The 55695-nt window shown below is 62.2% G+C and carries 51 protein-coding genes and 4 tRNA genes; 38 read left to right on the top strand and 17 right to left on the bottom strand.

The annotated features are described in order from the left end of the window. The 16 genes from Q0799_RS02350 to Q0799_RS02425 form a co-directional block, all read left to right on the top strand. On the top strand, positions 1–409 hold a 409-nt coding region (locus Q0799_RS02350), incomplete at its 5' end, for a GDP-mannose 4,6-dehydratase (RefSeq protein WP_298393774.1). Further along, the gene (rfbA, locus tag Q0799_RS02355) at positions 406–1302 is read left to right on the top strand and encodes a glucose-1-phosphate thymidylyltransferase RfbA (protein WP_298393776.1); all 897 of its coding nucleotides are present in this window, start codon (positions 406–408) and stop codon (positions 1300–1302) included. The genes Q0799_RS02350 and rfbA, both read left to right, overlap by 4 nt. Next, positions 1302–1850 (top strand): dTDP-4-dehydrorhamnose 3,5-epimerase, encoded by a 549-nt coding sequence (gene rfbC / locus Q0799_RS02360; RefSeq protein ID WP_298393778.1) that lies wholly within the window; start codon positions 1302–1304, stop codon positions 1848–1850. Before rfbA ends, rfbC begins: the two co-directional genes overlap by 1 nt. Positions 1851–1917: 67 nt before the next feature. Continuing rightward, positions 1918–3852, top strand: coding sequence for a bifunctional 3-phosphoshikimate 1-carboxyvinyltransferase/cytidylate kinase (locus tag Q0799_RS02365; RefSeq protein ID WP_298393780.1), 1935 nt, complete (start codon positions 1918–1920; stop codon positions 3850–3852). A gap of 51 nt (positions 3853–3903) precedes the next feature. Beyond that, positions 3904–5580, top strand: a complete 1677-nt coding sequence (gene rpsA / locus Q0799_RS02370) for a 30S ribosomal protein S1 (protein ID WP_298393782.1) — start codon at positions 3904–3906, stop codon at positions 5578–5580. A gap of 12 nt (positions 5581–5592) precedes the next feature. Then, positions 5593–5877, top strand: coding sequence for an integration host factor subunit beta (locus Q0799_RS02375; protein ID WP_028995306.1), 285 nt, complete (start codon positions 5593–5595; stop codon positions 5875–5877). Positions 5878–5944: 67 nt separating this feature from the next. After that, positions 5945–6232, top strand: coding sequence for a lipopolysaccharide assembly LapA domain-containing protein (locus Q0799_RS02380; protein ID WP_298393786.1), 288 nt, complete (start codon positions 5945–5947; stop codon positions 6230–6232). Continuing rightward, positions 6229–7401 carry a lipopolysaccharide assembly protein LapB gene (lapB, locus tag Q0799_RS02385; RefSeq protein ID WP_298393787.1) on the top strand — a complete coding sequence of 391 codons (1173 nt, stop codon included), beginning with the start codon at positions 6229–6231 and terminating at the stop codon, positions 7399–7401. Before Q0799_RS02380 ends, lapB begins: the two co-directional genes overlap by 4 nt. Before the next feature lie 7 nt (positions 7402–7408). Continuing rightward, a complete protein-coding gene (gene rfaE1, locus Q0799_RS02390; RefSeq protein WP_298393789.1) occupies positions 7409–8335 on the top strand; it encodes a D-glycero-beta-D-manno-heptose-7-phosphate kinase in 927 nt (308 codons plus the stop codon). Positions 8336–8344: 9 nt separating this feature from the next. Then, positions 8345–9343 carry an ADP-glyceromanno-heptose 6-epimerase gene (gene rfaD / locus Q0799_RS02395; protein WP_298393791.1) on the top strand — a complete coding sequence of 333 codons (999 nt, stop codon included), beginning with the start codon at positions 8345–8347 and terminating at the stop codon, positions 9341–9343. Continuing rightward, positions 9336–10235: a cysteine synthase CysM gene (gene cysM / locus Q0799_RS02400; protein ID WP_298393793.1), complete on the top strand. Its 900-nt coding sequence runs from the start codon at positions 9336–9338 to the stop codon at positions 10233–10235. Before rfaD ends, cysM begins: the two co-directional genes overlap by 8 nt. Continuing rightward, entirely contained in the window at positions 10232–11017 is a 786-nt protein-coding gene (locus tag Q0799_RS02405) for a 3'-5' exonuclease (RefSeq protein WP_028995301.1), read from the top strand. Before cysM ends, Q0799_RS02405 begins: the two co-directional genes overlap by 4 nt. Positions 11018–11082: 65 nt before the next feature. Next, entirely contained in the window at positions 11083–11631 is a 549-nt protein-coding gene (gene ppa / locus Q0799_RS02410; RefSeq protein ID WP_028995300.1) for an inorganic diphosphatase, read from the top strand. Position 11632: 1 nt separating this feature from the next. Beyond that, the gene (locus Q0799_RS02415) at positions 11633–13249 is read left to right on the top strand and encodes an NAD+ synthase (RefSeq protein ID WP_298393797.1); all 1617 of its coding nucleotides are present in this window, start codon (positions 11633–11635) and stop codon (positions 13247–13249) included. A gap of 28 nt (positions 13250–13277) precedes the next feature. Next, the gene (locus tag Q0799_RS02420; protein WP_028995298.1) at positions 13278–13616 is read left to right on the top strand and encodes a P-II family nitrogen regulator; all 339 of its coding nucleotides are present in this window, start codon (positions 13278–13280) and stop codon (positions 13614–13616) included. A gap of 516 nt (positions 13617–14132) precedes the next feature. Beyond that, on the top strand, positions 14133–16175 hold the full coding sequence (locus tag Q0799_RS02425; protein ID WP_298393871.1) for a sodium-translocating pyrophosphatase: 2043 nt from the start codon (positions 14133–14135) through the stop codon (positions 16173–16175). A gap of 45 nt (positions 16176–16220) precedes the next feature. Here Q0799_RS02425 and Q0799_RS02430 read toward each other — a convergent pair whose 3' ends face one another. Together Q0799_RS02430 and trxB are read right to left on the bottom strand one after the other, a co-directional pair. Further along, positions 16221–17090 (bottom strand): Smr/MutS family protein, encoded by an 870-nt coding sequence (locus Q0799_RS02430; RefSeq protein WP_298393800.1) that lies wholly within the window; start codon positions 17088–17090, stop codon positions 16221–16223. Next, positions 17074–18033, bottom strand: a complete 960-nt coding sequence (trxB, locus tag Q0799_RS02435) for a thioredoxin-disulfide reductase (RefSeq protein WP_298393802.1) — start codon at positions 18031–18033, stop codon at positions 17074–17076. The genes Q0799_RS02430 and trxB overlap by 17 nt, the downstream gene beginning before the upstream one ends. Positions 18034–18208: 175 nt before the next feature. On the opposite strand from trxB, the gene Q0799_RS02440 reads away from it, so the two are divergent. Then, positions 18209–20506 (top strand): DNA translocase FtsK, encoded by a 2298-nt coding sequence (locus Q0799_RS02440; RefSeq protein WP_298393804.1) that lies wholly within the window; start codon positions 18209–18211, stop codon positions 20504–20506. Positions 20507–20578: 72 nt separating this feature from the next. Further along, complete coding sequence (gene lolA / locus Q0799_RS02445) at positions 20579–21199, top strand: outer membrane lipoprotein chaperone LolA (RefSeq protein ID WP_298393806.1); 621 nt, start codon at positions 20579–20581, stop codon at positions 21197–21199. Between the two features lie 15 nt (positions 21200–21214). On the opposite strand, the gene Q0799_RS02450 is transcribed toward lolA, so the two are convergent. Continuing rightward, positions 21215–21856 carry a hypothetical protein gene (locus Q0799_RS02450; protein ID WP_298393808.1) on the bottom strand — a complete coding sequence of 214 codons (642 nt, stop codon included), beginning with the start codon at positions 21854–21856 and terminating at the stop codon, positions 21215–21217. A 181-nt stretch (positions 21857–22037) separates the two neighbouring features. After that, positions 22038–22652, bottom strand: coding sequence for a cold shock and DUF1294 domain-containing protein (locus tag Q0799_RS02455; protein ID WP_298393810.1), 615 nt, complete (start codon positions 22650–22652; stop codon positions 22038–22040). Positions 22653–22848: 196 nt separating this feature from the next. On the opposite strand from Q0799_RS02455, the gene Q0799_RS02460 reads away from it, so the two are divergent. The 3 genes from Q0799_RS02460 to Q0799_RS02470 are packed head-to-tail and all read left to right on the top strand — an operon-like array spanning position 22849 to position 24744. Then, the gene (locus tag Q0799_RS02460) at positions 22849–23100 is read left to right on the top strand and encodes a type II toxin-antitoxin system CcdA family antitoxin (RefSeq protein ID WP_234086328.1); all 252 of its coding nucleotides are present in this window, start codon (positions 22849–22851) and stop codon (positions 23098–23100) included. Beyond that, positions 23097–23426: a CcdB family protein gene (locus Q0799_RS02465; protein ID WP_298393814.1), complete on the top strand. Its 330-nt coding sequence runs from the start codon at positions 23097–23099 to the stop codon at positions 23424–23426. The genes Q0799_RS02460 and Q0799_RS02465 overlap by 4 nt, the downstream gene beginning before the upstream one ends. Before the next feature lie 4 nt (positions 23427–23430). Then, entirely contained in the window at positions 23431–24744 is a 1314-nt protein-coding gene (locus Q0799_RS02470; protein WP_298393816.1) for a replication-associated recombination protein A, read from the top strand. Between the two features lie 3 nt (positions 24745–24747). Here Q0799_RS02470 and Q0799_RS02475 read toward each other — a convergent pair whose 3' ends face one another. Continuing rightward, positions 24748–25689, bottom strand: a complete 942-nt coding sequence (locus Q0799_RS02475; protein WP_298393818.1) for a M14 family zinc carboxypeptidase — start codon at positions 25687–25689, stop codon at positions 24748–24750. A gap of 124 nt (positions 25690–25813) precedes the next feature. Here Q0799_RS02475 and serS point away from each other — a divergent pair, with 124 nt between their 5' ends. After that, entirely contained in the window at positions 25814–27094 is a 1281-nt protein-coding gene (serS, locus tag Q0799_RS02480; RefSeq protein WP_298393820.1) for a serine--tRNA ligase, read from the top strand. Here serS and mltF read toward each other — a convergent pair. Next, positions 27061–28398: a membrane-bound lytic murein transglycosylase MltF gene (gene mltF, locus Q0799_RS02485; protein WP_298393822.1), complete on the bottom strand. Its 1338-nt coding sequence runs from the start codon at positions 28396–28398 to the stop codon at positions 27061–27063. The genes serS and mltF overlap by 34 nt on opposite strands. Positions 28399–28467: 69 nt before the next feature. On the opposite strand from mltF, the gene Q0799_RS02490 reads away from it, so the two are divergent. The 5 genes from Q0799_RS02490 to Q0799_RS02510 all read left to right on the top strand — a co-directional run bounded on the left by Q0799_RS02490 (position 28468) and on the right by Q0799_RS02510 (position 33934). After that, a tRNA-Ser gene (locus tag Q0799_RS02490) sits at positions 28468–28555 on the top strand. Positions 28556–28692: 137 nt separating this feature from the next. After that, entirely contained in the window at positions 28693–29577 is an 885-nt protein-coding gene (locus Q0799_RS02495) for a bile acid:sodium symporter family protein (protein ID WP_298393824.1), read from the top strand. Between the two features lie 39 nt (positions 29578–29616). Continuing rightward, positions 29617–30594: an ABC transporter permease gene (locus tag Q0799_RS02500; protein ID WP_298393827.1), complete on the top strand. Its 978-nt coding sequence runs from the start codon at positions 29617–29619 to the stop codon at positions 30592–30594. Further along, positions 30591–31967: an ABC transporter permease gene (locus Q0799_RS02505; RefSeq protein WP_298393829.1), complete on the top strand. Its 1377-nt coding sequence runs from the start codon at positions 30591–30593 to the stop codon at positions 31965–31967. The genes Q0799_RS02500 and Q0799_RS02505 overlap by 4 nt, the downstream gene beginning before the upstream one ends. Continuing rightward, entirely contained in the window at positions 31967–33934 is a 1968-nt protein-coding gene (locus Q0799_RS02510; RefSeq protein WP_298393831.1) for an ABC transporter ATP-binding protein, read from the top strand. Before Q0799_RS02505 ends, Q0799_RS02510 begins: the two co-directional genes overlap by 1 nt. A gap of 10 nt (positions 33935–33944) precedes the next feature. On the opposite strand, the gene Q0799_RS02515 is transcribed toward Q0799_RS02510, so the two are convergent. Together Q0799_RS02515 and Q0799_RS02520 are read right to left on the bottom strand one after the other, a co-directional pair. Further along, the gene (locus Q0799_RS02515; protein ID WP_298393833.1) at positions 33945–35318 is read right to left on the bottom strand and encodes a transglycosylase SLT domain-containing protein; all 1374 of its coding nucleotides are present in this window, start codon (positions 35316–35318) and stop codon (positions 33945–33947) included. Positions 35319–35424: 106 nt separating this feature from the next. Beyond that, entirely contained in the window at positions 35425–36258 is an 834-nt protein-coding gene (locus Q0799_RS02520; RefSeq protein ID WP_298393836.1) for a mechanosensitive ion channel family protein, read from the bottom strand. A gap of 146 nt (positions 36259–36404) precedes the next feature. Between Q0799_RS02520 and Q0799_RS02525 the strand changes: the two genes are divergently transcribed. From Q0799_RS02525 to Q0799_RS02535, 3 genes are all read left to right on the top strand, one after another. Then, a complete protein-coding gene (locus Q0799_RS02525) occupies positions 36405–37028 on the top strand; it encodes a CBS domain-containing protein (RefSeq protein ID WP_028995272.1) in 624 nt (207 codons plus the stop codon). 173 nt (positions 37029–37201) lie between these two features. Then, positions 37202–39280: a PAS domain S-box protein gene (locus tag Q0799_RS02530; RefSeq protein WP_298393839.1), complete on the top strand. Its 2079-nt coding sequence runs from the start codon at positions 37202–37204 to the stop codon at positions 39278–39280. A gap of 130 nt (positions 39281–39410) precedes the next feature. Beyond that, the gene (locus Q0799_RS02535; protein ID WP_298393841.1) at positions 39411–39929 is read left to right on the top strand and encodes an Hsp20/alpha crystallin family protein; all 519 of its coding nucleotides are present in this window, start codon (positions 39411–39413) and stop codon (positions 39927–39929) included. Positions 39930–39961: 32 nt separating this feature from the next. Here the strand turns inward: Q0799_RS02535 and Q0799_RS02540 are convergent, their stop codons facing one another. From Q0799_RS02540 to Q0799_RS02555, 4 genes are all read right to left on the bottom strand, one after another. Then, positions 39962–41320, bottom strand: a complete 1359-nt coding sequence (locus Q0799_RS02540) for a sigma-54 dependent transcriptional regulator (protein ID WP_298393843.1) — start codon at positions 41318–41320, stop codon at positions 39962–39964. Next, positions 41317–42618, bottom strand: coding sequence for a diguanylate cyclase (locus tag Q0799_RS02545; RefSeq protein WP_298393845.1), 1302 nt, complete (start codon positions 42616–42618; stop codon positions 41317–41319). The genes Q0799_RS02540 and Q0799_RS02545 overlap by 4 nt, the downstream gene beginning before the upstream one ends. Positions 42619–42787: 169 nt before the next feature. Beyond that, positions 42788–43432, bottom strand: a complete 645-nt coding sequence (locus Q0799_RS02550) for a response regulator transcription factor (protein WP_298393847.1) — start codon at positions 43430–43432, stop codon at positions 42788–42790. After that, entirely contained in the window at positions 43429–44163 is a 735-nt protein-coding gene (locus tag Q0799_RS02555; RefSeq protein ID WP_298393849.1) for a histidine kinase, read from the bottom strand. Before Q0799_RS02555 ends, Q0799_RS02550 begins: the two co-directional genes overlap by 4 nt. A gap of 700 nt (positions 44164–44863) precedes the next feature. On the opposite strand from Q0799_RS02555, the gene Q0799_RS02560 reads away from it, so the two are divergent. The 7 genes from Q0799_RS02560 to Q0799_RS02590 all read left to right on the top strand — a co-directional run bounded on the left by Q0799_RS02560 (position 44864) and on the right by Q0799_RS02590 (position 52976). Continuing rightward, a complete protein-coding gene (locus tag Q0799_RS02560; protein ID WP_298393851.1) occupies positions 44864–45340 on the top strand; it encodes a hypothetical protein in 477 nt (158 codons plus the stop codon). Further along, positions 45337–45954 (top strand): hypothetical protein, encoded by a 618-nt coding sequence (locus tag Q0799_RS02565; RefSeq protein WP_298393853.1) that lies wholly within the window; start codon positions 45337–45339, stop codon positions 45952–45954. The genes Q0799_RS02560 and Q0799_RS02565 overlap by 4 nt, the downstream gene beginning before the upstream one ends. A 40-nt stretch (positions 45955–45994) precedes the next feature. After that, a complete protein-coding gene (locus Q0799_RS02570) occupies positions 45995–47185 on the top strand; it encodes a hypothetical protein (RefSeq protein WP_298393854.1) in 1191 nt (396 codons plus the stop codon). Between the two features lie 66 nt (positions 47186–47251). After that, positions 47252–47947, top strand: coding sequence for a C39 family peptidase (locus tag Q0799_RS02575; RefSeq protein WP_298393856.1), 696 nt, complete (start codon positions 47252–47254; stop codon positions 47945–47947). Between the two features lie 42 nt (positions 47948–47989). Continuing rightward, positions 47990–48766: a hypothetical protein gene (locus Q0799_RS02580; RefSeq protein ID WP_298393858.1), complete on the top strand. Its 777-nt coding sequence runs from the start codon at positions 47990–47992 to the stop codon at positions 48764–48766. A 160-nt stretch (positions 48767–48926) separates the two neighbouring features. Then, positions 48927–50234 carry a hypothetical protein gene (locus tag Q0799_RS02585; RefSeq protein ID WP_298393860.1) on the top strand — a complete coding sequence of 436 codons (1308 nt, stop codon included), beginning with the start codon at positions 48927–48929 and terminating at the stop codon, positions 50232–50234. A gap of 69 nt (positions 50235–50303) precedes the next feature. Beyond that, positions 50304–52976: a cation-transporting P-type ATPase gene (locus tag Q0799_RS02590; protein ID WP_298393862.1), complete on the top strand. Its 2673-nt coding sequence runs from the start codon at positions 50304–50306 to the stop codon at positions 52974–52976. A gap of 11 nt (positions 52977–52987) precedes the next feature. On the opposite strand, the gene Q0799_RS02595 is transcribed toward Q0799_RS02590, so the two are convergent. Together Q0799_RS02595 and Q0799_RS02600 are read right to left on the bottom strand one after the other, a co-directional pair. Beyond that, the gene (locus Q0799_RS02595; RefSeq protein ID WP_298393865.1) at positions 52988–53299 is read right to left on the bottom strand and encodes a hypothetical protein; all 312 of its coding nucleotides are present in this window, start codon (positions 53297–53299) and stop codon (positions 52988–52990) included. Positions 53300–53421: 122 nt separating this feature from the next. Then, entirely contained in the window at positions 53422–54198 is a 777-nt protein-coding gene (locus Q0799_RS02600; RefSeq protein ID WP_281983549.1) for a ferredoxin--NADP reductase, read from the bottom strand. Between the two features lie 95 nt (positions 54199–54293). On the opposite strand from Q0799_RS02600, the gene Q0799_RS02605 reads away from it, so the two are divergent. Further along, positions 54294–55217: a LysR substrate-binding domain-containing protein gene (locus Q0799_RS02605; RefSeq protein WP_298393869.1), complete on the top strand. Its 924-nt coding sequence runs from the start codon at positions 54294–54296 to the stop codon at positions 55215–55217. Positions 55218–55296: 79 nt separating this feature from the next. Here the strand turns inward: Q0799_RS02605 and Q0799_RS02610 are convergent. From Q0799_RS02610 to Q0799_RS02620, 3 genes are all read right to left on the bottom strand, one after another. Beyond that, positions 55297–55373: transfer RNA gene (locus tag Q0799_RS02610), tRNA-Asp, on the bottom strand. A gap of 11 nt (positions 55374–55384) precedes the next feature. Further along, a tRNA-Glu gene (locus Q0799_RS02615) sits at positions 55385–55460 on the bottom strand. Between the two features lie 31 nt (positions 55461–55491). After that, positions 55492–55567, bottom strand: a tRNA-Ala gene (locus Q0799_RS02620). Between the last annotated feature and the right edge of the window lie 128 nt (positions 55568–55695).

Here is a 55695-nt window from a genome sequence, read left to right on the forward strand (position 1 = left end):
GCAGATCCGCGACTGGTTGTACGTCAAGGATCACTGCAGCGCCATCCGCCGCGTCCTCGAAGCCGGCCGGCTGGGCGAGGTGTACAACGTCGGCGGCTGGAACGAGAAGGCCAATCTCGACGTGGTGCACACGCTGTGCGCGATCCTCGACGAATTGAGTCCGCGTGCCGACGGCAAGTCGTACCGGGAACAGATCACCTTCGTGACCGACCGCCCGGGCCACGATCGCCGCTACGCCATCGATGCGACGAAGCTGGAGCGCGAACTCGGCTGGAAACCGGCCGAAACCTTCGAGACCGGCATCCGCAAGACGGTCCGCTGGTATCTGGACAATCAGGATTGGGTGAAAAACGTCACCAGCGGCGCTTATCGCGACTGGCTGGGCAAACAATATGGAGAGAGCGCATGAATCTTGGGAAAAACGAGCGCAAGGGCATCATTCTCGCCGGCGGTTCCGGTACCCGCCTGTATCCGGTCACGCTGGCCGTTTCCAAGCAATTGCTGCCGATCCACGACAAACCGATGATTTATTACCCGCTGAGCACGCTGATGCTGGCGGGTATCCGTGACATCCTGATCATCTCGACGCCGCAGGACACGCCGCGCTTCCAGCAACTGCTCGGCGACGGCAGCCAGTGGGGCCTGAACCTGCAATACGCTGTGCAGCCGAGCCCGGACGGCCTCGCGCAGGCCTTCATCATCGGCCGCGAATTCGTCGGCAACGGTGACTCGGCACTGGTGCTCGGTGACAACATCTTCTACGGTCACGAATTCGCCAACGACCTGGCGGCTGCGGGTGCGCAGGCCGACGGTGCGACCGTGTTCGCCTACCATGTCCATGACCCCGAGCGTTACGGTGTCGTCGAATTCGATGGCAAGGGGCGTGCGGTGAGCCTGGAAGAAAAGCCGAAACAACCCAAGTCGAATTACGCGGTGACCGGTCTCTACTTCTACGACAACCAGGTGCTCGACATGGCCCGCGACCTCAAACCGTCGCCGCGCGGGGAACTTGAAATCACCGACATCAACCGCCTTTATCTTGAACGCGATCAGCTCAACGTCCAGGTCATGGGGCGCGGGCACGCGTGGCTCGATACCGGCACCCACGAAAGCCTGCTCGACGCCAGCCAGTTCATCGCCACGATCGAGAAGCGCCAGGGGCTGAAGGTGGCCTGTCCGGAAGAGATCACCTACCGCAAGGGCTGGGTCGATGCTGCGCAGCTGGAAAGGCTGGCGCAGCCGATGCTGAAGAACCCCTACGGTCAGTATCTGGCCGGGTTGCTCAAGGAACGGGTGTTCTGATGAAGGTCACACCGACAAAACTGGCCGGCGTGCTGATCATCGAGCCACGGGTTTTCGGGGACGAACGTGGATTTTTCTTCGAAAGCTTCAATCAGCGGGACTTCGACGAAGCAGTCGGCGAGCATGTCGAGTTTGTCCAGGATAATCACTCCAAAAGCAGTCGCGGTGTGCTGCGCGGCTTGCATTACCAGCTGCCGTCGCAAGCCCAGGGCAAGCTGGTGCGCGTTGTTCAGGGCGAGGTTTTTGACGTGGCGCTCGATCTACGCGCGGCGTCGCCAACCTTCGGCCAGCATGTCGGCTACTGTCTTTCGGCCGAAAACAAGCGCCAACTGTGGATCCCGCCGGGGTTCGCCCACGGTTTCGTGACCCTTAGCGAAACCGCCGAGTTCCTCTACAAGACCACCGGCTACTATGCACCGGCATGTGAGCGCTGCATTCGCTGGGACGATCCCGCCCTGTCCATCGACTGGGGCTTTGCCGGGACGCCGCTGCTGTCTGCCAAGGATGCGGTGGCACCGAGCTTTGCCGAGGCCGAGAAGGGTTTCTGATCTCTTGTGCTTCGGACTTTCGCGGTCCACGGGTAAACTGGCGGGCTTTCCACTCAGTCCCGCCGCCATGGAATTCCTCGATCTCCCCCAGTTGTTGTCCGCCACCGGTACCGTTCGTCTGCCCGGTTCGAAGAGCATTTCCAACCGCGTCCTGCTGCTCGCTGCGCTGGCCGAGGGGGAGACCGAGGTGCGCGACCTGCTCGCGTCGGACGATACCGAGCGCATGCTCGAGGCGCTGCAGGCGCTGGGCGTCGGCGTCACCCACCTGGGGGGCGAGCACTGGACGATCGCCGGTTGCGGCGGTCGCTTCCCGGTCAAGGCAGCAGAATTGTTCCTCGGCAACGCCGGCACCGCCTTCCGGCCGCTGACGGCGGCGCTGGCGCTGGCTGGCGGCGATTACGTGCTGAAGGGCGTCGCCCGCATGCACGAACGGCCGATTGGCGACCTGGTCGATGGTTTGCGCCAGCTCGGCGCCGATGTCACTTACCTCGGCAACGACGGTTACCCGCCGCTGCAGCTCAAGCCGGCGACCATCCGGCCCGGCGGCGTGGTCAAGGTGCGCGGCGATGTCTCCAGCCAGTTCCTGACCGGCCTGCTGATGGCCTTGCCGCTGACCGGCGAAACGGTGGCCGTCGAAGTGGTCGGCGAGCTGATTTCCAAGCCCTACATCGAGATCACGCTGGCGACCATGGCCCGCTTCGGGGTTGTCGTCGAGCGCGACGGCTGGCAGCGCTTCACGGTCAGGGCCGGTAGCCGCTACCAGTCGCCGGGCACGGTGTATGTCGAAGGCGATGCCTCGTCGGCGTCCTACTTCCTGGCGCTCGGGGCCATTGGAGGCGGACCGGTGCGCGTCGAAGGCGTCGGCGCCGATTCGATCCAGGGCGACGTGAAATTCGCCGAGGCGCTGGCGCAGATGGGCGCCATCATCGAAACCGGGCCGAACTGGATGGCAGCGCGTGCGCCAGAGGGCGGTCTGGTTGCCGTCGACCTCGACTGCAACCACATTCCCGACGCGGCGATGACGCTGGCCACCGCGGCGCTGTTCGCCAAGGGCACGACGACGCTGCGCAACATCGCCAGCTGGCGGGTCAAGGAAACCGACCGCATCGCCGCGATGGCGACCGAACTGCGTAAGCTCGGCGCCCAAGTCGAGGAGGGCGCCGATTACATCCGCGTCACCCCGGCGCCGCTGAAGCCGGCGGCCATCGATACCTATGACGATCACCGCATGGCCATGTGCTTCTCGCTGGCGGCGTTTGCGACGCCGCTGCGGATCAACGATCCGAAGTGCGTCGGCAAGACCTTCCCCGATTACTTCGAGCGCTTTGCCGAAGTCACCCGGGCGGCGCCGGTGATTGCCATCGACGGTCCGTCGGCTTCCGGCAAGGGGACGGTGGCGGCGCGCGTGGCGGCGGCACTCGGTTTTGCCTATCTCGATTCCGGCGCACTCTATCGCCTGACTGCGCTGGCCGCACAGCGGGCCGGTGTGGCCTGGGGCGATGAGGCCGGCGTTGCCGCCATTGCCGCCGGTCTCGACGTGGTGTTTACCGGTGAGGATATTCGCCTGGCCGGCGTTCTGGTTGGCGATGCCATCCGCACCGAAGAGATTTCGGCGGGTGCCTCGAAAGTCGCGGCGCTGCCGGCCGTACGCGAGGCGCTGCTGTTCCGCCAGCGCGCCTTCAACACGGCACCCGGCCTGGTCGGCGACGGTCGCGACATGGGCTCGGTGGTCTTCCCGCGCGCACCGCTCAAGGTCTTCCTGACAGCGACGGCCGAGGCGCGTGCCGAGCGTCGCTATAAGCAGTTGATCGAAAAAGGTTTCTCTGCTAATCTCCCGGACCTTCTGTCAGACCTGCAGCAACGTGATGCGCGCGATTCGCAACGCAGCGTGGCGCCGCTCAGGCAGGAGGCCGATGCCCGGCTGCTGGACACCACCCATCTCACCATCGAACAGGCGGTGAAGCAGGTGCTGGACTGGTTTGCCGAAGCGTCGTTTCATTAACCTTCAACCCGTCGCGGGTCGTCTGATTCGTGGCAAGGAACTCACTCCGTAATGGAATCTTTTGCTCAACTTTTTGAAGAATCCCTGGCTCGCCAGGAAATGCGTCAAGGCGAAGTCATCACTGCAGAAGTGGTGCTCATCGACCACAATTTCGTCGTGGTCAATGCCGGCCTGAAATCCGAATCCTACGTTCCCGTAGAAGAATTCCTGAACGACCAGGGTGAAGTTGAAGTCGCTGTCGGCGATTTCGTCCAGGTCGCCATCGAAATGCTGGAAGACGGCTATGGTTCGACCCGTCTGTCCCGCGATCGCGCCAAGCGCATCGCCTCCTGGAACTTCCTCGAGCAAGCCCTCAACGACGGAGCCCTGGTTTCCGGCACCATCACCGGCAAGGTCAAGGGTGGTCTCACCGTCATGTCCAACGGCGTCCGTGCCTTCCTTCCGGGCTCGCTGGTCGACATGCGTCCGGTCAAGGACACCACGCCGTACGAAGGCAAGACCATGGAGTTCAAGGTCATCAAGCTTGACCGCAAGCGTAACAACGTCGTCCTGTCCCGTCGTGCCGTCCTCGAAGCGACCGCCGACAAGGATCGCGAAAAGCTGATGGAAAACCTCAAGGAAGGTGCCACCGTCAAGGGTATCGTCAAGAACATCACCGATTACGGCGCATTCGTCGACCTGGGCGGCATCGATGGTCTGCTGCACATCACCGACCTGGCCTGGCGCCGTGTCCGTCACCCGAGCGAAGTGCTCAACGTCGGTGACGAAGTGACCGCCAAGATCCTCAAGTTCGACGCCGAGAAGAACCGCGTCTCGCTGGGCATGAAGCAGCTGGGCGACGATCCGTGGGTCGGTATTGCTCGCCGTTACCCGGCCGGCACCCGCCTGTTCGGCAAGGTCACCAACCTGACCGATTACGGCGGCTTCGTCGAAATCGAACAGGGCATCGAAGGCCTGGTGCACGTCTCCGAAATGGACTGGACCAACAAGAACGTCCACCCGTCCAAGGTTGTTTCGCTCGGCGACGAAGTCGAAGTCATGATCCTGGAAATCGACGAAGAGCGTCGCCGTATCTCGCTGGGCATGAAGCAGTGCCAGGCGAATCCGTGGGACGAGTTCGCGATGAACCACAAGAAGGGCGACAAGGTGAAGGGCGCGATCAAGTCGATCACCGACTTCGGTATCTTCATCGGCCTGCCTGGTGGCATCGACGGTCTGGTTCACCTGTCCGACCTGTCCTGGTCCGCGACCGGCGAAGAAGCCATCCGCAACTTCAAGAAGGGTGACGAAGTTGAAGCCGTGGTTCTCGGCATCGACGTCGAGAAGGAGCGTATCTCCCTGGGCATCAAGCAGCTCGACGGAGACCCGTACGCCAACTTCATCGCTACCCACGAGAAGAACAGCATCGTTCGCGGCACCGTCAAGTCGGTCGACGCACGTGGTGCCGTGGTCACGCTGGACGGCGAGAACGAAGCCTACCTGCGCGCCTCCGAGTTCTCCCGCGAGCGTACCGAAGACCTGTCCCAGCACCTGAAGGTGGGCGACGAGATCGAAGCCATGATCATCAACGTGGATCGCAAGACCCGTGGCATCAATCTGTCCATCAAGGCCAAGGATCAAGCCGAGCAGCACGAAGCCATGCAGAAGTTCTCTGCCGACACTTCCGCTGCCACCGGTACGACCAACCTGGGTGCCCTGCTCAAGGCCAAGCTGAACCAGCAAGGCTGATAGGCAGGCGACATGACCAAATCCGAGCTCATCGCCCGGCTGGCGGAACGCTTTCCGCAGTTGGTGGCGAAAGATGCCGATTTCGCAGTCAAGATGATTCTCGATGCGATGTCCGAAGCGCTGGTGCGCGGGGACCGCATCGAGATCCGCGGATTCGGCAGCTTCGCGCTCAACTATCGGCCACCGCGCGTTGGACGTAACCCGAAGTCCGGGGAAAAAGTCAGCGTGCCGGCAAAGTGGGTTCCCCACTTCAAGGCCGGCAAGGAATTGCGCGAGCGGGTCGATCAGTCGATCTAAAGCCGGGCTTGGCCCAATGTGGTAGATTCGGGGCAGTGAATTTCACTGCCCCTTTTTATTGAATGTCATGACAGCGCTTACCTGGTTCCTGCGTTTCATCATCTTCGCCTTTCTGGTCGTCTTTGCCGTCCAGAATACGGCACCGGTCACCCTGAACCTGGTGCTCGACTATCAGTGGCAGACGCCGCTGGTCATCCTGCTGCTGGTCTTTTTTGCCGGCGGCGCCATTCTTGGCGTGCTGTCGCTGGTCGGCGTGGTTTTCCGCCAGCGTCGCGAACTTTCCCGACTCCGGCGCGCCGCAGGCAAGGCCGAGCCAGCCGCACCCGTTCTGCCCGACGTGCCTCCCCCGCAATGAACGATATCTTCGAATACTGGCAACTCCTGCTGGTCCCGGTGTTTTTCGCCGTCGGCTGGATGGCCGCGCGCATCGACATGCGCCAGGTGGTGCACGAATCGCGTGCCCTGCCACGCTCCTATTTCAAGGGCCTGAATTTCCTGCTCAATGAGCAGCCGGACAAGGCCATCGACTCCTTCCTCGAAGTCGCCAAGGTCGATTCGCAGACCGTCGAGCTGCACTTCGCGCTCGGCAACCTGTTCCGCCGTCGCGGCGAGACCGAGCGGGCCATCCGCATGCACCAGAACCTGCTGGGGCTGCCGGATATCGAGGAAAAGCACCGGCTGCAAGCCATGGTCGAACTCGGCCAGGACTTCCTCAAGGCCGGCCTGCTCGACCGGGCCGAGGAAATTTTCAACAAACTGGTCGGCACGGCGCGCGATGCCGACGCCAAGCGCTCGCTGCTGGAAATCTACCAGGTCGGTAAAGAATGGCAGAAAGCCATCGATATCGCCCGCGAACTGCCCGATCTGGCTTCGCACAAGGAAATCGCCGAGTACTATTGCGAACTCGCCGCCGGCGAAATCATGCGCTCGCGCAGCGATTCGGCGCGCAGCTACCTGGAAGTGGCGATGCAGGAGAACCGCAAGTGCGTTCGCGCCAGCATGCTGCTCGGCGACCTGCTTGCTCAGGAAGGCCGGACCGAAGAGGCGATTGCCGTCTGGCAGGGCATCGAACAGCAGGATCCCGCTTACTTGTCGCTGGTCGCCCAGCGCCTGCTCGACGCCTACCTGAAGCTGTCGCGCCGCGACGAAGGCATCGCGCTGCTCAGCGGTTATCTCGAACACTATCCCTCGCTCGATCTGCTCGACGTGGTCTATCAACTGGTGCTCGAAGGTCAGGGCAACGAAGCGGCCTACCGGCTGGTGCGGGCCGAGTTGCAGCGCAATCCAACCCTGCTCGGCCTGGAGAAGCTGATGAGCGCCCGCCTGCCGCTGGCTTCGCCGGAGGTGCGCGGCGATGTCGAACTGGCCAAGACCATCGTCCAGGGCTATACCCGCCGCCTGTCGCGCTATCGGTGCAATAATTGCGGCTTCAAGGCGCGCCAGTTCTACTGGCGCTGCCCGGCCTGCGGCGGCTGGGAAACCAATCCGCCGCGTCGCGGCGAAGAATTCGATCAATCCCTGTAGGACTTCGATGCTGGAAAAACTCACGCAGGTCCGCCTGCTCGTCGTCGGCGACGTGATGCTGGACCGCTACTGGTTCGGCGACGTCAGCCGGATTTCGCCGGAAGCGCCGGTGCCGGTGGTCAAGGTCGAGCGCATGGAAGAGCGCCTCGGCGGTGCTGCCAACGTTGCCCGCAATGCCGCTTCGCTCGGTGCCAGGACGACCCTGCTGTCGGTCGTCGGCGACGACGATGCCGGCCGCGCCCTCAAGCGCCTGCTGGCCGAAGGAGAGATTGCCTCCGACCTGCAGATCGACCGCGACATCGACACCACGGTCAAGCTGCGCGTCATCGGTCGCCAGCAGCAATTGCTGCGCATCGATTTCGAGACCACGCCGTCGCATGAAATCCTGCAGGCCAAGCTCGCCGAATTCGAGCGCCGCCTGGCCGATTGCGACATCGTCATCCTGTCCGACTACGGCAAGGGTGGCCTGACCCACATCGCCGAGATGATCCGTCTCGCCCGTGCCGCCGCCAAACCCGTACTGGTCGATCCCAAGGGCGACGAGTGGGGCAAATACGCCGGGGCAACCGTGATCACCCCGAACCGATCCGAACTGCGCGACGTCGTTGGTCGCTGGTCGTCGGACGCCGAACTGTTCGCCAAGGCGGAAAAGCTGCGTGGCGAACTCGGTCTCGAAGCCCTCCTGGTCACCCGTAGCGAGGAAGGCATGACGCTCTTCGCCGACGGCCAGACCTTCCACCAGGCCGCGCAGGCCCGCGAAGTCTTCGACGTTTCCGGTGCCGGCGATACCGTCATCGCCACCTTGGCCGTGATGCTCGCCGCCGGCGCCGACTGGGCCGAGGCCATCCGGATCGCCAACATCGCCGCCGGCATTGTCGTCGGCAAACTGGGTACCGCCGTCGTCACCCGCGACGAAATCGCGGGCGCCCTGTAAGGAGAAGGCATGAAAACCATCGTCACCGGCGCCGCCGGATTTATCGGTTCCAACATCGTCAAGGCGCTCAACGAGCGCGGCGTGACCAAGATCATCGCCGTCGACAACCTGAGCAAGGCCGAGAAGTTCAAGAACCTGATCGATTGCGACATTGTCGATTACATCGACAAGCAGGACTTCATCGAGCGCATCCAGGCCGGTCATTTCGACGGCGATGTCGAAGCCATCTTCCACGAGGGTGCCTGCTCCGACACCATGGAAACCGACGGCCGCTACATGATGGAGAACAATTTCCGTTACTCCAGCATCCTGCTCGACTGGTGCCTCGATCAGGACGTGCAGTTCCTCTATGCCTCGTCGGCGGCGACCTATGGCGCCTCCAGCGTTTTCCGCGAGGAGCGCGAGTTCGAGGGGCCGCTCAATGTTTACGGCTACTCCAAGTTCCTGTTCGACCAGATCGTCCGCAAGCGCCTGGCCAAGGAGCCGTCGTCGCAGATCGTCGGCTTCCGCTACTTCAATGTCTATGGTCCGCGCGAGAACCACAAGGGACGCATGGCCTCGGTGGCCTTCCACAACTTCAACCAGTTCCGCGCCGACGGCAAGGTCAAGCTGTTCGAGGGCTCGCACGGTTACGAGAACGGCGGTCAGATGCGCGACTTCGTCTTCGTCGGCGATGTGGCCAAGGTCAATCTGTTCTTCCTCGACCATCCGGAAAAGTCCGGCATCTTCAACCTCGGCTCGGGGCGTGCGCAAAGCTTCAACGACGTCGCCGTGGCCGCGGTCAACGGCTGCCGCAAGGCCAAGGGCGAAGCGCCGCTCGGTCTGGCGGAACTCCGGGCACAGGGTTTGCTCGAATACATCGCCTTCCCCGAAGCCTTGAAGGGCAAGTACCAGGCGTTCACGCAGGCGGATCTGACCAAGCTGCGCGACGCCGGCTACGACGCGCCGATGGCGACGGTCGAGGAGGGCGTTTCCCAATATATCGACTGGTTGCAAGCCCATGTATAAAACCCTGCAGGATTTTGTCGGAAACACGCCGCTGGTTCGCCTGCAGCGCATTCCCGGCGCTGACAACGAACGCCGCGGCAACGTCATCCTGGCCAAGCTCGAAGGCAACAACCCGGCCGGTTCGGTCAAGGATCGGCCGGCGCTGTCGATGATCCAGCGCGCCGAGGCGCGCGGCGATATCAAGCCGGGCGACACGCTGATCGAGGCGACTTCCGGCAACACCGGCATCGCGCTGGCCATGGCGGCGGCGATCAAGGGCTACAAGATGATCCTGGTGATGCCCGAGAACCAGAGCATCGAGCGTCGCCAGAGCATGCGCGCCTACGGCGCCGAACTGGTACTGACGCCCAAGGACGGCGGTATGGAACTGTGCCGCGACGTCGCCGAACGCATGCGCGACGAAGGCAAGGGCATCATCCTCGACCAGTTCGCCAACCCGGACAACCCGGTCGCCCACTACGAAGGCACCGGTCCGGAAATCTGGCGCGACACCAACGGCCGCATCACCCATTTCGTTTCCAGCATGGGCACCACCGGCACCATCATGGGCACCAGTCGCTACCTCAAGGAAATGAACCCGGCGATCACCATCGTCGGTTGCCAGCCGGAAGACGGCAGCCAGATTCCCGGCATCCGCAAATGGCCGGAAGCCTACCTGCCGAAGATCTACGCGCCGACCAATGTCGACCGCATCGAATACGTCAGCCAGGCCGACGCCGAGGCGATGACCCGGCGGCTCGCCGTCGAGGAAGGCATCTTCGCCGGCATCTCGTCCGGCGGCGCACTCGCCGTGGCGCTGCGTCTGGCCCAGACCCTGGAAAACGCGACCATCGTTTCCATCGTCTGCGACCGCGGCGACCGTTACCTGTCGACCGGCGTCTTCCCTGCATGAAGCCGGTTCTCGTCTTCGATATCGAGACCATTCCCGATGTGCCGGGGCTGCGCCGGATCAACGATCTGCCGGCCGAACTGTCCGACGCCGAAGTCGCCGAACTCGCTTTCCAGCAGCGCCGGGCGAAGAGCGGCAACGACTTCCTGCCGCTGCACCTGCAGCGCATCGTCGCCATCTCCTGCGTACTGCGCACGCTTGAAGGCTTCAAGGTGTGGTCGCTGGCCGAACCGGACCTCGACGAAGGCGCGATCATCCAGCGTTTCTTCGACGGCATCGAGAAATTCACGCCGCAGATCATTTCCTGGAACGGCAGTGGCTTCGATCTGCCGGTCCTGCATTACCGCGGTATGCTCCACGGCGTTTCGGCGCCGCGCTACTGGGACATGGGTGACGGCGATTACGCCGATTCGCGCGACTTCAAGTGGAACAACTACATCAGCCGCTACCACACCCGTCACCTCGACCTGATGGATCTGCTGGCCCTGTACAACGGCCGTGCCAACGCGCCGCTCGACGATCTGGCCAAATTGTTCGGTTTTCCCGGCAAGCTCGGCATGGACGGCAGCAAGGTCTGGGAAGCCTGGCAGGCCGGACAGGCGGCCGATATCCGCGATTACTGCGAGACCGACGTGGTCAATACCTACCTGGTCTACAACCGTTTCCGGCGCATGCGCGGCGAACTGACCGCCGACGAGGAACTTGCCGAACAGGCCTTCATCAAGGCCCAGCTGGCGAAAATCGATGCTCAGCACTGGCGCGAGTTTCTTGCCGCCTGGCAATGATCCCGCGGTCGAGCAAGCTATAATTCCGAGGCTTTTTTTTCAAACTCAATCGCAGAGAGATAATAATGGCGCTTAACGACGTTCCCTCCGGCAAGTCCCTCCCCGACGACTTCAACGTGATCATCGAGATCACGGCGCATTCCGACCCGGTCAAGTACGAAGTCGACAAGGACAGCGGTGCCATCTTCGTCGACCGTTTCATGTCGACGGCGATGCACTACCCGTGCAACTACGGCTACATCCCGCACACCATCGCCGGCGACGGCGATCCGGTCGACGTGCTGGTGATCAGCCCCTTCCCGCTGCCGCCGGGCGTCGTCGTCCGCTGCCGTCCGCTGGGTCAGCTGTCGATGACCGACGAAGGTGGCGAGGATGCCAAGCTGCTGGCCGTGCCGGTGTCCAAGCTGACCCCGCTGTACAACGACGTCAAGACCTACGAAGACACGCCGGAACTGCTGCGCAAGCAGATTTCGCACTTCTTCGAGCACTACAAGGATCTGGAACCCGGCAAGTGGGTCAAGGTCAACGGCTGGCAGGGTATCGACGCCGCCCGTGAAGAAATCACCTCCGGCATCAAGCGTTACAACGACGCGAAAGACAAGCCGAACTACTAAGATGCTGCGTGTCGCCGTTGCCCAGTTCAATGCCGTTGTCGGTGACCTGACCGGCAACGTCGACCGTATCGTCGCCTGTGCTGCCGCGGCCAAGGCCCGCGGCGCGCAGGTTCTGCTGACGCCGGAACTGGCGCTCAGCGGCTATCCGCCGGAAGACCTGTTGCTGCGCCCGGATTTCTACCGGGCCTGCCAGCGGGCGCTTGACGATCTGGCCGCCCGTGTCGACGGGATTGCTCTGGTGGTCGGCCATCCGGAAGAATTCAACGGCGTCTGCCACAACGCCGCCTCGGTCATCGAAAATGGCCGGAAAACCGCGGTCTACCGCAAGATTCGCCTGCCCAACTACGACGTCTTCGACGAGAAGCGCTATTTCGAGCCGGGCCGCGAAGCCTGTGTCGTCACGCTCGGCGGCGTCAACGTCGGCATCAACATCTGCGCCGACATCTGGGAAGAGGGCGCCTATGAACTGGCCTGCGCCGCCGGCGCCGAACTGGTGCTGGTGCTCAACGCCTCGCCCTGTCATCTCGAAAAACACCACGAGCGCGCCCGCGTGCTCGGCGAGCGGGTCGAAGCCACCGGCGTGCCAGCCATCTATTGCAACCTGGTCGGCGGCCAGGACGAACTGGTCTTCGACGGCGCCTCCTTCGCCATCGACGAGCGCGAGCAGATCTGCATGCGCCTGCCGCAGTTCGAGGAAGCGCTCGGCATCGTCGATTTCGATCGCGGCCGGCTGCAGTCCGACGAACATGCCGAGCCGCTCTCGCTCGAGGCCGAAGCCTATGCCGCGCTGGTCCTCGGCGTGCGCGACTACATCGGCAAGACCGGCTTCAAGGGCGCGATCATCGGCCTCTCCGGCGGCATCGACTCGGCGCTGACGCTGTGCGTCGCCGTCGATGCGCTCGGCGCTGACAAGGTGCACGCGGTGATGATGCCGTCGCCCTATACCGCGCAGATGAGTCTCGACGACTCGCGCGAGATGATCCGCCAGCTCGGTTGCTCGTATGACGAAATCGCCATCGCCCCGGCCATGGCGACTTATGAAGCCATGCTGGCGCCGCTGTTCGCCGGCCTGCCCAGCGACACCACCGAAGAGAACATCCAGGCGCGGATTCGCGGCAACATCCTGATGGCGCTCTCGAACAAGACCGGCAAGCTGGTCCTGACCACCGGCAACAAGTCCGAGATGGCGGTTGGCTACTGCACGCTGTACGGCGACATGGCCGGCGGCTTCGCGGTGATCAAGGACGTCTACAAGACCCTGGTCTATCGCCTGTCGCGCTACCGCAACACGCTGTGTGCAGGCGAGCCGGTGATCCCCGAGAACATCATCGTCCGTCCGCCGTCGGCCGAGCTGAAGCCGGACCAGAAGGACCAGGATTCGCTGCCCGAATACGAGGTGCTCGACGCCATCGTCCGCGCCTACATGGAAGAAGACCGCAGCCCGCGCGAGATCATCGCCGCCGGCCTGCCCGAAGCCGATGTCCGCCGCGTCGTCCGCCTGCTGCGCATCGCCGAGTACAAGCGCCGCCAGGCGCCGGTCGGCATCCGCATCACGCCGCGCGGTTTCGGCAAGGACTGGCGTTATCCGATCACCAATCGCTACGCCGACGAATATTGAGATTACACAGAGAGAAGGGGTATTCAACATGAAAAAAATCGAAGCCATCATCAAGCCGTTCAAGCTCGACGAAGTCCGTGAAGCCCTGTCCGAGGTCGGCATCACCGGCTTGACCGTGACCGAGGTCAAGGGTTTTGGCCGCCAGAAGGGTCATACCGAGTTGTATCGCGGCGCCGAGTATGTCGTCGATTTCCTGCCCAAGATCAAGATCGAAATCGTTGTTGCCACCGAACAGGTCGATCCGGCCATCGATGCCATCGTCAAGGCGGCGCGCACCGGCAAGATCGGTGACGGCAAGATCTTTGTCACCTCGGTCGAGCAGGTGGTCCGCATCCGTACCGGCGAAACCAACGAAGCCGCCATCTGACATTGTTCTTTTTTCCCGCTTGCGGCTTATTTACATCAAGCCTGAGCAAACCGTTTGACCGAGTCCGGAAAAGGGGGTAATTTTCCCCACCAGAGGGGCATGCCCCCTCGTCCGTCAGTCAGGTTTCTCCAACGATTCAGTGGCAAGCGGGATTTCATGAGCATCATTCAGGCAGAGAGAAGATGTGGCGGCATGTGCCGTCACGCATCCCCAGTCTTCCCCACACACCCCAGGGTGTGTGACGATGGCAGGATCGGCGTGTCCGATCGTGTCACGTCCCTGAACTAAGGGTCAGCGCATGACGACGCGGCCGGCCTTCCTCGCAGAAACAGGAAGTGCTGCCGCGATCAAGGCAGTTTCCAGGGCAAGACCCCTGTCGGCACAGACCGACCACCCCCCGTTTTCCTTCACTTCCGCAAACGACGCGATTTGCCTCGCGTCGTTTCTTGCTGTCCGGAAGGTTTTTCGGAGAAATAGCCTGTTCACTTGTTTGTCCGTTCAGAGAGAGGGGAAATGATGTCTTCTGCATTGTGGTTGGCGTTGTTATGTGCTTCATTGGCGGTCGTCTACGGCTGGTTGTCCAGTCGTTCCATTCTTGCATTGCCGGCGGGGAACGCGCGCATGCAGGAAATCGCCAAGGCGATCCAGGAAGGGGCTGCGGCCTACCTGAATCGTCAGTACAAGACCATTGCGATGGTCGGCGTGGTGATGGCGGTGCTGATCGCCATCTTCCTGGGCATGGCGACGGCCGTTGGCTTCGTCATCGGTGCGGTGCTGTCCGGTGCTGCCGGCTTCATCGGCATGAACGTTTCCGTGCGGGCCAATGTGCGTACTGCCGAGGCAGCTCGCGGGGGCATTGCGCCGGCACTGGACGTGGCCTTCAAGGGCGGGGCGATCACCGGCATGCTGGTGGTCGGTCTGGGCCTGCTCGGCGTTGCCGGCTATTACGGCGGTCTGCTGGCCTTCGGGCTGAACCAGGACACGGCGCTGCACGCGCTGATCGGCCTGGCTTTCGGCTCCTCGCTGATTTCCATCTTTGCCCGCCTCGGGGGCGGCATCTTCACCAAGGGCGCTGATGTCGGCGCCGACCTGGTCGGCAAGGTCGAGGCCGGCATTCCCGAGGACGATCCGCGCAACCCGGCGGTGATCGCCGACAATGTCGGCGACAACGTTGGCGACTGCGCCGGCATGGCTGCCGACCTGTTCGAGACCTACGTGGTGACCGTGGTCGCCACCATGGTGCTCGGCGCACTCACGCTCAAGGCCTTCCCCGGACTGGGCGACGCGCTGATCCTCTATCCGTTGGCGCTGGGTGCCGTCTCCATCATCGCCTCCATCGTCGGCTGCTACTTCGTCAAGACTTCCGACGGCGGCAAGATCATGGGCGCCCTGTACAAGGGGCTGATCGTGGCCGGTGTGCTGGCGCTGGCCTTCTACTACCCGGTGACCTCGTGGCTGATTGGCGCCGGCGACCCGGCAGCGGGCATCACCACCGGCACCATGTTCACCTGTGCCATCATCGGCCTGGTGCTGACGGCGGCGATGGTGTGGATCACCGAGTACTACACCGGCACCGAGTACGGTCCGGTCAAGCACGTGGCCTCGGCCTGTCAGACCGGGCATGCGACCAACATCATCGCCGGGATCGGCATTTCGATGAAGGCTACGGCGCTGCCGGTGCTTTCCGTGTGCGCCTCGATCTGGGCGGCGTATTCGGTCGGTGGCTTGTACGGCCTGGCGATTGCTGCCACCTCGATGCTGTCGATGGCCGGTATCGTTGTCGCCCTCGACGCCTACGGTCCGATCACCGACAACGCCGGCGGCATTGCCGAAATGGCCGAACTGCCGCCGGAAGTGCGCGCGGTGACCGATCCGCTCGACGCCGTCGGCAACACCACCAAGGCGGTGACCAAGGGCTACGCCATCGGCTCGGCTGGTCTGGCCGCGCTGGTGCTGTTCGCCGACTACACCCACGGCCTTGAAGCGGCCGGACTGACCGGCATCACCTTCGATTTGTCCAACCACATGGTGATCATCGGCCTCTTCATCGGCGGTCTGATTCCCTACCTGTTCGGTGCCATGGCCATGGAAGCGGTCGGCCGTTCGGCCGGTGCCGTGGTCGTCGAAGTCCGGCGCCAGTTCAAGGAAATCCCGGGGATCATGGAAGGCACGGCCAAGCCGGATTACTCACGAGCCGTCGACATGCTGACCGTCGCCGCGATCAAGGAAATGATGATTCCGTCGATCCTGCCGGTCGCCGTGCCGATTGTCGTCGGCCTGCTGCTCGGCCCGCAGGCGCTGGGCGGCCTGCTCGTCGGTACCATTGTGACCGGCCTGTTCGTGGCGATTTCGATGACCACCGGCGGCGGTGCCTGGGACAACGCCAAGAAGTACATCGAGGATGGTCATTACGGCGGCAAGGGCTCGGACGCCCACAAGGCTGCGGTTACCGGCGACACCGTCGGCGATCCCTACAAGGATACGGCCGGCCCCGCGGTCAATCCGCTGATCAAGATCATCAACCTGGTGGCGCTGCTGATCGTGCCCTTGATCGTCTGAGGCCAACCCGGGAGCACCGAATGCGCCCTGCGGGGCGCATTTTTTTCATCCCCTGGGCGCGCGCAGCAGGACCAGCAGGGCGCCTTCGCCGCCGTCCTGGGGTTTGGTCTGACAGTAGGCGAGCACCTCGTTGCGCTGGGCCAGCCAGCCGCGTACCAGCTGGCGCAGGATCGACAGCTTGTGCGGCGAGCCGTGGCCCTTGCCATGCACGATGCGCACGCAGCGCTTGCCCTGGTGCAGGCAGGTATGCAGGAAGCCGGCAACCAGGTGGCGGGCCTGTTCGCGGTTCAGCCCGTGCAGGTCGACTTCGTCCTGAATCACCCAGCGGCCCCGGCGCAGGTCGCGCAGGATGGTCTGCGCCAGCCCGTCGCGCAGGTAGGCCGGCTCGTCGCCGCCTTCGAGCCGATCCTGGAGTGCGATCGGAGCGTGCAGGCTTTCGCGCAGCACGGCCTGGCGGTCGGCCAGCGATTGCTGGGGAGCCGGCTTTGGCGTCGGCTTGTTCAACTCGGCCAGATTCTTGTCGGGCAAGGGCGCGACGCCGCTCATCGCCAGCATGAAGGCGGCCTGCTCGGGGTCGTCGGGTAGGCGGCGCGGGCGGGTATCGTCCTGCCAGCCGGCGGGCAGGGTATCGTCGCCGGCGATGCGGCGCCTTGGCTGATTGTCGTCGGCCAAGGAGCGGGCGGCAACGATGCGTCGTGACGGCGGTTTGGCCAGGGTCACGCGATTGGCGTCGGGCAGCACTTGGGTGCCGGCTACGGCCTGGCGGAACAAGGCCTGTTCGTCTGCCTCGTTGCCGGAACTGGCCGGCGGTTTGGCCGGTTTGGCCGGCGGCGCAGCGACCGGAGCCGCCGCGCGTTGTCGCCAGACGGCCCGCAGGCCGTCCTTCAGCGAGCCTGGGTCAGGCTTGGTGGCCAAGGTTGTCGAGGTAGCGCTCGGCGTCGAGTGCGGCCATGCAACCGCTGGCGGCCGAGGTGCAGGCCTGCTTGTAGATCTGGTCCTGGACGTCGCCGGCCGCGAACACGCCCGGGATGCTGGTCTGCGTGGCGTTGCCGGTGCGGCCGGCCTGGGTGACGATGTAGCCGTGATCCATCTCAAGCTGGCCGGCGAAGATGTCGGTGTTCGGCTTGTGGCCGATGGCGATGAACACGCCATGCACGTCGACCTGCTTCACTTCGCCGGTCTGCACATGCTTGACGGCCAGGCCGGTGACGCCGGAATCGTCGCCGAGCACTTCGTCGAGCGTGCTGTTCCACAGGATCGTGACCTTGCCTTCCTTCTCCTTCTGGAACAGCTTGTCCTGCATGATCTTCTCGGCCTTGAACTTGTCGCGGCGGTGGATCAGCGTGACATGGCTGGCGATGTTGGCCAGGTAGAGCGCTTCCTCGACCGCCGTGTTGCCGCCGCCGACGACGGCGACCGGCTTGTTGCGGTAGAAGAAACCGTCGCAGGTGGCGCAGGCGGACACGCCTTTGCCCTGGAAGGCCTGTTCGGACGGCAGGCCGAGGTACATGGCGGAAGCGCCGGTGGCGATGATCAGCGCGTCGCAGGTGTAGGTGCCGGCGTCGCCGATCAGCGTGAACGGCTTTTCAGTCAGTTTCGTCGTGTGGATGTGGTCGAAGATGATTTCGGTGTCGAAGCGGGTGGCGTGCTTCTCGAAGCGCTGCATCAGTTCAGGACCCTGGACGCCGTCGGCGTCGGCCGGCCAGTTATCGACTTCGGTGGTGGTCATCAGCTGCCCGCCCTGGGCCATGCCGGTGATCAGCACCGGCTTCAGGTTGGCGCGGGCGGCGTAAACGGCGGCGGTGTAGCCGGCCGGGCCGGAACCGAGAATGATCAGCGGGGTGTGACGTGTGCTCATGTCTTTTTTCTGCCTGAGGATAGGATCGGCGAAAATTATAGCCGGCTAATGGAGGATCGTTTTGTCGAGCTTCGTAACCGATCTATCAAAGCAGTTTATAATTCCATGCTAACTGTATGACGCAAAATGATTTAGCCCGTTTTCGACTAAGCCGGAAGCGGTAGAGGAAAAGCCGATGGCCAAGAGAAACGACCCCAGTCCGATGCCCGACAAGATCGGTAGCCTGCTGCAGGAATCCCGCTGGCTCGGTGTTGGCGCGCTGGCGGTATTCCTGGTGATGGCCCTGTGGGGCTTCCAGCGCAGCGATCCGGGCTGGTCGCACGCGGTCGGCGCGGCCGGCCTGCAGAACCCGGCCGGCCGCGCCGGGGCCTGGGTGGCCGACCTGATGCTTTACGTTTTCGGCCTGTCCGCCTGGTGGTGGGTGGTGCTGCTCGGCATGACCGTGTGGTGGGGCTTCCGCCGCCTGCACGGCCATCCCGAGAAACTGCCGCCGTCGCCCTACCTGGCGATTCCCGGTTTCCTGGCCTTGCTGCTCGCCAGCACCGCGCTCGAAGCGCTGCGTTTCCATACCCTGCAGGCCCAACTGCCGCTGGCTCCCGGCGGCATGGTCGGCCTCGAGCTCAGCCGCTGGCTGGCCGACACACTCGGTTTCACCGGCGCCACGCTGTTCCTGCTGGCTGTCATGGCCGCCGCCTGGAGCGCCTTTGCCGGCATGTCCTGGCTGTGGGCCTTCGAAAAACTCGGTCTGATCCTCGAAGCGCTGGTCCTCTTCGTCTACGGCCGCATCGACGCCTGGCGCGACCGCAAGATCGGGCGCGAAGTCGCGCAGCAGCGCGAAGTCGTCGTTCAGGAAGAGAAGCTGCGCGTCGAACTGCATGAGCCGATCTTCATCGAGCCGCCGGCCCCGGTCGAAGTGCCGGTCTCGAAGAAGGCCGAGAAGCGCGTCGAGCGCGAGAAGCAGGCGTTGCTCTTCCCCGAGGCGATCATCGGCGGCACCCTGCCGCCGCTGCACCTGCTCGACCCGGCGCCGCCGCCGACCGAGACGGTCAGCCCGGAAACGCTGGAATACACGTCGCGCCTGATCGAACGCAAACTCGCCGACTTCGGCGTTCAGGTCAAGGTGCTGGCGGCGATGCCCGGCCCGGTCATCACCCGCTACGAAATCGAACCGGCGGTCGGCGTCAAGGGCGCCCAGATCGTCAACCTGGCGCGCGACCTGGCGCGGGCGCTGGCCATGGTCTCGATCCGCGTCGTCGAAACCGTGCCCGGCAAGTCGTGCATGGCGCTCGAACTGCCGAACCCGAAGCGGCAGACGGTGAAGCTCTCAGAGATCATTTCCAGCAAGCCGTACAACGACATGAGCAGCCCGCTGACCGTCTGCCTGGGCAAGGACATCGGTGGCCTGCCGGTGGTCGCCGACCTGGCCAAGACGCCGCACCTGCTGGTCGCCGGCACCACCGGTTCGGGCAAGTCGGTCGGCGTCAATGCGATGATCCTGTCGATGCTCTACAAGTCCGAGCCGGAAAACGTCCGCCTGATCATGGTCGACCCCAAGATGCTCGAACTCTCCATCTACGAGGGTATCCCGCACCTGCTGGCGCCGGTCGTCACCGACATGAAGCAGGCGGCCAACGCGCTGCACTGGTGCGTCACCGAGATGGAAAAGCGCTACAAGCTGATGTCGGCGATGGGCGTGCGCAACATCGCCGGCCTCAACACCAAGATCAAGGACGCCGAGAAGCGCGGCGAGCACATTCCCAATCCGCTGTCGCTGACGCCGGAAGCCCCGGAGCCGCTCAAGCACATGCCGTACATCGTCGTCATCATCGACGAACTGGCCGACCTGATGATGGTCGTCGGCAAGAAGGTCGAGGAACAGATCGCCCGCCTGGCGCAGAAGGCCCGCGCCGCCGGCATCCACCTGGTGCTGGCGACGCAGCGCCCGTCGGTCGACGTGATCACCGGCCTGATCAAGGCCAACATCCCGACCCGGCTGTCCTTCCAGGTCTCCAGCAAGATCGACTCGCGCACCATCCTCGACCAGATGGGCGCCGAGGCATTGCTCGGCCAGGGCGACATGCTCTATCTCGCGCCCGGCACCGGCTACCCGACCCGCGTTCACGGCGCTTTCGTTTCCGACGACGAAGTGCATCGCGTCGTCGAGCACCTCAAGACCACCGGCGCCCCGGAATACGTCGAGGACATCCTCAACGGTGCTGCCGGCGATGACGAAGGCGGCGGTGAAGCGGGCGAGGGCGGGGCTGGCGACGCCGAGAGCGATCCGCTTTACGACCAGGCCGTGGACATCGTGCTCAAGAATCAGCGCGCCTCGATCTCGCTCGTCCAGCGTCACCTGCGCATCGGCTACAACCGCTCGGCCCGCCTCATCGAAGCCATGGAGAACGCCGGTTTGGTGTCGGCCATGGACGGTCGCGGCGGTCGCGAAGTGCTGATGAAGAAGCCGGCCGAATGATTTCCCGGCGGCCAATACAAAAACTTACACACTGACACAGCGCCGGCCATCGTGCCGGCGTAAGCTGCGCCCATGAAACTCGTCCGCCAACTCATCGCCACCGCCGCCTTCGCCGCGCTGCCCATCCTCGCCCACGCCGGTGCCATCGACCAACTGCGCGCTTTCCTCAACGACACGCGCAGCTACAAGGCCGATTTCGAGCAGGCGGTGATCGCCCGCAACGGCCGCAAGCCGCAGGAGTCGTCGGGGACGCTGGCCATCCAGCGACCGGGCAAGCTGCGCTGGGAAATCCTCAAGCCCTATCCGCAACTCGTCGTCGGCGACGGCCAGAAAATCTGGATTCACGATCCCGAACTGCAACAGGTGACGGTCCGTCAGGCCGGCCAGGCCATCGGCGGCTCGCCGGCCGCGCTGCTCGCCGGCAGCAACGAACTGGAAAAGAATTTCACGCTCAGGGAAGCCGGCGACGCCGACGGCCTGGCCTGGGTCGAGGCCATCCCGAAATCCGCCGACAGCGGCTTCGAGAAGGTGCGCATCGGCATGGCCGGGCGCGACATGAAGGCGATGGAACTGCACGATAACTTCGGCCAGACCACGCACATCCGCCTGCTGCGCGGCGAACGCAACCCGGCGCTGGCAGCCGGGCTGTTCCGCTTCACGCCGCCGCCGGGCAGCGACGTGATCGGCGAATAGCAGCGCGTTTCAGGATTATTGGCAGGACAACAGCAGGGAGCTGATTACCTGGTCGACTTCTGATCTACTCTGATCGTCGAAGTAGGTTTGAATGAAAGATAAAGCGTGCTGGTTTTTGATGCAGGCATAATATTTCTGATAAATATCTGCACCATTAACGCTTATGCGGGCGTCGAAATATCCGAGCGGCGCGTTGCTGATAGTTTCCGTATGGCAGTCATCGTCAACTTCCATTTCGATTGCTGCGTTTTTCAGCAAGGAACGTGCGTGGAATAGATAGTCGCAGCCGGTTTTTATACCCGGCATGACTTCGATATTCTCGGCAACGGCTATTACGCTTGGATTGAATTTAACCGGTGTGCCAGGTTCATGTTTGAAAAAAGCGAATATTGGCACGGTCGTTTTGATCGACTCTGCCAGAATGGCTTTCATGTTCTTGTCTTCGCCCGCCACCACGCGGGCCCCTTGCGAACTCTGTTTTATTGTTTGCTCCGGGTCCTGGGCGAACCAGCCTTCTGGCTTGTCGACCTGGATGTCAAAGTAGGCATTGGTGTATCTCTTGCCATCCGTGGATTTAGTGATTACGGAAGTGACTGGTTCTTTATCCGAGCACGCGAATAGGGACAGTGCCAGAACAGATAGAAAAATATATTTCATTTCAACACTCAATATTGGTCGTCAAGCTTGCCTGTATCTATAATCGCCGCGCCTGTTCGTTCACTTAACCGCTCTCCCCAAGGCATGGTAGATCGTCGAAAATGACGATATCGTGCCGTGAGTCATATGGAATATCAAGCGCTTCGTTGCCGCTACGGTTTGTTTGAAGCGAGGCTGGTCCTTACAGGGCACCGACCAAAGCGTTGAGAGTTTTAGCGCCTGAGGGCGATAAAAACCAGCCGAGTGCTCCGCAATTGAGCACTACGGTGATCCAAAACGTGGCTTGAAACGACGCTTTGGCTGATTTGTGCCGAAGTAATCGCTGCGCGGCCAGGGCGCCGGGCCAGCCACCGAAAAGAGCGAATAAATGCAATGTGCTTTCTTGGGTTCGCCATCGATTCCGTAGGGCTGCGGATTTATCGAATGCGTAGGCGAAGAAGGCAATGATGCTGGCGACAGCGTATAGCGCGAGGACCGTACCTGGGAGTCGGCCAGCCGCGACAGCACCAACGAGAAAGACCAAGAAACAAGCTGCGAATAGCGGGGGAAGATTGCTGCGCCCCTGAGCTTTAGGCGGTGTCGGCCGTTCGCCAACGAATGCAACAGTCTTCGCTTGCGAGCGCCCCTTTCCATCGACCGTGAGTTCGTAGGTGACGAGTACGTTTGCTTCCGGTCGCCGCTGCCGGCTGGAAAACGAGTTGATGTGCACAAAGACCTGCTCGCCACCGCTGTTGGGCGTGATGAATCCAAAGCCTTTGTCATTTTTCCATGTGGTAATTCGACCTTGATAGCGCATGTTGATCTGATGAGAGTACTAACCTTGTAGTGAAAGGGCGTTGCGCGGGGTGTTGTCGAGCAGTGCCCAGCGGAGGCCCTAGGCTACACGCATGTGCTCAACCGGGGCGGGCGGGGTGTGGTGTCGCCGCTGGATGCGGTGCGCTGAGTGGATTTATTTTTTTGCTGCGCATACCATGCGCAGAGGAGATTGCCTGATGAAATCGCTGCCCCAAACCTCGCCGGCCAAGCGCCCGGTCAATTTGTTGCTCAATGAGGGCAACGTCGAGCGGGCGCGGCAGTACACCGCCAATCTGTCGGCCACGGTCGATGCTTTGCTGGCCGAGTTCGTCGAGCGCGAGCGCCTGCGCCGCGACGAGCAGCGCCAGCACTATGCGGCGGTGGCCGAGGCGTGGAACCGCCTGGAGGCGCTGAACGGTTCGTTTGCCGACGAGCATTCGACGCTATGAGCCAGTTCGACGTGCATCGCAACGCCGGGCGGCATGCGGCGCTGATTCCCTTTGTCGTAGTTGTGCAGTCGGCGGTCTTCGATGAGCGTCGACGCCGGGTCGTGGTACCGCTGGTGGCCAGCGATGTGGCGCAGCAGCAAGTGAGTTTGCCGGCGTCGCGGGTGACGCCGGAGTTTTTCGTCGAGGGGCGCAAGGTGATCCTGAATCCGCTGGAAATCGTTTCCGTGCCGCTCGATGCGCTGGGGCCATGCGTCGCTTCGCTGGCTGCCGAAGGCGAGGTCATCGTCGCCGCGCTGGATGAAGTGTTTTCGCGTGCTTGGGGCTGAGGTTATGAGCGATTTGTTTTCCACCAACGAAGTCGACCGTTCCGCGCCATTGGCCGAACAGCTACGCCCGCAGACGCCGGATGAAGTGATCGGCCAGCAGCATCTGCTCGGGCCGGGCAAGCCGCTGCGTCTGGCGTTTGCGTCCGGGCAGCCGCATTCGATGATCCTGTGGGGGCCGCCGGGTGTGGGCAAAACCACGCTGGCGCGGATGATGGCGACGCAGTTCCAGTGCGAGTTCATTGCCCTGTCGGCGGTGTTCTCCGGGATCAAGGAAGTGCGCGAGGCGGTGGCGCAGGCCGAGTTGTGGAAGGCGCAGGGCAAGCGGACCATCCTCTTCGTCGATGAAATTCACCGTTTCAACAAGTCGCAGCAGGACGGCTTTCTGCCTTTTGTCGAAAGCGGGCTGTTCACCTTCATCGGTGCGACGACTGAAAACCCCTCGTTCGAGGTCAATTCGGCGCTGTTGTCGCGGGCTTCGGTCTATGTGCTGAAGTCGCTCGACGAGGCCGAGATGGGGCAATTGTTCGACCGTGCCCAGGCGCGGGCGCTGGCCGATCTGGCGTTTGACGAGGAAGCAAAGACGCGCCTGATCGGGCTGGCCGACGGCGACGCGCGGCGCCTGCTCAACCTGCTCGAACAGGTGCGCACGGCGGCGCGGGCGGCGGGTGTTTCGGCGGTCGACGGCGCCTTCATCGAAGCCACCATGGCGCAGAACCTGCGCCGTTTCGACAAGGGCGGCGACGCCTTCTACGACCAGATTTCGGCGCTGCACAAGTCGGTGCGTGGTTCCAGCCCGGACGGTGCGCTGTACTGGTTCTGCCGCATGCTCGACGGCGGTGCCGACCCGCGTTATCTGGCGCGGCGGATCATCCGCATGGCCTGGGAAGACATCGGTCTGGCCGATCCGCGTGCCATGCAGATTGCCAACGACGCGGCCGAAACCTACGAGCGTCTGGGTTCGCCGGAAGGCGAGCTGGCGCTGGCGCAGGCGGTGACTTACCTGGCGGTGGCGGCCAAGTCGAACGCCGGCTACAACGCCTACAACGCGGCGCGCGCCTTCGTCGCCAAGGATGGTTCACGGCCGGTGCCGGTGCATCTGCGCAATGCGCCGACCAAGCTGATGAAGGAACTCGGCTACGGCAAGGCTTACCGCTACGCGCACGACGAGCCGGAGGCCTACGCCGCCGGTGAGAGCTACCTGCCGGACGGCATGCCGGAGCCCGGCTGGTACGCGCCGACGCCGCGCGGGCTGGAGGGCAAGATCGGCGAGAAGCTCGCCCACCTGCGCGATCTGGATCGCAAGGCGGGCAAGAAGTAGGGCTCAGTCGATCTTACGGTGATCGACGGCGCCCGGGCCGCGATGCGGTCCGTACTGTTCCGGGCGCCCGCCGGGCTGACCGAAGGCCGCTTGGCCGTTGCCGGCCTTGATGTTGCGGTCCATCCAGCCGAGCATGTCGTCCCACATCGTGCGCTGGTCGCGTAGCGGCGGCATCGTCGTGGCGTGCGGCAGTTCGATGGTGACCACCGGCACGCTCTTGTAATGGCCGCCGTAGTTGCCCAGCGAGCCGGGGTAGACGCCCAGCCGGTTGAGCGCCAGCCGGCCGAAGCGCAGCGGCTGCGGTGCCGGGCCGTCGTAGTCGAGCAGGTTGTAAGGAGCGTGCACGCTGATGATGACGTCCGGCTTGAACGCCTCGATCTGCTGCTCCAGCCAGCGTGTCTCGATTTCCGAGCCGGCGGCATCGCCGGGGTAGCGGCGCGGGTCGCGCCGGGTGCGCTCGATCCAGTACTTGTGCGCATCCTGTTCCCAGTCCGGGGTCGGGAAGTTGCGGTTGAGGTCGACGCCGCGGCCGTTGGCGCGGGTCGACGGCCGGTTGTGCAGGCCGTCCGGGTTCGATGCCGGAATCACGCGCCAGACGTACTTTCCTGCCTTGGGCTCGCGTATCCATTCCAGCCAGCGGAAGACGATCGAGACCGACGTCAGCTCGTCACCATGGATGCCGCCGATGATCAGCACGCGCGGCGGATTGACGGTCTTGCGGGCAGCGGGGATGTCGCGCAGGACGAGCGCCCGGCCGCCGCTGGTGCGCTCGCTGACGGCGACGAAATCCTGGCTGCGGCAGTTTTCTGCAGAGACGCTGCGCAGCCGTCGGCCGAGGTCGTCGCACCAGGCATTGGTGACGCTGCGGTCGGCAGCGTGGGCGGGGAGGGCGAGCAGCAGGGCGGCGAGCAGGCCGGTCGTGGCGCGGGGCAGCAGCGAAAACATGGGCGAAATGGCGTGAGGGCAGGGCAAAAACCGAATGATAACCGCTGAGCTGTCCGGTTCCGGCGTTTCCGGCCTCGCGTATAATTCGCCGCTTCAAGAATGCCGCTGTTTTCCGGGAACCACCATGCTCGACATCCAACAACTCCGCTCCAACCTCGATGCCGTCGCCGAAGGCCTTGCCAAGCGTGGCAAGCCGATCGACTTCTCCGCCTTCTCGGCGCTCGAAGCCGAGCGCAAGACGCTGCAGACCCGTACCCAGGACCTGCAGGCGCAGCGCAACAGCCTGTCCAAGCAGATCGGCATGTTGAAGGGGCAGGGCAAGGATGCGTCCGAGGTCATGGCCCAGGTCGGCGCGCTGGGCGACGAGCTGAAGGCTTCCGAAGCGCGGCTGACCGAACTGCTCGGCGAGTTCAACGCCATCCTCGCGGCGCTGCCGAACATTCCCGACGCGTCGGTGCCGGTCGGTGCCGACGAAACCGCCAACGTCGAGATCAAGCGCTGGGGCACGCCGCGCGTTTTCGATTTCCCGGTCAAGGATCACACCGATGTCGGCGAAGCCATCGGCCAGCTCGATTTCGCCACCGCCGCCAAGATTTCCGGCGCCCGCTTCTCGCTGTTGAAGGGCGGCCTGGCCCGCCTGCACCGCGCGCTCGCCCAGTTCATGCTCGACACGCATACCGCCGAGCACGGCTACACCGAGCTCTACGCGCCGTATCTGGTCAATGCCGCCAGCCTGTACGGCACCGGCCAGCTGCCCAAGTTCGAGGAAGACCTGTTCAAGGTCCTGCGCGGCGACCAGGATCCGCTCTACCTGATTCCGACCGCCGAAGTGCCGGTGACCAACATCGTCCGCGACGAAATCCTGGCGGCCGAAGCGCTGCCGCTGAAGTTCGTCTGCCACACGCCGTGTTTCCGTTCGGAAGCCGGTTCGGGCGGTCGCGACGTGCGCGGCATGATCCGTCAGCACCAGTTCGACAAGGTCGAGTTGGTGCAGATCGTCCATCCGGACATGTCGGCAGCGGCGCATGAGGAACTGACCCGTCACGCCGAAGTCATCCTGGAAAAGCTGGAACTGCCGTACCGCCGCATGGTGCTGTGTTCTGGCGACATGGGCTTCTCCGCCGCCAAGACCTACGACCTGGAAGTCTGGCTGCCGGCGCAGAATACTTATCGCGAAATCTCGTCGTGCTCCAATTTCGGCGCCTTCCAGGCCCGCCGCATGCAGGCGCGCTTCCGCAACGACAAGAACAAGCCGGAAATCTGCCACACGCTGAACGGCTCCGGTCTGGCCGTCGGTCGTACCCTGGTGGCGATTCTCGAGAACAACCAGCAGGCCGACGGCAGCGTCACCATTCCGGCCGTGCTGCGTCCCTACATGGGCGGTCTGGAAAGCCTGGGCGCCTGATCGGCGGCACTTAGCGGCGGCTCGTTGCGCGACAGGATGTCGTAGTAGCTGCGGATGTTTTCGGTCATGATCACCGCTTCGCCGCCGCGCGCCCGGCCGGACTTCAGCCGGCTGTAATATTGCGGCCGGGCCAGCAGGGGCAGGACGCGTTTCATGTCGTACCAGGCATCGGCATCGGCCTTGAGCTGGCGGGCGATGGTCCGCGCCGCGTTCAGGTGGCCGGGGCCGATGTTGTAGCCGGCCAGCGCCAGCCAGGTGCGGTCAGGTTCCGGAACGTCGGCCAGCCCGTCGCGCAGGATGTTCAGGTAACGGGCGCCGCCGATGATGCTTTCGCGCGCATCGAGCCGGTTGCCGACGCCGAGCCGGTCGGCGGTCTCCTCGGTGAGCATCATCAGGCCGCGGACGTTGGTGTAGCTGGTGGCGAACGGGTCCCAGTGCGATTCCTGGTAGGCCAGCGCGGCGATCAGGCGCCAGTCGATGCCGGTCTGCCGTTCGGCCTCCTGGAAATGCTTGCGTAGCGCCGGCAGGGTGGTCCTGATCTGGCCGAGGAATTTCTCCACATCCGCCTGCTTGAGGCGCCGGACATGACCGAAGTAGCGTTCCTTCAGCCGGTTCAGCGTGCCGTCCTGGCGCACTTTCTCGATGAAGGCGGTGACCCGCGCGCGTAATTCCGGGTTCGGCGATTTGCCCAGCCACCACACGATGGGCGCGGCTTCGCTGAGTTTCAGCGTGCTGCGCAGCGAGGGTACGTACTGGTTGGCGAGTTCTTCCAGGTGCCCGTCCATGGCGACGTAGCTGACCTTCTGTTCACCCAGGGCTTCGAGCAGGTCGAGGATGTCGCCCTGGTCGACCACCTCGACGGTCAGCTCGGGAATTTCCTGGGCCAGCCGCTGCATCGTTGCCGCCTGCCGGGTGCCGGCCAGGACATGGACTGTCTTGCCGCTGAGCTGATCGAGGGATTGCAGCGGCAGCGAGGCCTCGTGCTGGGCCAGGATGTCGTGCGTGCTGAACAGCGGTGGCGTCGATTCGATCCCGGTATCGGCTGCCGGCGACAGCCAGGCGGCAGCGAGATGGTAGCCGCGGCCGTTGAGTCGGTCGCCGATCTCGCCCGGTTCGATGACCTCGTGGCGCACCGCGACACCGAGCTCTTCGGCCAGCAGCCGGGTCAGGTCGTGTTCCAGTCCGGTTGCCGCGCCGGCTTCGTCGGCACTGTAGGTCAACGGCCCGGTCTGGGTGACGACGACCAGATCCTGGCCGCCGGGTGTGGGGAAGGGCAGGGTGTCGCCGCAGGCGCTCAAGGTCAATGAGATGACCAAAATCGTGACGAGCCTGTTAAATCCTCGCATAAGCTGTGCTATTATCTCGGCCGCTGCGGAGAGGTGGCAGAGTGGTCGATTGTACCTGACTCGAAATCAGGCGTACTGAAAGGTACCGAGGGTTCGAATCCCTCCCTCTCCGCCAGCAAGGATTCAGGAAAAACAGAGCTGGCCGATGCGCCGGCTTTTTTTTCGGCTGTCGTCTGCGGGTGTCGCACGATCGTTCCGCTCCCTGATGGCTGATGACGCTGATATTACCTCAAGGCCCTTGATTCCACGCCCATGATCGACACCCTTTTCCTGCCGCTGGCCCTGGCCTTCATCATGTTTTCGCTCGGCTTGTCCTTGCGTGTGGCCGATTTCCGGGCGGTGCTGGGCGACTGGCGGGCGCTCGGCGTCGGCCTGGTGGCCCAGGTTTTCCTGCTGCCGCTGGTGGCCCTGGCGATTGGTCTGGGCCTCGGGTTGTCGCCGACGATGCTGCTTGGTCTGGTCATCCTCGCCGCCTGTCCGGGGGGCGTCAGTTCGGCTTTCCTGACCTATCTGGCACGCGGCAACACCGCCCTGTCGCTGGTCATGACGACGATCAGCAGCCTGCTCGCGGCGCTGACCCTGCCGTTGGTGATCAACCTCCTGATGCTCTGGCAGACGGGGGGCTTGCCGGCGGGCGCCTTGTTCCGGCCGGGCGACATGCCGCTGGGCAAGTTGCTGGCCGGTGTGCTGCTGGTGACAACCCTGCCGGTGATCGCCGGCATGTTGCTGCGCTTGCGCGCCGGCCTGATCGGCGAACGCGGCGAGGCCTGGGTCAGCCGGCTGGCGACCGGTTTCTTCATCGCCATTGTCGTTGTCACCTTCATCAGTCATCGCCAGACCATCGTCGCCGGCCTGCCCGAGGTCGGGGCGGCGACCGTGCTGCTCAACGTCGTCGCCATGCTCGGTGGCGCGCTGCTGGCCTGGGCGGCCGGGCTGGCGCGCCGGGAAAACATCGCCATCTCGCTGGAGTGCGGCCTGCAGAATGCCGGGATGGGCATCTTCGTCGCCATTTCGCTGTTCCGCCAGGCCGAGCTGGCCGTGCCCAGCGTGGTTTATGCGCTGACCATGAACCTCGGTGCCCTGGCTTTCCTGTTCTTCGTCCGCCGCCAGCGTGCCGGCGGCCTGGCGCTTCCCTGAGTGATGACGGCGGCGGGACTTCTGCGATAATCGCCGACGATGCTTGCCTATATCTTCCGACGCCTGTTGTACGCCTTGCCGATCCTGATCGGCGTCAACCTCATTACCTTCGCGCTGTTCTTCATCGTGAACACGCCGGATGACATGGCGCGCATGCAGCTCGGCGTCAAGCGGGTGACGCCGGAGGCGATCGAGAAGTGGAAGGCCGACCGCGGTTACGACAAGCCGCTGTTCGTCAATGCCGCGGCCGGCGGTGTCGGTACGCTGACCGAGACGATCTTCTTCGAGAAGTCGGTGCGCATGTTCGTCGGCGATTTCGGCCGGGCCGACGACGGTCGCGACATTGCCCGCGAAATCAAGGCGCGGATGTGGCCGTCGCTGGCGATTGCCTTGCCGACCTTCATCCTTGGCATGTTCGTGACGGTCAGCCTGGCCTTGCTGCTGGCTTTCTTCCGGGCGACGGCGCTGGATTTCTGGGGCGTCGTGCTGTGCGTCGCGCTGATGTCGATTTCCGGACTGTTCTACATCATCGGCGGCCAGTACCTGATCGCCAAGGTGTGGAAACTGGTGCCCATTTCGGGCTTTGGCGACGGGCTCGACGCCTGGCGCTTCCTGATCCTGCCGGTGTTCATCGGCGTCGTTTCCGGGATCGGCTCGTCGACGCGCTGGTACCGGACCATCTTCCTTGAGGAAGTGTCGAAGGACTACGTGCGCACGGCCCGCGCCAAGGGGCTGGCCGAGACCGTGGTGTTCTTCCGCCACATCCTGCGCAACGCGATGATTCCCATCCTGACCGGCGTCGTCGTGGTCATTCCGCTGCTGTTCATGGGCTCGCTGCTGACCGAATCTTTCTTCGGCATCCCCGGGCTGGGCAGCTACACCATCGACGCGATCAACGCCCAGGACTTTGCCGTGGTCCGCTCGATGGTCTTCATCGGCTCGGTGCTGTACATCGTCGGCCTGATCCTGACCGACATTTCCTACACCCTGGTCGATCCGCGGATACGGTTCTCATGAGCGACTTCCAGATCGTCGTCCTGTGGTCCGATATCCTGGTCTGGCTGCTGCTGGCAGCCGGTGTCGGGCTGGGTGTGCTGATTTCCCGCAGCCCGCCCTTGCTCGCCGCCTGGCGGCGGGTCGGCGCCAGCCGTCCGGGGATGGCGTCGGCGACCGTGCTGCTGGCCTTCGTGCTGGTCGGCCTGCTCGATTCGCTGCATTACCGGCCGGCGCTGGCGGGCCAGCCGGGCGAGCAGACGCAATACGCGATCGAGGTGCTGTCGGTGCTCGACGCGCTGGTCGGCCCCTTGCGCACCGAAAACGAAAAGACCTATTCGTCGCCGCTGGCCACTCACCTGCATGCCAAGGAAACGACGGAGGTGCCCGGTGTCGGCACGGTGCGCGAATTCCCGCGCCTGAAGTTCGGCGGCGTGCATCTCGACGATCCGGCGCAACGAGGTGGCGATGTCGCCATGACCGCCTTGCGTGCGGTCGGCCTGGCGGCGCTCGTCTGGCTGGCCCTGACCGCGCTGGTAGCGGCGCGTTGCGGTGGCTGGGCGGCGGTCTGGCGCGGGCGCACACGCTTTGCCTGGAATGCCGTGCTGGCGACGCTCGGCGCGATGCTGCTGGTGCTGTTGCCGGTCTTCCTGCTGGCCGGCGATTACCACGTCTTCGGCACCGACAAGGTCGGCCAGGACGTGCTTTACCAGATTCTCAAGAGCGTGCGCACGGCGCTGATCATCGGCCTGGTGACGACGCTGGTGATGCTGCCGCTGGCGGTGGTGCTGGGCATCGTTGCCGGTTATTTCCGGGGCTGGGTCGATGACCTGATCCAGTATCTGTACACCGTGCTCAACTCGATTCCCGGCGTGCTCTTGATCGCCGCCGCCGTGCTGATGATGCAGGTGGTCATCGACACGCACCCCGAATGGTTCGCCACCGCCGCCGAGCGCGCCGACCTGCGCCTGCTGGCGCTCTGTTTCATTCTCGGCATCACCAGCTGGACCGGCCTGTGCCGGCTGCTGCGCGGCGAGACGCTGAAGCTCAGGGAACTCGAATACATCCAGGCGGCGCAGGCCTTCGGCGTGTCCAACTGGCGGATCATCCTGCGCCACATCCTGCCCAACCTCATGCACATCGTCATCATCGCGCTGGTCATGGACTTTTCCGGGCTGGTGCTGGCTGAGGCAGTACTCTCCTACGTCGGCATCGGCGTCGATCCGACGATGACCAGCTTCGGTACGATGATCAACAACGCGCGCATGGAACTCGGTCGCGAGCCGGTCGTCTGGTGGTCGCTGGCGGCGGCCTTCAGCGCCATGTTCATCCTGGTGCTCGCCGCCAACCTGTTCGCCGACGCGGTCCGCGACGCATTCGACCCGAGGGCCGCCTGATGCTGCAAGTCAAGGATCTCCGTCTCGGCTTCGCCAGCGGCGAGCGAACCCTGCTCGCCGTCGACGGCATTTCCTTCGCCATCGAACGGGGCGAAACCTTTGCCCTGCTCGGCGAATCGGGCTGCGGCAAGTCGGCCACCGCGCAGGGGCTGATGCGCCTGCTGCCGACGGCCGGGCGCATCGTCGGCGGTTCCGTGCAGCTCGACGGCGAGGAATTGCTGGCGCGCTCGGAAGCCGAGATGCGTGCCTATCGCGGTGGACGCATGGCGATGATCTTCCAGGAACCGGCGACCAGCTTGAACCCGGTGCTCACCGTCGGCCGCCAGATCGGCGAGGTGCTCGAACGCCATCGCTGCCTGCGCGGCGAGGCGGCGCGCGCGCGCATGCTCGACCTGCTGCGCCAGGTCGGCATCGCCGACCCCGAGCGCCGGCTCGACGAATATCCCTTCCAGTTGTCCGGCGGCATGAAGCAGCGGGTGATGATCGCCATCGCCCTGGCTGGCGAACCCGAATTGCTGATCGCCGACGAGCCGACAACCGCGCTCGACGTCACCGTGCAGGCGCAGATCCTCGACCTGCTGGCGCAACTGCAGGCCGAACGCGGCATGGGCATGTTGCTGATCACCCACGACCTCGGCGTGGTCGCCCGCATGGCCCATCGCATCGGCGTCATGTACGCCGGCGAACTGGTCGAGGTGGCCAGTCGCGAGGAATTCTTCTCGGCCCCACGCCATCCCTATACCCAGGCCTTGTTCGCCGCCTTGCCCGACGTGTCGCGGCGCGGCATGACGCTGACCACGATTCCCGGCCAGGTGCCGTCGCTGGCGGCGATGCCGGCCGGTTGTAGGTTCGCCGACCGCTGCCCGCAGGTCATGCCGGTCTGCCGCGAGCAGTCGCCGGCCTGGCGCGAGGCGCAGCCCGGGCACGCGGTGCGCTGCCACTGGCAGGGGGCACAGGAAGCGTCTGCCCCGGTGTCGTCCGTCGCCGATGCGCTGCCCAGCGGGCAGGCCCCGGTGCTGCTCGACGTTGCCGACCTGAAGGTGCATTTCCCCATCCGCAAGGGCATCCTCCAGCGTACGGTCGGCCACGTGCATGCGGTCGATGGCGTGTCGCTGGCCATTTCGCCCGGTTGCACCCTGGCCCTGGTCGGCGAATCCGGTTGCGGCAAGACGACGGTGGGCAAGGCCCTGCTGCAGTTGATCCGGCCGACGGCGGGCAGCGTGCGGCTGGCCGGCGAGGAACTGACCGGCTTGTCCGGGCGCGATCTGCGCGCCGCGCGGCGGCAGTTGCAGATGATTTTCCAGGACCCGTTTGCTTCGCTCAACCCGCGTTTGCGCATCGGCGAAATCATCGCCGAAGGCATGACGGCGCTGGGCGTCGGGGGCGACGCAGCGGCGGCGGTGCGCGCGCTGTTGCAGCAGGTCGGTTTGCCGGACGACGCGGCCGAGCGCTTCCCGCACGAGTTCTCCGGCGGTCAGCGCCAGCGCATCGCCATCGCCCGCGCGCTGGCGGTGCAGCCGGCCTTGCTGGTCTGCGACGAGCCGACCTCGGCACTCGACGTGTCGGTGCAGGCGCAGATCCTCAACCTGCTCAAAACCCTGCAGGGCGAACTGGGCGTGGCCTACCTGTTCATCACCCACAACTTCGCCGTGGTCGAGTACCTGGCGCACGATGTGGCGGTCATGTACCTCGGCCGTATCGTCGAGCGCGGCAGCGCCGACGAAGTGCTGGGCAATCCGCGTCACCCCTATACCCAGGCCCTGCTGTCGGCGGTGCCGGTTCCCCGGCTCGACGGCGCCGGCGAGCGCATCCGCCTTCCGGGTGAAACTCCGTCGCCGGCCAGGCCACCGTCAGGCTGTCATTTCCACCCGCGTTGCCCGCAGGCGACCGAGGTCTGCCGGGAGCGCTATCCGGATGCCCGTGCCGTGAGCGACACGCATGTCGCGGTTTGCCACTGGGTGAGCTGAGCGGCGAAGCCTAGCGCTTCGCGGTTTTCTTCTTGGGGGTGGTCTTGACGGCTTTCTTCGGAGCCGTCCGGCTGTTCTTGGCGGTGCCCGGCTTGCTGCTCTTCTGCTTTTTGCTCAATTTCTTCGGCTTGGGTTCCGGCTGGATGATGGCCGGCGACGACTCCATGCCCAGCATGCGCTGCAGGCCGTCCATATTGCCGTTGCCCGGAACGAGCAGTTTGGAGCCGGCGGCCAGCCGGACATTGCCGGGAAGACCGTTGACCTGGGCCAGTTCGCTGGTGCTGACGCCGAAGCGGGCGGCGATTTCCCCGACACGCTCGGCCGACCTGACGGCGTAGGCTTGCCATTGCGTCAACGGAGCGCGGTGGTTGGCCAGATTCTCGTTGAAGGTGTCGACGCGGTCGGCCGGCAGCACGACCGGCGTGTCGGCATCGATGACCGGCCGGTTGTGCGAGGGGTTCAGGTGGCGGAATTCCTCGAGCGTCATGTTGGCCAGGCGGGCTGCCGTCTTGACGTCCATCGGCCGGGGCGAAGCGGCGGTGGCCAGGTAGGCCTGGTTCGGGATGAACGGCAGGCCGAGCCGGGCAAAGGTTTCCGGATTACCGAGGATGTTCTTGAGCGCCTGCAGCTTGGGGACGTAATGCCGGGTTTCCTTGGGCATCGTCAGGTTGGGGTAATCGGTCGGAAGGCCGCGCGCCTCGTTCTTTTCGATCGCTCGCTTGACCGCGCCTTCGCCCCAGTTGTACGACGCCAGCGCCAGGTGCCAGTCGCCGTGCATGTCGTAGATGGTTTGCAGGTAGTCGAGCGCGGCGCTGGTCGAGGCCATGACGTCGCGACGTTCGTCACGCCACCAGTTCTGCTGCAGGTTGAAGCGCTTGCCGGTGGCCGGGATGAATTGCCACAGGCCGGAAGCGGCAGCCGGCGAGTGGGCCATCGGGTTGAACGAGCTCTCGACCATCGGCAGCAGCGCCAGTTCGGTCGGCATGCCGCGCGCTTCCAGTTCTTCGACGATGTGATGCAGGTAAGGTCGGCTGCGCTCGATCATCTGGCGCAATGCGCCGGGCCGGTTCTGGTACCACTGCTGGTAATGGAGAACGAGGTCGTCGTTCAGGTCGATCATGGCAAAGCCCTGGCGCAGCCGGTCCCAGAGATCGTGGGTGCGCAGCGTCAGATCGATGGTCAGCGGCAATTCCGGTTGCGGCTGGATTTCCTGGATTTTCAGGCCATCCAGCGAAAGCATCTGCAGGCTCTCGGGAATCGCCGTCCGCAGGCGTGGGCTGAAATCGGCGTCGGCACGTGCCAGCAGGCTGGAAGTGCAAAGGAGTAACCCGAGGATCAGGCCGGCAAGGCGACGGGACGACGGCTGAACTTGGGAAAACGGCATTGACCGAGGCTCCGGGTGCGAAGTGGGGCAAACGCAGGATTATAACGGAGGAGAAAGCGTCGACCCGTTGCGGAAATGTAACACTGGCCAACGCCGGCCTTGTCGTTCATGCCTTGCCCCGGCTCAGGGCGCGCCAGGTCTCGCGGAAGATGAATTGCTCCACCTTCAGCCGCTGCTGGGCCGGGCACGCGATCCGTACCACCAGCATCAGCTGCTTGGGGTCGGAGAAGTCCCACAGCACCTTGCTGCGTACCGACGGGAAGGCGATGAAACTCTCATCGGAGATTTTCCGGAAATGCGCTTCGGCCTCGGCCTGCCAATTCTGGGTGGCTTCGTCGGCAGCGGCCAGGGCGGCAGCCTCGACCTGATCGAGGTCGTGTGCCGCCCCTTCCGGTAGCGGCATCCGGAACAGATGGAGGACGTATTCTCCCGTCGGCGACGTGTTTTTCAGCGGGGTCGTCAGCAGCATTCCGTTGGGAAATTCGGCCACCTTTCCCGTCAGTTGCCCCGCGTATCCGAGTTCGGCCAGGGTGGTGGCGAACATGTCGATGTCGATGACCCGGCCGTTGAGCTGGTTGATTTCGATCAGGTCGCCGACCTTGAACGGACGAACCAGTGTGATGTAGAGATAGCCGAGCACGCACATCAGCAATTCCTTGCTGACGATCAGCATGGCGCCGGCGACCGCGGCCAGGGACAGGGCGAAGCCGGCGATGGTCGATGCCCAGACGGAAACGACGATGGTGAAGATCATGAACCAGATGACGTTTCTGGCCCAGACCAGATGCAGGCGCCGTTTTTCTGCCGAAATCTCTCCCCGGGAGAGGTAGCGGGCCCACAGATGGGAGAACAGCATGCCGATGGCGATCAGCGCGACAGTGGCGATCACTTTTTCCCATTGGCCGGGAATGGCGTTGAAGAGGTCGGTCAGTGTCGACATGGTTCAATCCGGATTTGCTGTTAATTTCGAAGTGTCGATCATCGGCGGCAGTATTTATCAAAAGAACTTCCTTGCCTACCCTGTATCGAACGATTGGCGGCGGATAGGCGGCGGCCTGGAAATGACCATCAACCGAGGAGACCCGGATGTTTTCCATTTACGGCATGACAGGTCAGGTGTTCAGTGGCAGCCTGGAGGCGATGAACCGCGTTCACCCGCTGCTTCAGGCACGTCGGGCACGCGGGGTCAGCCGCGATGGTGACGAGATCGGGGCAGAGAGTGTGGCGACACCATTGGCGCAGGAAGCCGTCTCGGCCTATCGGAAAATGCTGCCCGCCGATCTTGAGCGGGGGCCGCTGTTCCATGCCGCGCAGATCATGAGCCGGCCCGTCGCCGTCGTCGAGCACATGAGTTCAGTCGTGGATGCCTGGCATCTGCTGCAGGAACGCCAGATACATCAGGCGCCGGTCCTCGACGAAACACGGCGGCTGATCGGTCTGGTGACCGAACGCGATTTGCTGACGGTGATCGATATCGAGGGGGAACGCGTACTGGAAAACCTCAAGCGACGCGTCAGCGACGTGATGACTTCCCCGGTTGTCGCTGCCGCGCCGGTCACCGACATCAGGCGCATCGCGGACGTGATGATCCAGAGCGGGCTGAGTGCCGTGCCGATCCTCAATGAGGGGGAACGGATCGTCGGCATCGTTTCGCGGACGGATATCCTGCGTGCCGTGATGACGGACCCACCGTTGAGTCTTTGGCGTTGAATCTGCTGAATGTGCGCTGGCAGCGGGGGGAAGTAAGAGGGATGCGTGCAAGCCCGCATATAAAACTGATCGTGTTGATGCAAGAATTTGCGATCACAAATCTATAACGATGCTTTGATTAGCAGGTCCGCTTTGGGGGAAGCATGGGTGCGAGTGGTTTCGAGACTGGTCAATTGCTTCTGACCGAACGCGAACGGGAAGTCATGCAATTGACGCTCGAAGGCTTGGACAATCACGGGATTGCCAGGCAACTGGGCATCAGCCACCGGACAGTCGAAACCCACAAGGCGCGCGTGCTGCAGAAAATTGGTGCCAGCAGCGTGGTTGAGCTGATTCGCATGAGCGATGCTCGGATCAAGGCAGACGCGCAGCTGCTTTCCGATCTCTACGAAAATGCCCCTTGCGGCTACCATTCGCTGGGCATCGACGGCACCATCCTCAAGATGAATGCGACCGAGTTGCGCTGGCTCGGTTATCGAAAGGAGGAGCTGGAGGGCGTACGGAAGATTACAGACCTTCTGACCCCTGAGGGAAAGCAAATCTTTGCCCGGAACTATCCACGCTTGATCGAGCACGGCCGGCTGGACGAAATCCGTTTCAACCTGGTCTGCCGGGATGGTTCCCTGCTGCCGGTCATGCTATCGGCGACGGCTGTTTACGACGAAAACGGACAGTACAGCATGAGCCGCAGTGTGCTTCTCAATCTTGGGAAGCAAAAGCAAGTCGAGGTTCTGCTCGAGGAGGCGGAGGAACGGTACCGGACGATCGTTGAGGATCAGACAGAAATCATTGCGCGCATTCGGGTGGACGGCAGTTTTATTTTCGTCAATGAAGGTTATGCCCGATTTTTTGGCAAGCGCAAGGAGGAATTGATCGGCAAGACATGGCATCCGGTCGTTCATCCTGACGATCTGGCACGCATAGAAGCGGGGTTGAGGACATTGCGCCCGGATCATCCAGTCGTTGTCATTGAGAATCGGGTGTTTTCCGGTGAGGGGCAGATTCACTGGTTCCAGTTCGTCAACCGGGCCTTTTTTGACGACGAGGGGCAGATTCGGGAAATCCAGTCGGTAGGCCGTGACATCACCGAAAGAAAGCAGGTGGAAGACGCCCTGGATCGCGCCTATCACCGTTTCAGCTTCCTGGCCGGCGCCAACTTGTTCGGCGTGGTCATCGGCAATGCACAGGGCGCTATTCTGGAAGCCAATGACTATTACCTTGAAATACTCGGACGGACTCGCGCCGATCTGGCCGCTGGAAGGGTTAGCTGGAAGGAAATGACGCCGCCCGAATGGCTGGCGGTTGATTACCAGAATCTGGCCAATTTGATGGCTCATGGCGTCAGCCCGCCTTATGAAAAAGAATATGTCAGGGATGACGGTAGCCGGCGGGCCGTCTATCTGGCCAATATCATGCTGCCGGACGACGATGGACGGATACTTGCGGTGGTCATGGATATCACCGACCGTAAACGTGAGGCTCATCAATTGCTCATGGCCAAGCAGGCAGAGCAGGAGGCCAACGAGGCCAAGTCGCGGTTCCTGGCTGGCGTCAGCCATGACCTGAAGCAACCGCTGACGGCACTCGAGCTCTATGCCCAGATGCTTCCCGGTCTCGTGGCACCGGACGATTCTGCGCTTGTTGCCAATATCCGCAATTGCGTTGCGAGCATGGACGATTATCTCAACGAACTGCTGGAGCTCTCGAAGTTGCAGATGGTAGGAAAACCGCTTGCGCTGCGCGATTTTGACGTCATTGAGTTTCTGGATCAGCTGGTCTCGAGCTACATGCCGGAGGCACGCCTCAAGAACTTGAGCCTGCGATGCCACCGCTTGCCGCTGATCGCCAGAACAGACTCGGTCTTGTTCGGGCGCCTGCTTGGAAACCTGATCTCCAATGCGATCCGTTACACCGATGCGGGCGGTGTCCTGATCGGGTGCCGCAGGTGCCAGGGCAAATACTGGATTGAGGTTTGGGATACGGGGATCGGTATTCCGGATGGACAGATCAACGAGGGATTCGAACTCTTTCGTCAACTCGATAATGGGAATACTCGCGGCAAGCAGGGAAGCGGTCTGGGTTTGGCGATTGTTGCCCAGATTGCCCAACTGCTCGGTCTGGGCTTGCGCGTACATTCGCGAGAAGGACAGGGCTCTTTGTTCGCCGTCGAACTGCCGTTAGCGCGGGACGGGGATGGGCAGCCGAAAATGTCCCTGGTGGCGCCCGATTCCGCATGTTGGAAAAATCGGTAAAGCAGGGTTGAAATTACTCACTATGCGGTACTTCGATCAATGCGAATGCCGTATCGAGAGACGTCAGGCTTTCCTCTAAATTGTTCTTTCGTGGGTGCCAGCGATCTGGCTGGCCGCGGATTTTGGAGGAATGATTATGGCAGCCGTGAGTAACCAAGAAGAGATTCCCGTCTCCTCACCCAAGACTGAAGCGAAGGAAGCACACAATCTGACGACAGGCCTGCAGAGCCTGGATGAATTCATCAGGCACATGTCCCCGAATCGCTGGGTGCCGGAACCTTGGGACTGGCCCTGGTGGCAGGGCTTGCGGAAAGTGATGGAAAGCAGTCGCATGCCGGCCATCGACGTGATCGATTTTGATCAGGAAATAAAGGTCCGGGTTGAGGTGCCCGGCGTCGAGAAAAAGAACCTCAAAGTGTCGTTTACCGATGACAACCTGACCATTCACGGGAGCGTGAGTTCTTCGCGAGAAACGACGGAGGGCTTGATCCGGCGCTGTGAAATATGTACCGGAGAATTTGAGCGCAGCATTCCCTTGTCGGGCGGCCTCGACCATGAGAAAGCCAGTGCCAGCCTGCGCGATGGGGTGCTTGAGATCACCCTTCCGAAAAGCAACGGCGCTCGTCGCCACAGCATCAAGCTAAGCTGAGCAGGACTGACCGGCAAGGAAAGGCTTGCCGGTCAGGTTCTTTGCCGGGACGGGTGCATGCCGTACTTTTCCAGTAGCCGGTATAACGTGACGCGTGAAATCTCGAGTTCGGCAGCAACCCGCGACATATTGCCGGGGGATCGTTGAATGGCGCTCAACAAGGCCTGGCGATCCGCCAGTTCGCGTATCGCTTCCAAGGTCCGGAGCGCGGCTGGCTGGGCTTCGCCGGGGTCGTCGAGCGAGGCCAGGCCAAGATCGGCGGGAGTGATCTGCCGCCCATCGCACATGACCATGGCTCGCCGCACGCGGTTGATCAATTCGCGAATATTGCCCGGCCAGGGATAGCTGCGCATTGCCTGCAGCGCCTCCCGGGAAAAGCCGCGCAGGGAACGACGGCCGTCGGCAGAGAACAGTTCAAAGTAGTAGCGGGCCAGAATTTCGATGTCGTCATTGCGTTCGCGAAGCGGCGGCATGTGCAGGCAGAGCACGCCGAGTCGATGGTACAGATCTTCCCGGAAGCGCTCGTCGGCGACAGCCTGAGGCAAATCGACGTGGGTCGCCGCGACGACCCTGACATCGACATCGATGGGGGCGGTGCCGCCAATCCGGTCAATCTGGCCTTCCTGCAAGAAGCGCAGTAAATTGGCCTGCATTTCCATCGGCAAGTCACCGATTTCGTCGAGAAACAGGGTGCCTCCATTCGCCTGTTCGATGCGACCGATCTTGCGCTGGCTGGCGCCGGTAAATGCGCCGCGCTCGTAACCGAACAGTTCGGACTGGATCAGGTTGTGCGGAATGGCCCCGCAGTTGATCGCTACGAACGGGCCGCGGGCGCGCGATGAGCGCTCATGGATCGCATGGGCGGTCAGTTCCTTGCCGGTGCCGGTTTCTCCGGTTATGAGGACCGGGGCGCTGCTGGCGGAAACCTTGCGTATCTGGGCAAAGAGAGCGGTCATCGGCGGGCTGCAGCCGATCATCTCCTCGTCGCGGCTGTCGGTGATCTGGGAAGTCCCCTGCCGTTTCAGGTTGGCCATCCCCCAGGCGTGACCGAGCGTGTTGGTGATTTTTTCAGGATCGACCGGCTGTGTGTGATAGTCGAGAAAATGTTCCAGTATCAGCCGGCGAACCGTCGGTGTTTCGGCCATCTCCCTGGGCAGGAGGGCGATCCAGTCGCCATCGTTGAGCGCCAGGCAGTCTTGTACGTAGCGATCCAGATCGTCCCGCTCCGGAAAATGAATCAAGCCGAGGTCGTGCTGTCCGGCGAGCGCTGAGGGTTTGCGTTCCCCCGGGGAGTTCACGGTCCGCACCTGCCAGTTGGCCCGGCGCAAGTGGGGCAGCAGGCTGCATTCCCTTGGCGGGTTGATGTAGAGGAGACTGCGTTCATGGTTCATGGGAGCGCACTCCGAACTGCAGGCTGACTTTCTGCCGACTCGTTTCCATCGTCAGGCATCAGGAAGAACTCAACGCCGTTTCCCCCCTGATTTTTACAGGCGTACATTGCTTCATCGGCGTTTTGCAGCAGTAGTTCGGGGGTGTTGCCGGATTGCGGATAGATGCTGACACCGATGCTGATCCCGATGTGCAGCAGGCAGTTCTTGTAGGTGATGTCCTGTGCGGTCGCCCAGAGCAGCTTATGCAAAATCCGGCGAATGTCGGCTTTGTCGCCGATGTCCGAGAGTATCAGCGCAAACTCGTCGCCGCCGAGCCGGGCGGCCGTGTCTTCATGACGGATGCTGGCTGCGATACGGCGCGCAGTCTCCTTGATGACCGCATCCCCGGCATTGTGCCCCCAGTGATCGTTGATTGCCTTGAAGTTATCCAGGTCGAGGTATGCCACGGCGAACCGGGTATTTCGTCGCTGGCTGTGAGAACAATGCTGCTTGAGGCGATCGAGAAAAAGGTTCCGGTTGGGTAAGCCGGTCAGTGGATCATGATGCGCTTGCTGCTCGAGACGCAGCATTTCGGCTTCGACCGAGGCGCTCAAGGGGTGGCTGAAGGCGATGAAATGGGTCGCTCGTCCGTTGCTGTCGACAAAAGGGCGGATGAATTTTTCTTCGTGATAAATGAGGCCTGTTTTCCGGCGATTGGTGAAAATGCCATGAAAGGTTTCGTTGTTTTTCAGCTTGCGCCAGAGTTCGTCGTAAAACTCTTGCGTGTGCAAGCCGGACTTGAGCAGGCTGGCAGGCTGACCGATCGCTTCCTCGGCCGAATAGCCGGATTGGATTTCGAAGGCGGCGTTGACGTAGGTGATGACCCCCTGTGTGTCCGTGATCATTACCGCATGGGGGGAGGGCTTGAGGGTGGCGATCAGGTTTGCAAGATCGTCGGGCTGTTCGCGCATGATGCCGGCCTGGCGAATGCCGACGAGGATCATGGCTTCGTCACCGGGGTGAACGGATTGGACCGAAATTTCGAGTTGGCCGGCATCGGAGGCAAGTTTCTGGTGCCAGATGCCGCGGTCTTGCCAGAAAGTCACGAAAGCCAGGTTATACCCCGGGGTGCCCGGCCGGATCGGAAATCCCGGCAAGTAATCGCAAAGCGCCTTGCCGTGCAGCTTTTCCAGCGATGCGCCGCATAGTCGTGCCATACGCTGACTCGCGGAGCGGATGATGCCATTGAGGTCGACGAGTACTGATGCTGCGGAATGTGAAAACAGGGGGGCTTGCACTGCATGAACTGCAATATCCATGAATGTCTCCATTGGGCGTGGAAACGCCCTGTTCGATGTGATTCGACTTCATGGATACTCTAGCCAAGACGGCAAGTTGCCTCGAATACCGGCGTCAGGCTATTTTGCCTAGTGGTTTCGCAGTATTTGACTTTCGCTGAATTACCCTGATTCCGCGATGCGACGAAGGTCAGGTGGATGTCAGGCCGCTGCGGATGGCGTACTTGGTGAGTTCGGCGACACTGTGCAGATCCAGCTTGCGCATGATGTTGCGGCGATGGACTTCCACGGTACTGGTGGCGATGTACAGCGTGGCTGCGATCTCGGGAGAGCTTTTTCCCTCGGCCAGGAGCTGCAGGACTTCTTGTTCGCGGCGTCCCAGTTTGTCGCTACGAGGTTTTTCAAAGGACTTGCGGCCCACAATGCTTTCGATGGCGAGCGCCGAAACCTCGGGGCACAGGTAAAGGCGGTTCTGCGCAACGCTGCGGATGGCACGCAGCAACTCATCGCGACCGGCTGACTTGACAACATAAGCCATGGCCCCGGCGTCGAGCATTTGGGCAACGATCCGGCGCTCGGAAAAAGTGGATAGGGCGACGATCTTGTGAGTCGGATTGTTGCGCATCAGGCGACGGGTCGCCTCGATCCCCCCCATGCCGGGGGTGGAGATATCCATCACGATGACGTCGGGCCGGCATTCGTCGACCATACACAAGGCGCTTTCACCGTCCGGGGCCTCGCCGACAAGGACGAGGTCCGGTTCGCGTTCGAGTACCAGCCGAAGTGCATCGCGAAGAATTTGGTGGTCGTCGACCAGCAGGATACGAATGCTCATGAATTGTTGGTCGCCAGCTTGATGTCCATGAAGTTTAACGGCGCCGATAGCGCAACGGTGGTTCTGTCGTCCGGCCTGCTGTCAATGCACATCTTCCCGCCCAGATGTTCGATGTATTTGCGAATCTTGTGTAACCCCCCGTGCGCCCCGGGTTTGTCGCAGGGCTTGAAGCCGGAGCCGAAATCGGTGACGGCGATGGTTAATGAACTGCCTTCCAGCAGGCAATCGATTTCGATTGCGCTGGTCTGGGCATGGCGGGTCGCATTGATGAGCAGTTCGTAAACCGCGCTGAAGAGAACCAGGCGGGTTGTTTCATCAAGGGGCTTCGCCATGCCGTCATCGTTGATGTGTACCGCAATGCCGTGTTTTTTTGCGAACTCTGCAGCCAGGTATTCGAGACCTTCCATGAGCACAGTTGTGTGCAACGGTAATGGATAGATCTGCTTGATGGCCTGGATCAGGGATTGGTTGACCTGGTCGATCAGTTGATCGATTTCACGCACCATGACTCGGGACTCGTGTTGATCGATTTTCTGATCGAGAAGTGAAAGTTTGATCTTGATGACCGCCAGCAATTGCCCCAGGTCGTCGTGAATGGTTCGCGCAAAATTCTGGCGTGCCTGTTCCTCGTACAACAGGCAGACATTCGACGGCAGACCTGCTGTGCCATCTTCAAGAAATGCATGCTCCGGTATCTGTTTCATCTGCTTTACGACGCTGGCTGTCTGCATGAACAGGAGTTTTGTCGAGAAGAAAAAAATGCCAGGGCGGCAATTCCCTGATGCCGTCTGAGCTTGGGGGCAATGTTAGCAATCTGGCCAGAAACTGGCTTTACACGGAAACCGGTAATTATTTTCAGCCGGCGCTCGGCCGCTGTTCATTTTCTGTCTGCCATAAAGCCCCCTTTGGCCCCCTGAGTGTTATCTGCGTTTTACAGGTGCTGATGGCAAATGCCGACGGCTCAAGCGTAACTGCAATCAAATCAATTGCTTGAGTGTTCTGGCATGCGGGGTGCTGTAGCAAGGCTGGACAGCCAACAGCCATGGGAGCAGCAAGGACATGATGCACACAGTGCGAAAACCAGCCTTAAGCCAAAAGGTCCGGAATGCCGCGATCTCAGTGCTGATGGCTGTCCACCCGTTGCTACCCATTAGCGCGACGGCAGAGGAGGACGGTGTCGAACTCATTCCCGAGGTGACGGTTACCGTCCAGGCGACAGCGGTGGTTGCCGATACGCCTTGGCCGCTACTTCCGTCAGTCGATGATGGGCAGCTTGCCGGTTTTCGAGGCCTGGGCAGCGATGTCACTGTTCCCGTGGCAGTGATTTTATGGGATGAGCGCCGCTGTTGTACTCCGCCAGCTACGAATCGAGCTGGCAGGGATCGTGGTTTCGATGCCGTGCAGGTCAACTACCGGCATTAGGAGAAACGTATGAACAAGCTATCCATGAGAAGGTCAGGTGCGCTCTGGTTGTTGCCGTTGGGGCTTTCCTCGATGTCGGGTGCGCTGTATGCCGACGCCGGCGAGATCATTGTGCTGCGCGAGGTACCGGCTCGTACGGCGACCCGTGCCGGGGAGCCGGGTCGGACGGTCGCCGTGGAAGCGTCACCCCGGACACAGATTGTCAGCTCACTGGGTATTTCGACGGATCGCGACAACCTGGTCGCTCGCGAACTGGGCGACGGGGATTTTGCCAGCCTGGTCACCGGACATCAGGCTTTGACGGATGCCGAAAGACAGCAGGGAATGCTCACGACCGGTGCGGCCTTGCTCGGTGCCATGCCGCAATCCGGTCAACGAGTCGGCGGCGTTGCCGGTGTGACCGGCGCCAGCGGTGCGGCTGCTGGGCGGGCGGTGACTGGCGCCATGCTTCGTCTGATCGTCATGATGAAGGCGGCAAAGCAATGAATGCCCGGCTCGTTCGTGCTCATGCTTTGCTGATCACCTTGTCGCTTGTTTCCTCAATGGCAGCAGCAGAGACGGGGAGTGCGCTGAGTACCGCCGTGATCGGTCATGCCGCCCTGAACCAGGCGCACGGAGTGATCGCGGTCAACCAGGCGGCGGGTGATGACAACCAGCAGGCAAACCTGCGCGCATTCGCTGGGAACAGTGACAGCGCATCCATTGATGCTTCGGTGTTGCTTGACCAGTCCGCCACGAATGCGCCCGTGAGGGCGGATGGCGTCATGCAGGCCCATGTGGCTGCCGCCTTTCAATCCATGCGTGGTGTGCTGAGCATCAACCAGGTCGCGGGGGCAGGCAATCGGCAGGGAAACCTGGTCAGTATTGGTCGCGGCCACGGGGGGGAAGTGCTTTCGGACAGGGTCTTGTCCGAAAACGTTGCGGTGAGTCCCTCCCCGGCTGCCGTCGAAGCTTCGACTACCAAAGTACGTCAGGTGTCGATTGATGACAACGCATTTGTCGGTGCCCGCGGCATCGTTCAGCTGAATCAGACCGCGGGCGTGGGCAATCAGTCCGCAAACCTTTTGGGCATCCGGATTGTTCCGGATCTCCATCCCTAGTTGTTTCGTGTAGTCCAACCCACCTCCTAAGGAGAAAATCATGCATCAACTGAAAAAAATCACCCCGATTGCCGTTTCCGTCGCTGCCTTGCTGGCCACCCCGGCCTGGGCCACCGATGACCGGCCGCACAGCCCGAATCAGGACGTGAAGGTGAGTGCGGCGGCCAACCTCAATCTGGATGCCGATGTCGGTGTCACGACGGGTTACAGCAACGTGACCAATGTGAGCCGGACGGTGCGCGACATCGAAACCCGCGGTCATGTCCATGTGACCGGCGCAATTGCGGTCGATTCGGAGGCCGCAGCAACCATCCGCGATCAGCAGATCAACTATGTCAACGAAGTCAGCAATACCGAGACCGCTAACACGGCCGTACTTGACGGTAATGCGGCGGCCGGCAGCTCGGGTAACATCGGGATCAACATCGCGGCGGGCGACAACAACCAGCAAGCCAATGCCGCTGCCTTGTCGGCAACCGACGCCGGCTTCGTCTTCGGCTCCGCGGCAGCCAATGTCTCTGCCCGCCAGGACGGTCAGAGCAACATGGTCCGCAACCTGGGTAGCCAGAACAGTTCGACACTCGCCGGTGGCGCGCTTGCCAATGCAGCCGGCAATATCGGAGTGAATATTGCTTCCGGCGCCAACAACCAGCAAAAGAACGATCTGGCAGCATCGACCGCCGTTTCGCGGCTGGCCAACGCATCGGTGACGGTCAAGCAGATGTCTGATCACAACGTCACGAACAACGCCCCGGTCAGCTCGCAGCGCGTTGAGATGGTTGAGACCCGTCTGAGTCTTGCTGCGACGGGCTCTTATGCCGGTATTTCCGACCAGAAGGGTGACCAGTACCCGGATGTGTGGACCGGCGGGTCCCATCCCGGCGGTGTGGCCGATGGTCACTTCGATCTGGATACGCAAACCCAGGGCGGATACGACCGGGCGCAGCCGGCGGGTCTGACGGGTGACCGTGCCAACGACCGCAGCACGGGTGGCTCGCTGTCCTTCAATGAGGCCGGCGATCTGGCGCTGACCGGTTCGGTCACGGGCAGCATCCCGGTGGTCCTGACGGTCAACAAGCTGACCACCAACCAGGCTACGCTGGGTTCCGGGGCACTGGTTAACGCCACCGGCAACGTCGGTGTGAACATCGCCTCCGGTACCGGCAATCAGCAGTACAACGGTCTGGCGATTGCGGTTAGCCAAGCTCCCCGCGTTACCAACGGCGAATAATGCGGCTGCATCTGCCTGCCGGATTGCATCCCGGCAGGCAGGTGTTTTTGTCATTGGGAGTCCTTGATGAACCCGATCCGTTCGTTGTTGCTGCTGGTCCTTTTCTCGCTTCTGCTACCTGGGCGTCCGCTCATGGCTGCACCGGTTCGGCTGGCCCTGGTCGTGCCGGGGACGATGATCAGCAAGCCGGTGATGAGCATGCGTGAACGCCGTTTCGAGCATATCGTCGAGCAGAAGACCGACTTCAGTTGTGGCGCTGCTGCGTTGGCCACCATTCTGCGCTATGCCTACGGAATGAATGTCAGCGAACCGCAAGTGGTCAGCGAGATGCTGGCGGTGGCCGATCCGGAGCTGGTGCGTCGGCTCGGCTTCTCGTTACTCGACGTCAAGCGCTATGTCGAGTCAATAGGAATGCGCGGCCGGGGGTACCGGATCAGTATCGAAGCCCTGAACGAAGTGCGGGTGCCGGTCATCGTGCTGCTCAACTACAAGGGCTACAAGCACTTTGTCGTATTACGCAGGATCAGCGGTAATTCGGTGTACCTGGGGGACCCCGCCATGGGAAACCGGGTGATTGACCGGGAGGTCTTTGCCAGTGGATGGAACGGCGTCCTGTTTGCCGTGATCGGTCCGCAGTACAACCGGGAAACCCCGCTTCTTCGGCCGCGGGAGCGTCTGACCGTGCGCGATACCGAGTCCTGGCGGCCGATCAGCGACGTTGAACTCGTCGATTTTGGCTTCCTCCGGGCAGATTTCTTTTGACATGCCGTTGATCGTGATTCCCACACATAGACAGGAGATGTCATGACTCAAAATTCTGAAACTTATTGGCAGTCCGCAGCCGGCTTCTGGACCCTGCAGCGGGTATGCGTGTTTGCCCTGATGGTCACGCCGGGGCTGGCATTGGCCGCGCCGGGCACCACCATGCGCTTCAGCGAAGTCAATGAGCAGGAACTCTCAACGCTGCGCGGGCGTTTCGCCAGGGACGGGCAGATCATTAACTTCGGCATCGAAATGCTCAGTCAATGGCAGAAAGGTGACGGAACACTGGTCAGTGGGGGTGTCAATCTTCAGGTGGATGCCGCGCTGCGTCCGACGCTCACGGTGACCACGCCCGGACAGGCAGTTTCTGCCGTATCTGCCGGTGGCTCATCCCATGCGTCAGTCGGCGCGATGGATCAGGTCCAAGGCGTTGCCCAGAGCATCCAGATTGCGGGGGACGGCAACGCGGTTAGCAATGGCATGCAGATCGACATCGTGCAGCGTGCCGCTAGCGCGCAGCAGGGAAATGCCATTGTTGATGGCCCGGGGACCTATTCCCGCTCGGATGGTGCAGGCAGCAGCACGGTGAAGCTCGAGCCAAACAGCCTCTCCCTGCTGCTGGAGGTGCCTGGACAGGGCAGGGCAATCCAGCGGCTTTCCGCCCGCGGGTTGCTGCAGAGCACCGTGGTTGGCGGCGACCTGAACCGCGTCAGCAATCAGCTGCGTCTGACGGCGACGGTGGCTCCGTCGGCGAGCAGCGGGATGTCTTCGGCCAACTATGCAAACCTGCGCGGACTGGCATTGCCCGGAGGAATGTAGCTACCCGATTCACGGTAGTCACGAGCATGACTACTGTAAATCGTGGAGTCAGTTTGATGCAACAAGTTCATGATTTTAAAACAAAAAACATGTCGTTTGATTGACCGCTCCATGGCCTGAGACGACCATCTTCATGACTTGATAACCATTGGAGTGACGCATGAAATGGATGACTCGCCCGGCGGTCGGTATGACCGCCTTTTTGTTGGTTTCTCCCGTTGTGGCGGACGAGTCGGAGCTTGCGACGCTGAAGAAACAGCTGCAGGCGCTGACCGAGCGCTACATGGCTCAGCAGGAGGCCACGGCCCAACTGGAGGCACGCTTGCGCCGGCAGGAGGCGTTGACTGCGCCGCAGGGCAGCAACTGGCCGCTGGTCGGCAACTGGCCTGCTCGAGGCGGACGTGAGGGCTTGATTCGTACCGCCGAAACACGCGCCGCCCAGGCCGATTTCGATGGCTCGCGACCCTCATCGACCGGCAATGGGGAGGTCATCCGCCAAGCCCCCCAGTCCGCCAGCGCCCAGGCGGTCTATCAGGAGCAGAGTGGCGGGATTTTTGGCGATGCGCGCAAATTCACGATCGAAACAGGCCTTAACTACTCTCACTACAATACGCGGCAGCTTGCACTCAACGGTTTTCTGGCACTTGATGCCATCTTTCTGGGCAACATCAATGTCGATCGCATCAGGGCAAATGTACTGACCTGGGACACTTCCTTGCGCTACGCCTACAGCGACCGCCTCCAGTTCGACTTGAGCGTACCCGTGGTTTATCGACAGACAACCTACGAGTCCGGTGGCGCGGGCGGTGGTGCCAGCACCTTGTCGGAAGCGACAGTGACTCGATCGCCGCGCATCGGGGACATCAATGTCGGTATGTACTACAAGCTTCTGGCAGAGAGTGCGACGCTGCCGGATGTGGTTTGGAATGTACGTCTGAAGGGGCCCACGGGCAAACATCCGTATGGCATCAAGATGGTGGATAACGCAAATAACAACAACTTGAAGACGCCGACCGAATTGCCAACCGGAAATGGCGTGTGGTCCTTGTCATCCGGGGTGTCTCTGGTCAAAACCATTGACCCGGCAATCCTGTTCGCCAATTTTTCCTATTTCCATAATTTTTCACGCCATTTCGACGACATCAGTTCGACTCAGGGGCAGGTTGTTCCGGGGCGGATCAAATTGGGGGACTCGTTCCAGTGGGGCGTGGGGATGGCTTTTGCGATGAGCGAACGGTCCAGTCTCAGTTTCTCTTTTTCCCAGTTGTTATCGGCGCGTGCCAGTACGCAGGCCGACGGCGGTACCAAGAACCGCATCGTGGGTAGCAATGCCAATGCGGCTTCGTTCAACATCGGTCTGACGCATGCGCTGAGCGATCGCAGCACCATGGTCACCAGTCTGGGAATCGGTCTGACACCCGATGCCCCGAATTTTAGCGTCGGGGTGAAGTTTCCCTACAGTTTCTGAGTTTGGCGATGGGGCCGGGGCGACCTTGTGACTGACGGAACGAGGTCGCTTCCGATGAGCGGTTGGGACATGAACGTCGCTCAGCAGGCCCCTGAGGTGGTTTTGCGCTTGCTGGGGAGTCGTCGGGATGGGCTGGCTGACACCGAGGTCGGTGACCGGCGCCGGCGATTTGGCACCAACCGGATTGCCGCTGCCCCCAGGGAAGCAATCGGGCTGACCCTGCTCAGGGAGTTCACCCATTTCTTCGCCGTCATTCTCTGGCTGGCTGCCGCATTGGCGTTCATGGCCGAGCATTACCAGCCCGGTCAAGGGATGGCCAGGCTGGGGTTGGCCATCATCATGGTCATCGTCATCAACGGAGGTTTTTCCTTCTGGCAAGCCTACCGGGCAGAACAGGCACTGCAGGCGTTATGCAGGTTGTTGCCACAGCGGGTGAGGGTTCGGCGTGGTGGCGTCGTACAGGATATCGATGCCGGCGATCTGGTGCCTGGCGATATTGTCCTGCTCACCGAAGGTGCCAAGGTGCCTGCCGACTGCCGCATCCTCGAAGGCTGGGGTGTTCGCGTCAACCTGGCCACCCTGACCGGCGAGTCATCGCCGCGGGCGCGCAGCGCAGAAAATGACTCGCCGCTGGGCAAAGATCCGCTCACGGCACGCAGCTTGCTGCTGGCCGGGACGCTGGTCGTCGCCGGAGAGTGCAGTGCTGTCGTCTACGCGACGGGCATGAACACCGAGTTCGGGCGCATTGCACACCTGACCCAGACTGTCGGGGACAACGAGTCACCGCTGCAAAAGGAAATCCGCCGGGTATCGCATCTGGTTGCACTGATCGCCCTTATCCTCGGCGCGCTCTTCTTCCTCATCGGACTGGCTGTTGGCTTGCCGTTCTGGGTGAACGCGATGTTCTCCATCGGCATCATTGTCGCGAACGTTCCGGAAGGGCTGTTGCCGACCGTTACCCTTTCATTGGCGCTCGCCACTCAGCGCATGGCGCGGCGGAATGCACTGGTACGTCATCTGCCGGCTGTGGAAACCTTGGGCAGTGCGAGCGTCATCCTGACTGACAAAACTGGTACCTTGACCCAGAACAGCATGACCGTTCGCGAATCATTCGTGGCTGGTCAGCATCAACTCACGTCGAAACGCTGGCCGCGAAGCCGGGATCTGCATCTTCGTGCCGTTGCCCGGTTTTGCCACAGCCTGAAATTTGTGGATGGGCAACCTGTCGGCGATCCGATGGAAATCGCCCTGTGGCAGTTTGCCGGCAAGATTCCGGAGCTCGGCCATCGGGTCGGTGAAATTCCATTCGATGCCGAGCGCCGTCGCATGTCGGTCATCACCCGGGCTGACGATGGTGCTGGCTTCCTCTGGTGCAAGGGGGCACCGGAAGTGCTCATGCCGCTCTGTACCGACTGGAATGCCGGGGAGCACAGTCGCCGCTTCGATAGCGATGCCGCGGCGATGTTCCGCCGCGCGCATGAAGACATGGCCGCCAGAGGTTTGCGTGTATTGGCGTTGGCCTGGAAGCCTTTGTCAGCCGATGACAGTGACCGAAACTGTGAGGAGCGTGGACTTGAACTGTGCGGCTTGATCGGTCTGGATGATCCGCCAAGGCAGGATGTCCATGAGGCAGTCGCCCGATGTCATTCGGCCGGTCTCAGGGTAATCATCCTGACCGGCGATCATCCTTCCACGGCCGTTGCGCTGGCGCGCCAAATCGATGTCATTCGCAGGCCTGATCCGGTGGTGGTGAGCGGTGACAAGATGCGCGACATGAGTCAGGCAGCATTGCAGCAGGCGCTGGATGCACCGGAGATTCTCTTTGCCCGGGTGACCGCTGAACAGAAGATGCTGGTGGTCCAGGCATTGCAGCGGAAGGGAGAAATCGTCGCGGTCACCGGGGATGGCGTGAACGACGCCCCCGCACTCAAGACTGCGGACATTGGTATCGCTATGGGATTGTCCGGAACCGATGTGGCCAGGGAGGCTGCCGACATCGTGCTCCTGGATGATCATTTCGCAACCATCGTGAATGCCATAGAAGAAGGCAGGGCCGTATTTGAGAACATTCGCAAGTTCTTGACCTACATCCTGACGTCGAACATCCCCGAACTGGTTCCCTACCTGCTTTTCGTGCTGTTCAAGATTCCCCTGCCGCTCACCGTCATCCAGATTCTGGCAGTTGATCTTGGTACCGACATCCTGCCGGCCCTTGCGCTCGGTGCCGAGAAACCTCGTCCCGATGTCATGTCGAAGCCGCCACGCCCGCCCGGCGAGCATCTGCTATCGTGGTCATTGCTGGCTCGTGCCTATCTGTTCCTTGGTCCGTTGGAGGCGCTCGGGGCCCTGACGGTGTATTTCCATGTGCTCCATCTTGGCGGGTGGCAGTACGGCCAAACGTTGTCGCCGGACAACAGGCTTTACCTGATGGCCACGACGGCCTGTTTCTTCACCATCGTGCTGGCCCAGATGGCGAACGTATTCGTCTGTCGCCATCCTGGTCTTCCCACTTGGCGCTTCTCGTTGATCGAGAATCGGCTGTTGGTGGTGGCATTGATTGTAGAAGCCATACTTCTGCTGTTCATCGTTTACCACCCGTGGGGCAATTTCGCATTCGGCACCGTGCCCCTCGGTCTGGAGGTCTGGATCTATGCCTTGCCTTTCGCGCTGCTGCTTGCTTTTGCAGAAGAGACACGCAAGTGGGTCAGGGGGCGTTTGACGATAATTCCGCTAACGCGCTGAGCGTCGTGGATTCAGACCGATGCACGATTCAGCAATATGCTCAGTTCAGGGTAGTAACCGAGGCGGCTGATGCTGATGAGCTTGCCGATGCGCAGCGATTCGGCAACTTCGCGGGCGGCAGCAGATTGTTCGATCAGGACCGGAAAGTGAATGGCTGGATCGATCATCGAGAATATTTCCCTGAGCACTTTGCCGCAGGCCTGGTAACAACGTGGGTCGAGCTGGGTTGTCTGGTCTCCCTGGTCACACGCATCAAGGTAAGCCGCAGCGCTGATCGCCGATACGGCAAGGACGTCGATATTGTCCGGAGTGAAGTGACGCATGGTGACTCTCCTTGGATGAGGGTCTGAAACGATTACCCTGTGTGAGTTAACGCGTGATTCTCAGGAAAGTTGAGGGGAATCGTTGTGCACTCAATAGCGGATGACGGCGCGATTCTTTCTGCCTATTGTTCGACGAAGGCCCGTTCGATGACATAGTCACCCATCTCACCGATGTGCGGTGAGATTTTGAAGCCGAAGCCGTCGAGCATGGCGGAAACTTCCTTAAGCATGGCCGGGCTGCCACAGATCATGCCGCGGTCCGTGGCTGGGTCGAGCGGGGCTTCGCCGATGTCTGCGAACAGCTTGCCGGAAAGGATCAACTCGGTTTGCCGGCCTTCGTTGCGGAACGGCTCGCGGGTGACGGTCGGGTAGTAAATCAGTTTTTCGCGGATTTCATCACCCAGGTATTCGTGATTCCTGAGATCTTCTTCGATGTAGTCGTGATAGGCCAGTTCGTTGGTCCGGCGGACGCCGTGGATCAGGATCACCTTGTCAAAACGCTCATAGGTTTCCGGATCGTGGATCAGGCTCATGAAGGGTGCCAGGCCGGTGCCGGTGGCGAACAGGAACAGCCGCTTTCCCGGCTTCAGGTCGCGCAGGACAAGCGTGCCGGTTGGCTTGCGGCTGACTAGGAGCTTGTCACCCGGTTGCAGGTGTTGCAGGCGTGAGGTGAGCCGACCGTCCGGTACCTTGATGCTGAAAAACTCCAGATGTTCTTCGTAATTGGCGCTGGCGACACTGTAGGCACGCATCACCGGCCGGCCGTTGACTTCCAGACCGATGGTCACGAATTGTCCGTTGGTGAAACGCAGGCCGGGATCACGCGTGGTGCGGAAGCTGAATAGGCTGTCGTTCCAGTGGTGAACGGAAATGACCGTTTCGTGATTGAAGTTGCTCATGGTGAGGTCCGGTGGGAGGCAATGGTTTCAGCATAGGTGTTGTGCAATAAACGCAAAAGCGGATAATTTGGCTATTGCTTATCTACTGAGTCGATATGAGACTGACACTGCGTCAACTGGAAATCTTTGCCGCGGTGGCTCGCAGCGAGAATGTTTCGCAGGCAGCCGGGCGTCTTGCCATGTCGCAATCGGCGGCGAGCAGCGCATTGGTCGAACTGGAGGGTTTGTACGACTGTCCGTTGTTCGACCGGATTGGCAAGAGCCTGCACCTGAACAGTGCCGGGCGCGGGCTGTTGCCGCTGGCCGAGAGCTTGATCGGGCAGGCACGGGAGCTTGAGGATTACCTGTCTGGCGGGCGGCCGGGGCCGCTGAATGTTGGCGCAACGCTGACGATCGGCAACTACCTGGCAACGCTGATTGTGGTCGACTACATGAAACAGTATCCGCAATCACCGGTGCAACTGCAGGTCGCCAATTCCGAAACCGTGGTTGAGCGCCTGCTGCGTTTCGAATGCGATCTCGGCTTGATCGAAGGCGACGTGGTTCATCCTGATCTGGTGGTCGAACCCTGGCTGGCCGACGAATTGGTGGTTTTCTGCGCGCCCGGACACGTGCTCGCTGGTAGCGCCAAGGTCGACAATGCCGCCTTGTCGGCGCACGCCTGGATATTGCGCGAACCGGGATCGGGAACGCGTAGCCAGTTCGACCGCTGTATTGGCAGCCGGATGAGCAAGTTCCGCTTGGGCCTGGAACTGGAGCATACCGAGGCGATCAAGCGCGCCGTCGAGTCGGGTCTCGGGCTGGGTTGCCTGTCGCGCTTGTCCCTGCGCGAGGCATTCCGGCGAGGCAGCCTGATCGAACTGCCGACGCCACAATTTGACCTGCGCCGGCATTTTTATTTTGCCAGCCACCGGCGCCGCAATACGGGGGCGGCGGGTCGTCTGTTCAGGCAGGCCTGCCTTGCCGCCAGCGCAGGCGCCAGCAGTACAGGCGATCTTGCTTTGCCCTTCATCCGCTGAGGGGGGGGCTGGGGTCATTCAAAACAAAACGCCTTGTAGTGTCGTGGAACCCACGATGCTACAAGGCGTTAATGTATGTTGGCGGAGTGGACGGGGCTCGAACCCGCGACCCCCGGCGTGACAGGCCGGTATTCTAACCAACTGAACTACCACTCCGCGCTAAAGCTTGGCGTCCCCACGGGGATTCGAACCCCGGTACCTACCGTGAAAGGGTAGTGTCCTAGGCCTCTAGACGATGGGGACCCGGACTACGCAAACTTGTCGATTCGGTGCCTGGTGGAGGTAAGCGGGATCGAACCGCTGACCTCTTGCATGCCATGCAAGCGCTCTCCCAGCTGAGCTATACCCCCAGTTCAGAGAGACAGCCGAATCTTTGCTTCATGCCGTCGCCGTCGCGACTGGCAGAAAACAAACCGGATCAACCGGATTTGTAAATTGGCGGAGTGGACGGGGCTCGAACCCGCGACCCCCGGCGTGA

Source organism: uncultured Azonexus sp., from assembly GCF_937982035.1.
Lineage (GTDB): Bacteria > Pseudomonadota > Gammaproteobacteria > Burkholderiales > Rhodocyclaceae > Azonexus.

What these genes read in the sequence shown, in the direction of transcription:
- Q0799_RS02605 (WP_298393869.1), top strand. Translation starts at nt 54,294, where the DNA reads ATGAGACTGACACTGCGTCAACTGGAAATCTTTGCCGCGGTGGCTCGC.
- Q0799_RS02565 (WP_298393853.1), top strand. Translation starts at nt 45,337, where the DNA reads ATGAATGCCCGGCTCGTTCGTGCTCATGCTTTGCTGATCACCTTGTCG.
- Q0799_RS02560 (WP_298393851.1), top strand. Translation starts at nt 44,864, where the DNA reads ATGAACAAGCTATCCATGAGAAGGTCAGGTGCGCTCTGGTTGTTGCCG.
- Q0799_RS02365 (WP_298393780.1), top strand. Translation starts at nt 1,918, where the DNA reads ATGGAATTCCTCGATCTCCCCCAGTTGTTGTCCGCCACCGGTACCGTT.
- Q0799_RS02440 (WP_298393804.1), top strand. Translation starts at nt 18,209, where the DNA reads ATGGCCAAGAGAAACGACCCCAGTCCGATGCCCGACAAGATCGGTAGC.
- Q0799_RS02555 (WP_298393849.1), bottom strand. Translation starts at nt 44,163, where the DNA reads ATGCAGACAGCCAGCGTCGTAAAGCAGATGAAACAGATACCGGAGCAT.
- Q0799_RS02580 (WP_298393858.1), top strand. Translation starts at nt 47,990, where the DNA reads ATGACTCAAAATTCTGAAACTTATTGGCAGTCCGCAGCCGGCTTCTGG.
- Q0799_RS02375 (WP_028995306.1), top strand. Translation starts at nt 5,593, where the DNA reads ATGACCAAATCCGAGCTCATCGCCCGGCTGGCGGAACGCTTTCCGCAG.
- Q0799_RS02425 (WP_298393871.1), top strand. Translation starts at nt 14,133, where the DNA reads ATGTCTTCTGCATTGTGGTTGGCGTTGTTATGTGCTTCATTGGCGGTC.
- Q0799_RS02450 (WP_298393808.1), bottom strand. Translation starts at nt 21,856, where the DNA reads ATGAAATATATTTTTCTATCTGTTCTGGCACTGTCCCTATTCGCGTGC.
- rfbC (WP_298393778.1), top strand. Translation starts at nt 1,302, where the DNA reads ATGAAGGTCACACCGACAAAACTGGCCGGCGTGCTGATCATCGAGCCA.
- Q0799_RS02515 (WP_298393833.1), bottom strand. Translation starts at nt 35,318, where the DNA reads ATGCCGTTTTCCCAAGTTCAGCCGTCGTCCCGTCGCCTTGCCGGCCTG.
- Q0799_RS02520 (WP_298393836.1), bottom strand. Translation starts at nt 36,258, where the DNA reads ATGTCGACACTGACCGACCTCTTCAACGCCATTCCCGGCCAATGGGAA.
- Q0799_RS02405 (WP_028995301.1), top strand. Translation starts at nt 10,232, where the DNA reads ATGAAGCCGGTTCTCGTCTTCGATATCGAGACCATTCCCGATGTGCCG.
- Q0799_RS02600 (WP_281983549.1), bottom strand. Translation starts at nt 54,198, where the DNA reads ATGAGCAACTTCAATCACGAAACGGTCATTTCCGTTCACCACTGGAAC.
- Q0799_RS02475 (WP_298393818.1), bottom strand. Translation starts at nt 25,689, where the DNA reads ATGTTTTCGCTGCTGCCCCGCGCCACGACCGGCCTGCTCGCCGCCCTG.
- serS (WP_298393820.1), top strand. Translation starts at nt 25,814, where the DNA reads ATGCTCGACATCCAACAACTCCGCTCCAACCTCGATGCCGTCGCCGAA.
- cysM (WP_298393793.1), top strand. Translation starts at nt 9,336, where the DNA reads ATGTATAAAACCCTGCAGGATTTTGTCGGAAACACGCCGCTGGTTCGC.
- ppa (WP_028995300.1), top strand. Translation starts at nt 11,083, where the DNA reads ATGGCGCTTAACGACGTTCCCTCCGGCAAGTCCCTCCCCGACGACTTC.
- Q0799_RS02510 (WP_298393831.1), top strand. Translation starts at nt 31,967, where the DNA reads ATGCTGCAAGTCAAGGATCTCCGTCTCGGCTTCGCCAGCGGCGAGCGA.
- rfaE1 (WP_298393789.1), top strand. Translation starts at nt 7,409, where the DNA reads ATGCTGGAAAAACTCACGCAGGTCCGCCTGCTCGTCGTCGGCGACGTG.
- Q0799_RS02550 (WP_298393847.1), bottom strand. Translation starts at nt 43,432, where the DNA reads ATGAGCATTCGTATCCTGCTGGTCGACGACCACCAAATTCTTCGCGAT.
- Q0799_RS02500 (WP_298393827.1), top strand. Translation starts at nt 29,617, where the DNA reads ATGCTTGCCTATATCTTCCGACGCCTGTTGTACGCCTTGCCGATCCTG.
- rfaD (WP_298393791.1), top strand. Translation starts at nt 8,345, where the DNA reads ATGAAAACCATCGTCACCGGCGCCGCCGGATTTATCGGTTCCAACATC.
- Q0799_RS02495 (WP_298393824.1), top strand. Translation starts at nt 28,693, where the DNA reads ATGATCGACACCCTTTTCCTGCCGCTGGCCCTGGCCTTCATCATGTTT.
- Q0799_RS02415 (WP_298393797.1), top strand. Translation starts at nt 11,633, where the DNA reads ATGCTGCGTGTCGCCGTTGCCCAGTTCAATGCCGTTGTCGGTGACCTG.
- Q0799_RS02525 (WP_028995272.1), top strand. Translation starts at nt 36,405, where the DNA reads ATGTTTTCCATTTACGGCATGACAGGTCAGGTGTTCAGTGGCAGCCTG.
- lapB (WP_298393787.1), top strand. Translation starts at nt 6,229, where the DNA reads ATGAACGATATCTTCGAATACTGGCAACTCCTGCTGGTCCCGGTGTTT.
- Q0799_RS02470 (WP_298393816.1), top strand. Translation starts at nt 23,431, where the DNA reads ATGAGCGATTTGTTTTCCACCAACGAAGTCGACCGTTCCGCGCCATTG.
- Q0799_RS02590 (WP_298393862.1), top strand. Translation starts at nt 50,304, where the DNA reads ATGAACGTCGCTCAGCAGGCCCCTGAGGTGGTTTTGCGCTTGCTGGGG.
- Q0799_RS02570 (WP_298393854.1), top strand. Translation starts at nt 45,995, where the DNA reads ATGCATCAACTGAAAAAAATCACCCCGATTGCCGTTTCCGTCGCTGCC.
- Q0799_RS02505 (WP_298393829.1), top strand. Translation starts at nt 30,591, where the DNA reads ATGAGCGACTTCCAGATCGTCGTCCTGTGGTCCGATATCCTGGTCTGG.
- Q0799_RS02540 (WP_298393843.1), bottom strand. Translation starts at nt 41,320, where the DNA reads ATGAACCATGAACGCAGTCTCCTCTACATCAACCCGCCAAGGGAATGC.
- Q0799_RS02545 (WP_298393845.1), bottom strand. Translation starts at nt 42,618, where the DNA reads ATGGATATTGCAGTTCATGCAGTGCAAGCCCCCCTGTTTTCACATTCC.
- Q0799_RS02380 (WP_298393786.1), top strand. Translation starts at nt 5,945, where the DNA reads ATGACAGCGCTTACCTGGTTCCTGCGTTTCATCATCTTCGCCTTTCTG.
- Q0799_RS02595 (WP_298393865.1), bottom strand. Translation starts at nt 53,299, where the DNA reads ATGCGTCACTTCACTCCGGACAATATCGACGTCCTTGCCGTATCGGCG.
- lolA (WP_298393806.1), top strand. Translation starts at nt 20,579, where the DNA reads ATGAAACTCGTCCGCCAACTCATCGCCACCGCCGCCTTCGCCGCGCTG.
- Q0799_RS02585 (WP_298393860.1), top strand. Translation starts at nt 48,927, where the DNA reads ATGAAATGGATGACTCGCCCGGCGGTCGGTATGACCGCCTTTTTGTTG.
- Q0799_RS02465 (WP_298393814.1), top strand. Translation starts at nt 23,097, where the DNA reads ATGAGCCAGTTCGACGTGCATCGCAACGCCGGGCGGCATGCGGCGCTG.
- Q0799_RS02460 (WP_234086328.1), top strand. Translation starts at nt 22,849, where the DNA reads ATGAAATCGCTGCCCCAAACCTCGCCGGCCAAGCGCCCGGTCAATTTG.
- rfbA (WP_298393776.1), top strand. Translation starts at nt 406, where the DNA reads ATGAATCTTGGGAAAAACGAGCGCAAGGGCATCATTCTCGCCGGCGGT.
- Q0799_RS02455 (WP_298393810.1), bottom strand. Translation starts at nt 22,652, where the DNA reads ATGCGCTATCAAGGTCGAATTACCACATGGAAAAATGACAAAGGCTTT.
- Q0799_RS02420 (WP_028995298.1), top strand. Translation starts at nt 13,278, where the DNA reads ATGAAAAAAATCGAAGCCATCATCAAGCCGTTCAAGCTCGACGAAGTC.
- rpsA (WP_298393782.1), top strand. Translation starts at nt 3,904, where the DNA reads ATGGAATCTTTTGCTCAACTTTTTGAAGAATCCCTGGCTCGCCAGGAA.
- trxB (WP_298393802.1), bottom strand. Translation starts at nt 18,033, where the DNA reads ATGAGCACACGTCACACCCCGCTGATCATTCTCGGTTCCGGCCCGGCC.
- Q0799_RS02535 (WP_298393841.1), top strand. Translation starts at nt 39,411, where the DNA reads ATGATTATGGCAGCCGTGAGTAACCAAGAAGAGATTCCCGTCTCCTCA.
- Q0799_RS02575 (WP_298393856.1), top strand. Translation starts at nt 47,252, where the DNA reads ATGAACCCGATCCGTTCGTTGTTGCTGCTGGTCCTTTTCTCGCTTCTG.